Annotated in this window: 34 protein-coding genes and 1 pseudogene; 13 read left to right on the forward strand and 22 right to left on the reverse strand. The window is 61.0% G+C overall.

The window, feature by feature from the left end:
• Window positions 1-95: pseudogene (locus B3873_RS26445) on the reverse strand (DUF493 family protein); the annotation flags it as partial.
• A gap of 97 nt (window positions 96-192) precedes the next feature.
• On the opposite strand from B3873_RS26445, the gene B3873_RS26450 reads away from it, so the two are divergent.
• Both B3873_RS26450 and B3873_RS26455 read left to right on the forward strand, forming a co-directional pair.
• Entirely contained in the window at window positions 193-933 is a 741-nt protein-coding gene (locus tag B3873_RS26450; protein WP_286870087.1) for a ComF family protein, read from the forward strand.
• Between the two features lie 73 nt (window positions 934-1,006).
• Complete coding sequence (locus B3873_RS26455) at window positions 1,007-1,534, forward strand: hypothetical protein (RefSeq protein ID WP_286870089.1); 528 nt, start codon at window positions 1,007-1,009, stop codon at window positions 1,532-1,534.
• Window positions 1,535-1,539: 5 nt separating this feature from the next.
• Here the strand turns inward: B3873_RS26455 and B3873_RS26460 are convergent, their stop codons facing one another.
• Both B3873_RS26460 and B3873_RS26465 read right to left on the reverse strand, forming a co-directional pair.
• Window positions 1,540-2,388, reverse strand: coding sequence for a D-amino acid aminotransferase (locus tag B3873_RS26460; RefSeq protein ID WP_286870092.1), 849 nt, complete (start codon window positions 2,386-2,388; stop codon window positions 1,540-1,542).
• Window positions 2,389-2,508: 120 nt separating this feature from the next.
• The gene (locus B3873_RS26465) at window positions 2,509-4,284 is read right to left on the reverse strand and encodes an ABC transporter ATP-binding protein/permease (protein ID WP_134223969.1); all 1,776 of its coding nucleotides are present in this window, start codon (window positions 4,282-4,284) and stop codon (window positions 2,509-2,511) included.
• 273 nt (window positions 4,285-4,557) lie between these two features.
• Between B3873_RS26465 and B3873_RS26470 the strand changes: the two genes are divergently transcribed.
• Complete coding sequence (locus tag B3873_RS26470) at window positions 4,558-6,264, forward strand: methyl-accepting chemotaxis protein (protein ID WP_286870094.1); 1,707 nt, start codon at window positions 4,558-4,560, stop codon at window positions 6,262-6,264.
• Between the two features lie 71 nt (window positions 6,265-6,335).
• Here the strand turns inward: B3873_RS26470 and B3873_RS26475 are convergent, their stop codons facing one another.
• Complete coding sequence (locus tag B3873_RS26475) at window positions 6,336-6,992, reverse strand: HD domain-containing protein (RefSeq protein ID WP_252697482.1); 657 nt, start codon at window positions 6,990-6,992, stop codon at window positions 6,336-6,338.
• Window positions 6,993-7,362: 370 nt separating this feature from the next.
• Here B3873_RS26475 and B3873_RS26480 point away from each other — a divergent pair, with 370 nt between their 5' ends.
• Window positions 7,363-9,225 (forward strand): ABC transporter ATP-binding protein, encoded by a 1,863-nt coding sequence (locus B3873_RS26480; protein ID WP_286870096.1) that lies wholly within the window; start codon window positions 7,363-7,365, stop codon window positions 9,223-9,225.
• Window positions 9,226-9,337: 112 nt separating this feature from the next.
• Here the strand turns inward: B3873_RS26480 and bglX are convergent, their stop codons facing one another.
• Entirely contained in the window at window positions 9,338-11,692 is a 2,355-nt protein-coding gene (gene bglX, locus B3873_RS26485; RefSeq protein WP_286870098.1) for a beta-glucosidase BglX, read from the reverse strand.
• 258 nt (window positions 11,693-11,950) lie between these two features.
• Here bglX and B3873_RS26490 point away from each other — a divergent pair, with 258 nt between their 5' ends.
• Window positions 11,951-13,507 (forward strand): glucan biosynthesis protein G, encoded by a 1,557-nt coding sequence (locus B3873_RS26490; RefSeq protein WP_084320321.1) that lies wholly within the window; start codon window positions 11,951-11,953, stop codon window positions 13,505-13,507.
• Between the two features lie 87 nt (window positions 13,508-13,594).
• Here the strand turns inward: B3873_RS26490 and B3873_RS26495 are convergent, their stop codons facing one another.
• The 14 genes from B3873_RS26495 to B3873_RS26560 all read right to left on the reverse strand — a co-directional run bounded on the left by B3873_RS26495 (window position 13,595) and on the right by B3873_RS26560 (window position 29,049).
• Window positions 13,595-14,506, reverse strand: coding sequence for a ParB/RepB/Spo0J family partition protein (locus B3873_RS26495; protein ID WP_034335237.1), 912 nt, complete (start codon window positions 14,504-14,506; stop codon window positions 13,595-13,597).
• Between the two features lie 124 nt (window positions 14,507-14,630).
• Window positions 14,631-15,401, reverse strand: a complete 771-nt coding sequence (locus B3873_RS26500) for a ParA family protein (RefSeq protein ID WP_286870100.1) — start codon at window positions 15,399-15,401, stop codon at window positions 14,631-14,633.
• A 20-nt stretch (window positions 15,402-15,421) separates the two neighbouring features.
• Complete coding sequence (gene leuE / locus B3873_RS26505; RefSeq protein WP_134223976.1) at window positions 15,422-16,054, reverse strand: leucine efflux protein LeuE; 633 nt, start codon at window positions 16,052-16,054, stop codon at window positions 15,422-15,424.
• Window positions 16,055-16,123: 69 nt separating this feature from the next.
• The gene (locus B3873_RS26510; protein WP_034335245.1) at window positions 16,124-16,675 is read right to left on the reverse strand and encodes a lipocalin family protein; all 552 of its coding nucleotides are present in this window, start codon (window positions 16,673-16,675) and stop codon (window positions 16,124-16,126) included.
• On the reverse strand, window positions 16,675-17,337 hold the full coding sequence (gene rsmG, locus B3873_RS26515) for a 16S rRNA (guanine(527)-N(7))-methyltransferase RsmG (protein WP_209534985.1): 663 nt from the start codon (window positions 17,335-17,337) through the stop codon (window positions 16,675-16,677). Before rsmG ends, B3873_RS26510 begins: the two co-directional genes overlap by 1 nt.
• A 52-nt stretch (window positions 17,338-17,389) precedes the next feature.
• Window positions 17,390-19,318 (reverse strand): tRNA uridine-5-carboxymethylaminomethyl(34) synthesis enzyme MnmG, encoded by a 1,929-nt coding sequence (gene mnmG / locus B3873_RS26520; protein WP_286870103.1) that lies wholly within the window; start codon window positions 19,316-19,318, stop codon window positions 17,390-17,392.
• Window positions 19,319-19,624: 306 nt separating this feature from the next.
• Window positions 19,625-20,386, reverse strand: a complete 762-nt coding sequence (locus B3873_RS26525) for a sulfite exporter TauE/SafE family protein (RefSeq protein WP_286870106.1) — start codon at window positions 20,384-20,386, stop codon at window positions 19,625-19,627.
• A 299-nt stretch (window positions 20,387-20,685) separates the two neighbouring features.
• The gene (locus B3873_RS26530; RefSeq protein ID WP_209534983.1) at window positions 20,686-21,666 is read right to left on the reverse strand and encodes a branched-chain amino acid ABC transporter permease; all 981 of its coding nucleotides are present in this window, start codon (window positions 21,664-21,666) and stop codon (window positions 20,686-20,688) included.
• A gap of 12 nt (window positions 21,667-21,678) precedes the next feature.
• Window positions 21,679-22,563 carry a branched-chain amino acid ABC transporter permease gene (locus B3873_RS26535; protein ID WP_039782924.1) on the reverse strand — a complete coding sequence of 295 codons (885 nt, stop codon included), beginning with the start codon at window positions 22,561-22,563 and terminating at the stop codon, window positions 21,679-21,681.
• Window positions 22,564-22,703: 140 nt separating this feature from the next.
• Window positions 22,704-23,912 (reverse strand): ABC transporter substrate-binding protein, encoded by a 1,209-nt coding sequence (locus B3873_RS26540; RefSeq protein ID WP_134223978.1) that lies wholly within the window; start codon window positions 23,910-23,912, stop codon window positions 22,704-22,706.
• Window positions 23,913-24,097: 185 nt separating this feature from the next.
• Window positions 24,098-24,856 (reverse strand): ABC transporter ATP-binding protein, encoded by a 759-nt coding sequence (locus B3873_RS26545; RefSeq protein ID WP_371925508.1) that lies wholly within the window; start codon window positions 24,854-24,856, stop codon window positions 24,098-24,100.
• Window positions 24,856-25,626 carry an ABC transporter ATP-binding protein gene (locus B3873_RS26550; protein WP_034335283.1) on the reverse strand — a complete coding sequence of 257 codons (771 nt, stop codon included), beginning with the start codon at window positions 25,624-25,626 and terminating at the stop codon, window positions 24,856-24,858. Before B3873_RS26550 ends, B3873_RS26545 begins: the two co-directional genes overlap by 1 nt.
• Window positions 25,627-25,837: 211 nt before the next feature.
• Complete coding sequence (locus tag B3873_RS26555; protein WP_039782920.1) at window positions 25,838-27,457, reverse strand: GMC family oxidoreductase; 1,620 nt, start codon at window positions 27,455-27,457, stop codon at window positions 25,838-25,840.
• Between the two features lie 80 nt (window positions 27,458-27,537).
• Entirely contained in the window at window positions 27,538-29,049 is a 1,512-nt protein-coding gene (locus tag B3873_RS26560; RefSeq protein ID WP_209534980.1) for a CoA-acylating methylmalonate-semialdehyde dehydrogenase, read from the reverse strand.
• A 293-nt stretch (window positions 29,050-29,342) separates the two neighbouring features.
• On the opposite strand from B3873_RS26560, the gene B3873_RS26565 reads away from it, so the two are divergent.
• Together B3873_RS26565 and B3873_RS26570 are read left to right on the forward strand one after the other, a co-directional pair.
• Window positions 29,343-30,227, forward strand: coding sequence for a LysR family transcriptional regulator (locus B3873_RS26565; RefSeq protein WP_039782936.1), 885 nt, complete (start codon window positions 29,343-29,345; stop codon window positions 30,225-30,227).
• A gap of 449 nt (window positions 30,228-30,676) precedes the next feature.
• Window positions 30,677-30,979: a 2Fe-2S iron-sulfur cluster-binding protein gene (locus B3873_RS26570; protein ID WP_286870111.1), complete on the forward strand. Its 303-nt coding sequence runs from the start codon at window positions 30,677-30,679 to the stop codon at window positions 30,977-30,979.
• Window positions 30,980-31,808: 829 nt separating this feature from the next.
• Here B3873_RS26570 and B3873_RS26575 read toward each other — a convergent pair.
• On the reverse strand, window positions 31,809-33,845 hold the full coding sequence (locus B3873_RS26575; RefSeq protein WP_286870112.1) for an AsmA family protein: 2,037 nt from the start codon (window positions 33,843-33,845) through the stop codon (window positions 31,809-31,811).
• Between the two features lie 129 nt (window positions 33,846-33,974).
• Complete coding sequence (locus tag B3873_RS26580; RefSeq protein ID WP_034330421.1) at window positions 33,975-34,934, reverse strand: LysR family transcriptional regulator; 960 nt, start codon at window positions 34,932-34,934, stop codon at window positions 33,975-33,977.
• A gap of 168 nt (window positions 34,935-35,102) precedes the next feature.
• Between B3873_RS26580 and B3873_RS26585 the strand changes: the two genes are divergently transcribed.
• The 6 genes from B3873_RS26585 (at window position 35,103) to gyrB (ending at window position 43,503) form a co-directional block, all read left to right on the forward strand.
• A complete protein-coding gene (locus B3873_RS26585) occupies window positions 35,103-35,336 on the forward strand; it encodes a hypothetical protein (RefSeq protein ID WP_034330420.1) in 234 nt (77 codons plus the stop codon).
• A gap of 639 nt (window positions 35,337-35,975) precedes the next feature.
• The gene (locus tag B3873_RS26590; RefSeq protein ID WP_034330301.1) at window positions 35,976-36,293 is read left to right on the forward strand and encodes a hypothetical protein; all 318 of its coding nucleotides are present in this window, start codon (window positions 35,976-35,978) and stop codon (window positions 36,291-36,293) included.
• 220 nt (window positions 36,294-36,513) lie between these two features.
• Complete coding sequence (locus tag B3873_RS26595; RefSeq protein ID WP_286870116.1) at window positions 36,514-37,281, forward strand: class II glutamine amidotransferase; 768 nt, start codon at window positions 36,514-36,516, stop codon at window positions 37,279-37,281.
• A gap of 397 nt (window positions 37,282-37,678) precedes the next feature.
• A complete protein-coding gene (dnaA, locus tag B3873_RS26600; RefSeq protein ID WP_286870119.1) occupies window positions 37,679-39,079 on the forward strand; it encodes a chromosomal replication initiator protein DnaA in 1,401 nt (466 codons plus the stop codon).
• A 682-nt stretch (window positions 39,080-39,761) separates the two neighbouring features.
• Window positions 39,762-40,868: a DNA polymerase III subunit beta gene (gene dnaN / locus B3873_RS26605; protein ID WP_039782907.1), complete on the forward strand. Its 1,107-nt coding sequence runs from the start codon at window positions 39,762-39,764 to the stop codon at window positions 40,866-40,868.
• A gap of 136 nt (window positions 40,869-41,004) precedes the next feature.
• Entirely contained in the window at window positions 41,005-43,503 is a 2,499-nt protein-coding gene (gene gyrB / locus B3873_RS26610) for a DNA topoisomerase (ATP-hydrolyzing) subunit B (protein WP_286870123.1), read from the forward strand.
• A gap of 322 nt (window positions 43,504-43,825) precedes the next feature.
• On the opposite strand, the gene B3873_RS26615 is transcribed toward gyrB, so the two are convergent.
• The gene (locus tag B3873_RS26615) at window positions 43,826-43,954 is read right to left on the reverse strand and encodes a YgjP-like metallopeptidase domain-containing protein (protein ID WP_286870129.1); all 129 of its coding nucleotides are present in this window, start codon (window positions 43,952-43,954) and stop codon (window positions 43,826-43,828) included.
• Window positions 43,955-43,964: the final 10 nt, after the last annotated feature.

A 43,964-nucleotide genomic window follows, 5' to 3' on the forward strand; every position in this document is an offset into this window, starting at 1 on the left:
GCGAAGGCGTCATGGGTGATCCCGACCACCTTGATGGGGAAGTCGCTGGGATACTCGATCAGGGATTCTTCAGGGGAAATAGTGGGCATAGTCATGGCAAACCGCCTTGGCGTTGTCCGCCTGGCGCTCCGGTTTCAATGCTCCCAAATGGGGATGAACAGGCCGGGTTCAAGCGGAGGTGTTGGGTGGGGAATGCCTGCATTCTACGCCATGCGGGCGGGGCGGCGTGCAGAAAGCGTCATCCGGCCCGGACGTCCGCGCCAGCAATCTGTTCCAAAATCTCCAACTATCGCGATTGATGAGCATGCGCTGCCGCACAAGACTCTGTGTCTTCCCGACAAGATGCGGTGTCCCATGCAAGTCAACCTCAAAATGCTCCAAGGTCGCTTTGAACGGGGGTATGCCCTCGACAAGCACTCCCTCTACAGTCTGCCGGCCGGGTACAACGCGGCAGGCCACATGCAATGGCACACGCGACGCACCGAAGCAGGCGAAGCTCTGTATCAGCTCAAATACCGGCAACAGCAGCGCTACGTCCTGCCATTGGCGCAGGCCGTGCAATCCCACATCCTGCCCTTGCTGCCGGGATTCGGCCTGATCGTGCCAATGGCTTCATCGCATGTTCGCCGTGTGCAGCCGGTCGCTGCCATCGCGCATGCGCTGGGACATCTGGTCGGCAAACCCGTATTGGCGCTGTTGAGCAAGGCCAAGGATGCAGCGCTTCTGAAAGACCTGCGGACGCGTGCAGAAAAAGACGCTGTGCTGGCCAATACGCTGATCCTGAATCGCCTGATCACCGGAGAAGGCCGCTGGGACACATTGCTGCTCGACGACTTGTACGATAGTGGTGCTTCGGTCGATGCTGCATGCGATACGCTGCGCGCGTATGAGAAAATCGGGGACATTTTCGTGGCAACGCTGACGTGGAGGTAAGCCCATGACTACCGTTTTCATTGCTGGCTCCATCAGCATACGGCATCTGCATCCCAAGGTCCGGGAAAGGATCATGAACATCGTGCGCCAGGAGTTCGAGGTGGTGGTCGGCGATGCCGACGGCGCTGACACGGCGATCCAGCACTTCCTGCACGCGATGGCTTACCGGCGCGTGACGGTCTTCTGCAGCGGGCAGGCGCCGCGCAACAATATCGGTCAGTGGCCCGTACGACGCATCCCTGCCACGCAGCGCCCGGGCACGCGTGCATTCTTCACGGCCAAGGATATCGCCATGGCCGACGTCGCCGATTCCGGGCTGATGATCTGGGACGCCAAAAGTACCGGCACGCTCGGCAACGTGATCGAACTGCTGAATCGCCAGAAATATTCCTGGGTCTTCATCGACCCGCCTACCCAATTCCTGGCAGTGAAGTGCGCAGAGAGGATCGAAGCCTTGCTCTCATGCATGAGCGCCGCAGCGCGTCTGCAAGCGCAGCGCAAGCTCGGGCTGGAACACAGGCTCCCTGCCCTGCATGTCAATGCAAAGCAATCCAACCTGTTCACGCAGGACGTGAGCGGCGCATTGCACGCCGCCCACTAGTTCCATCAAAGCCGTGCCTTGGCCGCCTGATACGCCGCATACACCTTGGCAAACACCGGCCCCGGCTGGCCGCTGCCGACTGGCTGGCCATCGAGCGTGACCACCGGCAGCACTTCCTTGCTGGCCGAGGAAATCATGAGTTCATCGGCCGCCAGCACTTCCTCACGCGTGATGCGGCGCGACTCCAGCACGATGCCCTGCTCGGCGCACAGCTCTTCTATCAGGCCATAGCGGATGCCTTCCAGGATCAGGTTGTCCTTGGGCGGCGCGGAAATCTTGCCATCCTTGACCACCCACACGTTGGAGGACGACGCCTCCGACAGATAGCCATCACGGAACTGGATCGCTTCGGTCACCTGATGCTCGGCCGCAAATTGCGCCGCCAGCACATTGCCCAGCAGCGACGTCGACTTGATCTGGCAGTTCAGCCAGCGGCGGTCTTCCATGCTCACGCAGGCCACGCCCTTCTCGATGGATGCAGCCGGCGGCAGGGCCATCGGATTGGTCATGATCAGCACCGTCGGCACCACCTCCTTGGGGAAGGCATGCGCCCGCTTGGCCACGCCACGGGTGACCTGCAGGTAGATCATCTGGTCGTCCAGACCATTGGCTTGCACCACCTGGTCGATGAGGGCATTCCAGCCGGCTTCGTCATGCGGATTCGGAATACCGATGCTGTCGAGGCTGCGGAACAGCCGCGCCAGGTGTTGCTGGCCGCGGAACGCCTTGCGGCGATACATGGGGATCACCTCATAGATGCCGTCGCCAAAGATGAAGCCGCGGTCCAGCACCGGCACGCGGGCTTCAGAGAGGGGCGTGAGTTCGCCGTTGAGGTAGACGATGGGATCGTTCATGATGGGCTTTCCGGTAATCGAGAGTGTTCAGGTGAAGGCGGCAACCGTGCCGCGATGAATCCATTCTGTCACGCGGCTTCCGGCGTCCCCATGCAAAAACGGTATAACGCCGCCCTGCCCTCACGCCGCTATCGGCAATGCCTCCACACGATGTCCGGCACCCTCGCCGGCGGCGGGCGGCACGAATTTCCAGCGCACGTCATGGAAGCGCGCCAGCGTCTCGCGGTGGGCGATGCTGATCACGGTCACGCCCGGCAGCTCGCGCGGCAAGGCGGCATAGAGCGCTTCCTCGGTCTCGCCATCCATGGCGCTGCTGGCCTCGTCCAGGAACACCAGGCGCGGACGGTTCAGGAACACCCGCACGAATGCCAGGCGCTGCTGCTCGCCCGGTGACAGCGCCTGGCTCCAGTTGGCCGCCACGTCCAGCCGCGATGCAAGATGCGCAAGACGGCACAAACCCAGGTAACGCGTAATGAGTGCATCCTCGAAACTGCCCTCGGCGGCGGGATACGAGAGCGCTGCACGCAGCGTGCCGATGGGCAGGTAACTGCGCTGGGGCAGGAACATCGCGGGCGCATCCTGCGGCAGCGCGATGCGGCCCTCGCCGTAAGGCCAGATGTCGGCCATGGCGCGGATCAGGGTCGACTTGCCGCAACCGGAAGGACCGCTGATGAGCACGTGTTCGCCCGACTCCACCCGCGCATCCAGGCGGCGCAGCATGAGGCTGCCATCGGGGAAGGACAGCTGCACGCCCTCCAGCGTCACCGCACTGCCGCCATGCTGCGTGACGGCCAGCGTGCGCGGCATGCCGGCAGCGCGTTCGACATCCGCGTGGAAGCCCGCCAGCCGGTTGATGGAAGCCTTCCAGCTGGCCAGCGTGGTGAAGGCATTGATGAACCACGACAGCGCATCCTGCACCTGTCCGAATGCATCGCTGATCTGCATCAGCACGCCCAGCGAAATGGCCCCGGAAAAATAGCGCGGTGCCGACACCAGCATGGGGAAGATCACCGCGAACTGCCCGTAGAAATTGACGGCGACGTTGAGCTTCTTGGTCAGCCGCATGATGTTCCACCAGTTCTCGCGGATGTCATCCAGCCGTGCGGTCAGCTGTGCGCGCTCCTGCGGCTCGCCGCGATACAGAGCCACGGCCTCGGCATGCTCGCGCACGCGGATCAGTCCGAAACGGAAATTGGCCTCGAAGCGTTCCTGGTTGAAGCTCAAACCCACCAGCGGGCGGCCGATCCACCACACCACACCGGAGCCGATGGCGGCATAGGCGATCACGAACCAGACCATGTAGCCGGGAATGACCCACGATTGCCCCAGCGCCGTAAAGGACAGCGGCCCGCTCACCGACCACAGGATGTGGATGAAGGAGAACAGCGTCACGCTGCTGGAAATGAAACCCAGCACCAGCGACAGCGTATCGCTGGTCAGCGCATGCAGGTCCTCGGCAATGCGCTGGTCTGGGTTGTCGGAGAGGCGGCCCTCCTGTCCCTGCTCGATGCGGTAGTAGGCGCGATGCGCCAGCCATCGGTCAAGGTAGCGCGTGCTCATCCAGTAGCGCCAGCGGATCTGCAGCGCCTGCTTCAGGTAGACGCTGTAAATGGCGATGGCCACGAAGACGAAGGCCAGCCCCGAGAACTGCCACAGCAGCGATTTGAACTGCGGATAGTCGCGCGACTGCAGCACGTTGTACATGTCGCGGTTCCAGGAATTGAGCCGCACGTTGATGTAGACCATGCCCAGGTTCAGGGCCAGGATGGCCAGCAGCAAGGCCCAGGCCTTCCACTTTTCTTCGGAAACCCAGAAGGGCTTGATGAGGCGCCATATCTCCGCGCGGGTCGCGCGATTGGCGTGGCTGGCCTGGCGGGCCGGTGTTTGTTCGGTCATGGCGAATCCTGTGGATGTTGTCCTCTTTGCTGCCCAGCTTGCCGCAAAAGACTTAACTCAGGCTTAAAGCTGCATCAGGAAGGCCCTGGAAAGCATTAAGGAACGCTTAATGCTTTTGCAATTGAGCATTAAGGGCTATGGAATGCATCGAAACAATCAATCCCGCACGCCCGTGAACAAGGCTAGACTGCGGTCTTCGCCGATATTGCCTTGCGTCAATGCTGCTCTTGGCAGCAGCGTGCATGGCCAGCGGCCCCTCTTTCGGAGAATTCCATGCAGACCCTTCCCCCCAAGCGCCGCTCGCTCAGCGTGGCGGCCCAACTGGCACTGAGCTTTGCGCTGGTGCTGGCGATGATGCTGGTGCTGACGGTGGCCAGCATTTCCAAGGTCAATGCCATCGAAGGCAGCCTGGCCACGGTGAGCGAGGACAACAGCGTCAAGCAGCGCTATGCCATCAATTTCCGTGGCAGCGTGCACGACCGCGCCATTGCCCTGCGCGACCTGACGCTGGTGGGCGATGGCGAGGTCAAGGACGTGATTGCCCTGATCAACAAGCTCGATGCCGACTACCAGCAATCGGCCCGGCCGCTCGATACGGTCTTCTCCACCATGAAGGTCAATGCGGATGAACGTGCCAGCCTGGAACGCATCAAGGCGGTCGAAGCCCGCACCATGCCGCTGGCCGCCAAGGCCATCGCCCTGCGCACCGCCGGCGATGTCGACGGCGCACGCCAGCTGCTGCTGACCCAGGTAAAACCGGCCTTCGTCGAATGGCTGGCCACCATCAATCACTTCATCGACCTGGAAGAACGCATGAGCCAGATCGAATCCGCCAAGGCCCGCAGCACCGCCCACGGCTTCCAGGCCTTCATCCTGGTGCTGCTGGGTGCCGCGCTGGTGGCCGGTGCCGTGCTGGCCACGCTGATCACCCGCAGCATCCGGGGTGCGCTGGGTGCGGAACCCGATGAGGTCAAGCAGCTGGCACTGGCGGTGGATCGCGGCGAGCTGTATCACGCCGCTGCCACAAGCCGCGCCGGCGACGGTGGCAAGCGCCAGAGCATCATGGCGGCGCTCTCCGAGATGAGCGGCAACCTGCGCAATACCGTGACCCATGTGCGCGATGCCGCCACCGGCGTGGCCACCATCAGCGCCCAGATCGCCGCCGGCAACAGCGACCTCTCGGCGCGCACCGAAGACCAGGCCGCCTCGCTGGAAGAAACCGCCTCGGCCATGGAGCAGCTCACCGCCACCGTGAAGCAGAACGACGGCCACGCCCGCGAAGCCAATCAACTGGCACGCAACGCCTCCGATATCGCCAAACAGGGCGGCGCCATCGTGGAAGAAGTGGTCGATACCATGGCGGCCATCAACAGCTCCTCGCGCAAGATCGTCGACATCATCGGCGTGATCGACAGCATCGCTTTCCAGACCAACATCCTGGCCTTGAATGCCGCCGTGGAAGCGGCCCGTGCCGGCGAACAGGGACGCGGTTTTGCGGTGGTGGCCACCGAAGTGCGCAACCTGGCCCAACGCAGTGCCGCCGCCGCCAAGGAGATCAAGCAGTTGATCGATACCTCGGTCGGTAATGTGGACACCGGTACCCGCCTGGTGGAACGCGCCGGCGAGACCATGGAGCAGATCGTGGCCAGCGTGCAGCAGGTCACCGATGTGATGGGCGAAATCTCGGCCGCCAGCCACGAGCAGAGCCTGGGCATCGAGGAAGTCAACAAGGCCATCGCGCTGATGGATCAGGTGACCCAGCACAATGCAGCCCTGGTGGAAGAAGCCACTGCCGCCGTAGCTACGCTGCAGGAGCAGGCCGTGAACCTGACGCGGGCAGTCGGTGTGTTCCAGCTGGACGCGCCCGATGCAGCCGGCCTGGTGGCAGCCCCGGCACCCGCGCCCTCGCCCGCACTCAACACCGTGCAGGTCCCTTTGCGCCTGGTGCCCAAGCTGGAAGTGGTGCGCAAGGCTGCGTGATCCAAAGCAGCAGTCAGCGTGATTCGTCGCACGGCGCAAGCAGGCTGACTGCACAAGGGCGAGGCCTTACATTACAGCTCGCCCAGGAATTGCTCCACAAACCCGCGCATCTTCTCCTGGCGCGCCTGCGCCATGGCTGCACCGGCAGCCGTCTGGAATCCTTCCTGCAAACGGAACAGCTTGGCCGGGAAATGATCCAGCGCATAGCGCGTATCCTGCAGCGGCCGTTGCTGCGCCTGCGGATCGAGCGCTTCATAGAGGCTCGATCCCATCCTCCCCGCCACATAGAAACAGCGCGCCACGCCGATGGCCCCGATGGCGTCCAGCCGGTCGGCGTCCTGCACGATCTTCGCCTCCAGCGTCAGCGGCGTGATCTGCGCCGAATAGCTGTGGGCCTGCACGGCATGGGCCACGCGCTGTGCCTCCTCCCGCGTCCATCCCAGTGACAGCAAAATCTCCTGTGCGCGCTGGGCAGAGAGCGTGGACGCCTGGCTGCGCAGCGGCGAATTCTTTTCCACCCGCACGCAGTCGTGCAGGATGACGGCCGCCAGCAGAATGCGCAGGTCGCCGCCCTCCTCGGCCTGCAGGCGGCGGGCGTTGTTCCATACGCGCAAGAGATGCGAGAGGTCATGCGAGCCGTCGCCGGCGTCATCCTCGACCTGCGGCAACAATTGTGCGGCCAGCGTGTCGAAGGGGCGGAAGGCGGCGGCAACCTGGGAAAGATTCATGATTCAAACAGATACAAGGGTGACAATTCATCAGTATCGCAGATCAATCGCAAGGGCCGGAAAACGCGTCCTGGTTTACCATTCCGATTTTCCGACAAGTGTTTTCCCAGGGCTCTGCTACACGCAAGCCGGTCGCATGTGAGATGATGCGGCTTCCATCAATTTCGCGGCCTGCCCCGGGATCACGATAGCGGCCCTGCTGCCGCAGCGATCTGCCCGCCGCGCGTGAACGGCGTACCGCACGCGCAACATTCCCTTCCGGTACGCCACAGTAACAACGCCCGACCGCGCCGCTACACTGGTGGCTGCCTCGCTGGCAGTCTGCCTGTCGCACCGCCGTCGGCCCTGATCCGATTTTTGGAGTTCCCTGATGTTCAGCTGGTTTGAAAAACTGGTCCACCCCTACCCCGAGTCGCAACCGGTGCCGCCACCGCGCGGCTTCATGCGCTTCATCTGGTTCTGTACCAAGGGCGTGCGCCCCTACATCGCCGCCATGACCCTGATGACGGCCGTCATCGGTGTCTTCGAGGCACTGCTCTTTGCTGCGCTCGGCCGCATCGTCGACTGGCTGTCCAAGATCGAGCCGGCGCAGCTGTGGGCGCAGGAAGGCCATACCCTGGTGTGGCTGGTGGTGATCCTGGCGGCCAGTCCGCTGCTGATCGCGCTGCAGACCATGTACAAGCACCAGACCCTGGCAGGCAATTTCCCCATGCTGCTGCGCTGGAATTTCCATCGCCTCATGTTGAGCCAGAGCATGAGCTTCTACCAGAACGAGTTCGCCGGACGTGTCGCCACCAAGGTCATGCAAAGCGCGCTGGCGGTGCGTGACTTCTGCATGATCGTGGGCGACATCCTGGTCTTCATCGCCATCTACTTCGCTACCCTGATCGGTGTGGTCGGCAGCTTCGACATGTGGATGCTGGCCCCCTTCTTCATCTGGCTGGCGGCCTTCGCGGTGGCCTTGCGCTACTTCGTGCCGCGCCTGTCGGCGGTGGCCCGCAACCAGGCCGATGCGCGTTCGCTGATGACCGGACGCATCACCGATGCCTATACCAACATCGCCACCGTGAAGCTGTTCTCGCATGCCGGGCGCGAGGCCGATTACGCCCGCAGCGCCATGCGCGAATTCCTCACCACGGTCAATCGCCAGATGCGCCTGGTGTCGGGCTTCGAGGTGGTCAATCACATCCTGAACATGGTGCTCATCATCGGAGCTACCGGGGTCTCGCTGTATCTCTGGACCCAGGGCAAGGTCGGCATCGGCGCGGTGGCGGCCAGTACCGCCATGGCGCTGCGCCTGAACGGCATCGCGCACTGGGTGATGTGGGAAATGTCGTCGCTGTTCGAACACGTGGGTACCGTGCAGGATGGCATCAACACCCTGGCGCGTGCGCACGAGGTCAAGGATGCGGCCGATGCCAAACCGATCAAGGTCAGCCAGGGCGAACTGCGCTTTGAGGGCGTCAGCTTCAGCTATGGCGGCTCGGCCCCGCGCCCGGTGGTGGACAAGCTGGACCTGGTGATTCGCCCCGGCGAAAAGATCGGCCTGGTGGGCCGCTCCGGTGCCGGCAAATCGACCATCGTCAACCTGCTGCTGCGCTTCTACGATATCGAGGGCGGCCGCATCACCATCGATGGCCAGGACATCGCCCACGTCACGCAGGACAGCCTGCGCGCGCAGATCGGCATGGTCACGCAGGATACTTCCCTGCTGCATCGCTCGGTGCGGGAGAACATCACCTATGGCCGTCCCGATGCCAGCGATGCCGAAATGATCCACGCCGCTGAACGGGCCGAGGCGCATGACTTCATCGGCACCCTGGCCGATGCCAAGGGCCGCACCGGTTACGACGCCCACGTGGGCGAGCGCGGCGTGAAGCTTTCCGGTGGGCAGCGCCAGCGTATCGCCATTGCCCGCGTAATGTTGAAGGATGCGCCGATCCTGCTGCTGGACGAAGCCACCAGTGCGCTCGATTCGGAAGTGGAAGCAGCCATCCAGACCTCGCTCTACAAGCTCATGGAAGGCAAGACCGTGGTGGCCATTGCACACCGCCTCTCGACCATTGCGGCCATGGACAGGCTCATCGTGCTGGACCAGGGCCGTATCGTGGAGCAAGGCACGCACGCTGAACTGCTGGCCGCCGGTGGTTTGTATGCGCGCTTGTGGTCGCATCAGAGTGGCGGCTTCCTCGGTGAAGAGGAAGAGGAAGAGGATGCTGCCGTGATGGCGTAATGGCGCAAAGGCGTAACGCCTGATTTTTATAAATGATTTAGATCATTTCTGACTGCTGCAAAAAAAAATGGGCGCACTGTCGAGTGCGCCCATTTTTCTTTCCTGCCCGGCTTTATTGCAGATTGAATGAAGCCGTCTTCACGTCCTTGGAATCCAGTCCGATCTGCACCTGGAATTCGCCCGGCTCGGCCACGTATTCCAGCTTGGCGTTGTAGAAGGACAGTGCCTTGCGGTCGATGCTGAACTGCACCTCTTTCTCTTCACCCGGCTGCAGCATCACCTTGCGGAAATCCTTCAACTCCTTGACCGGACGCACCACTGACGCGGCCACATCGCGGATGTACAACTGCACCACCGTGGCCCCCGCGCGGCGGCCCGTATTCTTCACCGTCACGCTGGCCTGCACCTTGCCATCAGCCGTCATGGTCGGCTGCGACAGGCGCACTTCAGAGAGCTTGAACTCGGTGTAGCTCAGACCGTATCCGAACGGATACAGCGGGCCATTGGGTTCATCGAAGTACTGCGAGGTGTAGTTGCCCGGCTTGCCTTCGGTATAGGGACGGCCCACGCGCGGATGGTTGTAGTAGCTCGGGATCTGGCCAACCGAACGCGGGAAGGTGATGGGCAGCTTGCCGGAAGGATTGACGTCACCGAAGAGCAGGTCGGCAATCGCATTGCCGCCCTCGGTGCCGGTGTACCAGGTTTCCAGAATCGCCGAGGCGTTCTCGCGCGCCCAGTTCAGATCCAGCGGACGACCATTCATCAGCACCAGCACCAGCGGCTTGCCGGTGGCCTTCAGGGCCTTGAGCAGATCCAACTGGCTCTGCGGCAACGACAGCGACGTGCGGCTCGAAGATTCATGCGACATGCCGCGCGATTCGCCCACGGCCGCCACGATCACCTCCGCATTGCGCGCCGCCTTCACGGCCTCATCGATCATGGCCTTGGGGCTGCGCTTGTCCTGCACCACTTCCGGATCATCCCAGTTCAGGAAGTTGAGGTAATCGACGACGTGCTTGTCTTCGGTGATGTTGGCACCGCGTGCGTAGACCAGCTTGCCCTGCCCGCCCATCGCCGCCTGCAAACCCTGGCGCAGGGTGATGGTCTGCTTGTCCTTGCCGGCGGCGGACCAGCTGCCCAGCATGTCGATGTGCGAATCAGCCAGCGGGCCGACCAGCGCGATGCGCGCATTCTTCTTCAACGGCAGTGCGGCATTGCGGTTCTCCAGCAGCACCATGGACTGCTGCGCCACTTCGCGCGCATCGCGGCGATGCAGGCGGCTGTCGGCATAGACATCAGCCGGATCATCGGCCGCACGGCCGATGCGCACATACGGATCCTTGAACAGGCCCAGGTCGTACTTGGCCCCGAGGATGTCGCGCACGGCGTTGTCCAGCTCCTGCTGTGAGACCTTGCCCGAGCGCACCAGCTCCGGCAATTGCTTGATGTAGACCTGGTCGGCCATGCTCATGTCGGTGCCGGCCTTCATGGACAGGCGCGCGGCTTCACTGTCGTTCTGCGCCACGCCATGGTTGACCAGTTCCGTGATGGCACCGTGGTCAGATACGGTCAGTCCCTTGAAGCCCCAATCCTTGCGCAACAGGTCCTGCAGCAGCCAGGTGTTGGAGGTGGCCGGTGCGCCGTTGATGGAATTGAGCGCCACCATGACGGCCCCCGCGCCCGCATCGATGGCGGCACGATACGGCGGCAGGTAGTCGTTGTACATGCGCTGCGGGTCCATGTTGACGACGTTGTAGTCACGTCCGCCTTCGACCGCACCGTACAGCGCAAAATGCTTCACGCTGGCCATGACGCGGTTGGCGGCGATGGGCTTGGTGTCGCCCTGCGAGGCGCGCACCGAGACTTCGGCAATGCGCGAGACCAGGTAAGGATCTTCACCAAAGCCTTCAGACGTGCGGCCCCAGCGCGGATCGCGGCTGATGTCGACCATGGGTGCGAAGGTCATGTCGATGCTGTCGGCCGCGGCTTCTTCGGCGGAGATGCGCATGGCGCGTCCGACGATGTCCATGTCCCAGCTGGAGGCCAGCCCCAGGCCGATGGGGAAGGTGGTGCGGTGGCCATGGATGACGTCATAGGCGAAGAACATCGGGATCTTCAGCCGCGAGCGCATGGCCCCGTCCTGCAGCGGACGGTTCTCGGGACGGGTCACGGAATTGAAGGTGCCACCGACGCGCCCGGCGGCCAGTTCCTCGGCCAGTTTCTTGGCGGGCATTTCAGGACCGATGCTGATCAGGCGCAACTGCCCGATCTTTTCTTCCAGCGTCATCTGGCGCAGCAGGTCGTCGATGAAGGCAGTCTTGTCGCCGAGCAAGGCGGGATTGGCTTGCGCGTGGGCGGCCGGGCCGGTGAGCGCGGCGCTGCAGGCCAGCGCGCACAGGGTCATGGCCAGGGCCAGGCGGGGACGGCGCGCGGGCGCGGCTTGCCGCTCGGTAAGCTTGTGGGACACGGGTTTCCTCTCTCTTTTTTAAACTTTGGCGGCAGTCTGCCCTCTACTCTGTGACCTGCACAAGCGGGACAGCAGCCGGAGCGGCGGGAGCAATTATTGCTAGCGTTGTTTGATGCTTAGCCAGCCGGACGGTTCGCTATATTATTCTGTTTTGATGCCTGCGGGACACGCAGGCGCATGGCGGCGACGAGGGTCTCATGCCCGCGCGCCGCTTCTTCGTGGAGAAATGCATTGATCAGACATGGATTGAAATGGCCCCTGCTGCAGGGCCTGGTACTCTCGGCATCCCTGCTGGCGGCCTCGGTACAGGCACAGAGCGCGCAGGGCTTCGACCTCAACCAGGCGGTGGCACGCGCGAAGGAACTGGCCGCCAAGCCCTATCAGAAGCCGGTGAGCAATCTCTCGCCGACCTTCGCGGCGATGCAGTTCGCCGATTACATGAAGATCCAGCCCAAGAGCGAGAAGTTCGAATGGCGCGACCAGAAGACCCCCTTCAAGCTGGCCTTCTATCACCAGGGCATGCAATTCAATGCCCCCGTAGCCATCCACGAAATCATCGATGGCCGCGTGCAGGACGTGGGCTACAGCACCGACCGCTTCAACTTCGGTGACCTGGCGCTGGCCAAGGACAGCACGGCGCACCTGGGCTATGCGGGCTTCCGCGTGGTCTATCCCCTCAATCGCGATGACAAGGAAGACGAGGTCATGAGCGTGCTGGGCGCGAGCTACTTCCGCGTGATCGGCAAGGGACAGGTGTACGGACTCTCGGCACGCGGACTGGCGATCGATACCGCCATGATGAGCGGCGAAGAATTCCCGCACTTCACCGAGTTCTGGATACAGCGCCCGGCCCCGGGCGAAAAGCAGCTGACCTTCTACGCGCTGCTGGATTCGCCGCGTGCAACCGGCGCCTACAAGTTCACGCTCACGCCCGGCAAGGATGCCCTGCTCGATGTGCAGGCCCGCGTGTTCCTGCGCGCCGAGGTGGGCCGCCTGGGCATTGCGCCGCTGACCAGCATGTTCCTGTTCGGCCCGAACCAGCAATCCTCGCGCCGCAACTTCCGTCCTGCCATTCATGATTCCAACGGACTGGCGATCCACACGGGCAATGGCGAGTGGCTGTGGCGTCCGTTGAACGATCCGCAGAACGTGGAAGTGAGTTCCTTCGAGGTCAGCAATCCGCGCGGCTTTGGCCTCCTGCAGCGTGGCCGCGAATTCTCTTCCTATGAAGACCTGAAGGACCGCTACGACCTGCGTCCCTCGGCCTGGATCGAACCCAAGGGCGACTGGGGCAAAGGTGCCGTACAGCTGGTCGAAATCCCGACCGCCGACGAGACCAATGACAACATCGTGGCCTACTGGGTGCCTGCGCAACAACCCGCACGCGGCACGCCGCTGGCTTATGACTATCGCATCCACTGGACCATGGATGAACCTGCCATCCTCAACAATGAAGTGGGCTGGGTGAAGCAGACCTTCCATACCGATGGCGAACTCACGCAGGCCAACCTGATCCGCGCCTTTGACGGCACCACGGCCTTGCTGGTGGACTTCACCGGTGGGCCGCTGGGTTCCCTGCCCGCAGGGACGGCGGTACAGCCGCAGGTGAATGTTTCCAACAATGGCGAACTGATCGATGCCCAGCTGCAGCCCAATCCGGCCATCAATGGCTGGCGCCTGACGCTGCGGGTGAAGATTCGCAACGTGGCGCAGGCGGTGGAATTGCGCGCCGCGCTGACGGCCAACGGCAAGCCGCTCACCGAGACCTGGAGCTATCAGCTGCCGCCGCGTTCGGATGTGCAGCGGACTTTCTGATGTCGGCGTAAATTATTTATATCAATAAAAAAGGGGCTGTTCCGAATGGAGCAGCCCCTTTTGCTTTGGTGCAGAAAGATGATGCGATCAGCTCTCCACCGACTCCCCGCGCAGGCGTGCGATGACGCCATCGAGCGCATCGAGGTCGTTGAAGTTGATGATGAGCTGCCCCTTGTTGCGGGCACCGGTCTTGATGCTGACCTGGGTGGCCAGCAGGTCCGAGAGTTCTTCTTCCAGGCGCGCGATGTCGCGCGACTTGTCCTTGGCTTCACGCGGCTTGGCGGCCTGCTCGGCGCTGGCGCGGGTGACCAGTTTCTCGGCATCGCGCACCGACATGCGCTTGGCCACGATCTGGTTGGCCAGCTGGATCTGGGTCGCCGAATCGACGGCCAGCAGCGCACGCGCATGGCCCATGTCGATGTCGCCGGCCATGAGCATGGTCTGCACCGGCTTGGCCAGGTTCAACAGGCGCAGCAGGTTGGAGACCGCACTGCGCGAACGTCCCACGGCCAGTGCCGCCTGCTCGTGGGTGAAGGCGAAATCGGTGATGAGGCGATGGATGCCCTGGGCTTCTTCCAGGGGATTCAAATCCTCGCGCTGCATGTTTTCGATCAGGGCCATGGCGGCCGTGGTCTGGTCGTCCACGTTCTTGACCAGCACCGGCACCTCGGTCAGCCCGGCGATCTTGGCCGCGCGGAAGCGGCGTTCGCCGGCGATGATCTCGTAGGTATCTTTCCCGTTCTTCTGGCCGATGGCGCGGATCAGAATGGGCTGCAGCAAACCCTGTTCCTTGATCGAGGCCGCCAGTTCATTGAGCGCGCCTTCATCCATGCGGGTACGCGGCTGATACTTGCCAGCCTGCAGTTCAGTCACGGCCATCACCGTGGGCAGGCCCTGCGCAGCTTGCGCCTGGGCTTCTTCAGTGATGTCGGAGGAGCCGCCGAGAAGCGCGTCCAGTCCGCGTCCCAGACCCTTGGATTTTTTCGGTAGAGTTGCCATGCGATTGCCTGATGAAAACGATGCGTGATTACGGCGTTGGGAGGTGCTGCCATTGGAGCGTGAATTCAGGCGTCAATTCGCGTATGAATTCACGCCTGAATTCGCGCTGTGATCAGCGCCTGAATTACAGCGTCTTGATGCGTTCAACCATTTCCGCGCCGAAGGCGATGTAAGCCTGTGCGCCCTTGGACGAAGGATCGAAGGTCACCCCCGGCAAACCATACGAAGGCGCTTCAGCCAGTCGCACATTGCGCGGGATGACGGTCTTGAAGACCTTGTCGCCGAAGTGCTGTTCCAGCTGGTCCGAGACCTGCTGCGACAGCGTCATGCGTGGATCGAACATCACGCGCAACAGGCCGATGACTTTCAGTTCCGGGTTCAGCTTGGCGTGCACTTTCTTGATGGTGTTGACCAGGTCCGACAAGCCTTCCAGCGCGTAGTACTCGCACTGCATCGGGATGATGACGCCATGCGCCGAGCACAGCCCGTTCAGGGTCAGCATCGACAGCGCAGGCGGGCAGTCGATGAGGATGAAGTCATACTCATCGGCGACGGCGGCGAAGGCGATTTTCAGGCGCGCTTCGCGCTGTTCCAGCTCCACCATTTCCACTTCGGCACCGGCCAGTTCGCGGTTGGCGGGCAGCACGTCGAAGCCGCCGGCCTCCGAACGCTTGCGTACGGCGCGGATGTCGGACATGCCCAGCAGCACTTCATAGATCGAGCCTTCCAGCGTCGACTTGTTGATTCCCGCCCCCATGGTGGCATTGCCCTGCGGATCGAGGTCGGCCAGCAAAACGCGCTGGTTCAGTTGTGCCAGTCCAGCCGCGAGATTGACTGCGGTAGTGGTCTTGCCTACGCCACCTTTCTGGTTGGCGACACAAAATATTTTTGCCATAGTTCGTTCTTATGAGTGCGTTATTGCGTGGTCAACTTGATGCCGAAACCGATCAGGAACACGCCGGCTGCCCGTGAAGCCAGCTTGGCGATGGTGCGATTGCGGGCCATGCGGCGCGCGGCGGCATTGCCGACGATGACCAGGAAACTGCCATACAGGAGGGTGCAGCTGCTGATGACTGCGCCCATCGTGAAGAAGGTCAGCGCGCCTTGCTGCGTGGCCGGATCCAGGAACAGCGGGAAGAAGGCCATGTAGAACACGATGGCTTTCGGGTTGAACAAGGTGACCAAAAAGCCGCGCCGGAAATCTGCGGCATTGGAAAAGGGTACGACTGTACCACCGCCCTCGCCTCTTGCAAACAGGAGACGTCCGCCCAGGTAGGCCAGATAGGCCGCGCCCAGGTATTGCAGGCCGTGGAACAGCAAGGGATTGGCATGCAGCAAAGCGGCCACGCCGGCTGCGGCCAGGAACATCAGCACGATGTCGCCCAGCATGAGACCCGCCTGCGCCATGAAGCCGCCGCGCAAGCCGCCCTTGGCCGCGCAGGTGAGCACGCAGAAGGTACCGGGACCAGGCAGGAGCAGGAACACCATGGTGGCCGCAATCAGTTGCCAGATGTCGGTGATGCCGAGGGAATGAAAGATCGCCTGCATGGTGGGTCTCCTTGAATGTGAGCGGCCCGGGTTGCTGCCCGGGCCGCTCGCCTGATGTGAGGTACCGTGTTACGGCTTGCTCTTGACCACCCGCGCGGTATCGAACCCTTGCTTGGTGGCGTTGTTGAGTGCGTTCTCGTATTGCTCGTCACTGATGGTGGGCGTGCGCGAGAGGATCCACAAATATTCGCGCGAGGGGCTGCCCACGGTGGCCAGGGTGTATTGATCGTCCAGGTCCATGATCCAGTAGTCACCCCACACCATCGGGATCCAGGACAGCCAGGCCGGCGCAAAGCGCACTTCCAGCTTGCTGTTGTTGCTGCCCGGGACCACCCGCGCCACGCCCTTGGCTTCATCCATGCCATCGGCCGTCTTGCAGCGGTTGACGACATCGATCATGCCATCATCCCGCGCGGAATACTCGGCGCTGGTGCCGGAAATGCATTTTTTCTGGAAGCTGTTGGGAATCTTGGCGATTTCGTACCACTTGCCGGCGTAACGCTTCAGGTCTACCGAAGGGACCGTCTTGACCTCCTGGGCGGAGGCGGATGCCATGCCCAGGCCGCCATAGGCTGCCATCGAGACCATGGTGGCCACCAGGGCCAGTTTCAGTTTGTTCATCAGGTCGTTCTTTCCATGAAGATGAGATGCCGTTCGGCATCCAGGCCCGGTACCTGCAGGGGCTGCACTTGCTGCACCTTCCACCCCGCCGGCAACCGGTCGATTTCCTCCTGCGGCAGCACGCCCTTGAGCGCGATGTACTTGCCACCTTGTTGCAGGAGGTGGTTCGACCATGTGACGAAGTCCTTCAGTTCCGCAAACGCACGCGAAGTGATGACATCGTATTGTTGCTCGACAGGCAACTGCTCGACCCGGGCATGCAGCACCGTCACATTGCCCAGGTGCAATTGGGCCTTCACTTGATTGAGGAAGGCGGTTTTCTTCGAGACCGTATCGACCAGGGTAATCTGCATCTGCGGCTGCGCCTCGGCCGCCCAGATAGCCAGCACGATGCCCGGCAGGCCACCGCCGGCACCCACATCCAGCACACGCTGGGCACCGGCGAAGGCCGACACCGCCGAGAGCGAATCCAGCAGATGGTGCGTCACCATCTGCGCCGGATCACGCAAGGCGGTCAGGTTGTAGACCTTGTTCCACTTGGCCAGCAGGGCCTGGTATGCCATCAGCTTGTCGATCTGGGCAGCGGAGAGCGCCAGGTCCATGGCCGTGGCGCCTTCCTTCAGGGTGCGGGTCAGATTGTTCAGGTCTGCAGTGTTGCTCATCCGTGATGCCTTGGTATTGATCTGGTTCGGGACGGGTGTCCGGTATTTTTCTTCACGCCGCCTGGTTGTCAGCGCCAGTAGCCTGTTTCAGGCCACCCTTCTTCAGGTGCACCAGCAACAGCGACAGCGCCGCCGGGGTCACGCCGGAAATGCGGGAAGCCTGGCCCAGGGTTTCCGGGCGATGCTTGTTGAGCTTCTGGCGGACTTCGATGGAGAGTGCCTTGACGTCCATGTAGTCGAGGTCGGCCGGCAGCTTCAGGTTTTCATTGTGATCCTGGCGGCTGATCTCGTTGGCCTGGCGCGCGATGTAACCGGCGTACTTGACCTGGATCTCGACCTGTTCCCGCACCGGGCCCTCTTCGATGCCGGGGCCGGCCAGCGCCTGGCCTTCGGTGCCGGTCAGTCCCATGAGGCTGTCATAAGTCACGTTGGGACGGCGCAGCAGGTCCAGCAGGTTGTATTCGCGCTCGATGGCCTTGCCCAGCACGCGCTCGGCTTCCGCGGCGGCCAGGATGCGCGGGTTCACCCAGGTCGACTTCAGGCGATCCATTTCACGTGAAACGGCTTCACGCTTGCGCTCGAAGGCTTCCCATTGCGCATCGCCGACGCAGCCGAGTTCGCGGCCGATTTCGGTCAGGCGCAGGTCGGCATTGTCTTCGCGCAGCGAGAGGCGATACTCGGCGCGGCTGGTGAACATGCGGTACGGCTCCTGCACGCCCTGGGTGACCAGGTCGTCGACCAGCACGCCGAGGTAGGCTTCATCGCGGCGCGGGGTCCAGGCTTCACGGCCCTGGGTCTGCAGGGCGGCGTTGATGCCGGCCAGCATGCCTTGGGCGGCCGCTTCTTCATATCCGGTGGTGCCGTTGATCTGGCCGGCGAAGAACAGGCCCTGGACCTGGCGGGTTTCCAGCGAGGACTTCAGGCCGCGCGGATCGTAATAGTCATATTCGATGGCATAGCCGGGACGCAGGATGTGGGCGTTTTCCATGCCCTTCATCGAGCGCACCAGCTCCAGCTGCACGTCGAACGGCAGGCTGGTGGAGATGCCATTGGGGTAGAACTCGTGAGTGGTCAGGCCCTCGGGTTCCAGGTAGATCTGGTGCGAATCCTTGCTGGCGAAGCGGTGGATCTTGTCTTCAATGGAGGGGCAATAACGCGGGCCCACGCCTTCGATGACGCCGGTGTACATGGGGCTGCGATCCAGCCCGCCACGGATGATGTCGTGGGTGCGGCTGTTGGTATGGGTGATCCAGCACGGCATCTGGCGCGGGTGCATGGCGGCATTGCCCATGACGGAGAACACCGGTACCGGATCGAGATCACCCGGCTGCTCTTCCAGGATCGCCAGGTTGATGGTGCGGCCATCGATGCGCGGCGGGGTGCCGGTCTTCAGGCGGCCCTGCGGCAGCTTCAATTCCTTCAGGCGCGCCGACAGCGAGACCGCAGGCGGATCACCGGCACGGCCACCGGAATAATTGTTGAGGCCCACGTGAATCTTCCCGTCCAGGAAAGTCCCGGCGGTCAGCACCACGGCGTGGCCGGCAAAGCGGATACCGGCCTGCGTGATCGCGCCGACGACGCGGTCGCCTTCCAGCATCAGGTCATCCACGGCCTGCTGGAACAGCCACAGGTTAGGCTGATTTTCCAGGCGCGAGCGGATCGCTGCCTTGTACAGGATACGGTCAGCTTGGGCGCGGGTGGCGCGCACGGCCGGGCCCTTGGACGAATTCAGGATGCGGAACTGGATGCCCGCCTCATCGGTGGCAATCGCCATCGCCCCACCCATGGCATCGACTTCCTTGACCAGGTGGCCCTTGCCGATCCCGCCGATGGAGGGATTGCAGGACATCTGGCCCAGGGTTTCGATGTTGTGCGTCAGGAGCAGGGTTTTCTGGCCCATGCGTGCTGCGGCCAGTGCAGCTTCGGTGCCGGCGTGACCGCCGCCAACGACGATGACGTCAAATTGTGTGGGGAATAGCATGATGCGGGCCTCGCGTAGAGGTGAGAACAGAGGCGAGATTATAAGACCTTTTATCTGACGGGGTCGGAGGCAGGGTCCGTAGCTGTTGGTTTACCGCACTTCCCTGCCTGCCAAACACTATCGGCGTACCGATTCGATAGTCTTGGCTGATCAATGAAACATCGATGGGGATTGTTTCACGTGGAACAGTGCGCTGGATTTTGTGGTTGAAGCAGGAATATGAATAAAAAAACGGAGCATCGCGCTCCGTCTTTTTAGGTCAGGTGACGGACGTTTCACGTGAAACATCCGGTGAAGTTCTCTACCCTACTTGAGGAAAGCGTCGTAACCCGACTTCAGGATCAATGCGCCCACCACGACCAGGAACAGCTTGCGAACGAAGACGCTGCCGTGCTTCATCGCCAGCCGCGTGCCCACCAAGGAGCCCCCAATGTTGAACACCGCCATCAACAAACCCAATTGCCAGATGACGTGACCGCTGTACCCGAACCAGCACAAGGCCGCCAGGTTGGTCGCAATGTTGACGAACTTGGAGACGGCCGAGGCTGACAGGAAGTCATAGCTGAAAACGCGCACGAACAGGAATACCAGGAAGCTGCCCGTACCTGGACCGAACACGCCGTCATAAAAGCCCACTGCCCCACCGATCAGCGCGGCGTAGATGATTTCCCGGGTGCCGCTCAGCGTGGGCGCATGGGTGGTACCGAAGTCCTTCTTCTTCAACGTGTAGAGTGCAACGGCGATCAGGACGAAGGGCAAGGCCTTGCGAATCAGCTCGGTCGGGATATGGGTGACGACATAGGCCCCGAAGAAGGAAAAAGCAAAGGCTGCCATGGCAGCTGGCGTCACGGTGCTCCACCGCACCGCGACCTTGCGCGCGAAGTTGATGGCAGCTGCACTCGTGCCCATCACGCCGGCCACCTTGTTCGTTCCCAGCAAAGTCGCCGGAGCAGTATTGGGAAAGACTGAGAACAGGGTCGGCACCAACACCAGTCCGCCGCCGCCCACCACGGCATCGATCAAGCCGGCAACGAAGGCCGCGCCACACAACACTACATAATCCAGCATCACTTGCCCTCCCCGGTCGACGTGAAGAAATGAACTGCCAGATCGGCAAAGGATGAAACAGGGCTGAACATGGGATGAGGGCGATGGATAAACGGTGAAATGAAGAATGGATCAGGCGGGCCACATTCTACCGCCCTGCCCCGGCTGGCATCAGCCACAGAGATGACGCTTCGCGCACTGTTGCGGAACACATCCCTGCTGTTCTGGCTGGCCCGTCATGAAGACAAAAAATTACCGCCGGGAAATCACCCTCAGGTGACTTGCCGGCGGCAGATGAAGTTTTAAGCTTCAGCGGATAACTAGTGCGATCCCTTGGCCTGCCCCTTCCCGGCCAAAGCCAGGATCTCGCCCACGATGCCTTTGCGGAATGCCAGCACGCAGACGATGAAGATGAAGCCGGTCACAATCGTCACCGAATCTCCCAGGGTATTGAACCAGTCGATGCTGGTGACATTGGCCAGCCAGGCACCGATATCCCCCAGCTTGTTCTCCAGCATGATGATGATGATCGCGCCGACGATGGGACCGACAATGGTACCCAGGCCACCGACCAGGGTCATCAAGACCACCAGGCCGGACATGCTCCAGTGCACGTCGGTCAGTGTCTCGAAGCCCAGCACCAGCGTCTTGGTGGCACCCGCCAGACCCGACAAGCCCGCCGACAGCACGAAGGCCAGCAGCTTGTAGCGCGCCACGTCATAGCCCAGCGAGATGGCACGCGGCTCGTTCTCCTTGATGGCCTTGAGCACCTGGCCAAACGGGGAATGGATGGTCCGCACGATCAGCGCAAAGCCTGCCACCGCTATCGCCAGCACGACGTAGTACAGGGTCATGTCGCTGCTCAGGTCGATCATGCCCAGCAGCTTGCCGCGCGGCACGCCCTGCAAGCCATCCTCGCCACCGGTGAACGGTGCCTGCAAGGCCACGAAGAACAGCATCTGCGCCAGCGCCAGCGTGATCATGGTGAAGTAGATACCCTGGCGGCGAATCGCCAACAGTCCCATCACCAGGCCGATCAAGGCACCGGTCAAGGTCCCGATGATCAGGCCCAGCTCGGTCGGCAAACCCCACACCTTCAGCGACTGGCCGCACAGGTAGCCGGCCCAGCCGAGGAAAGCCGCATGGCCGAAGGACAACAGGCCGGTGTAGCCGATCAGCAGGTTGAAGGCGCAGGCGAACAGTGCGAAGCACAGCATCTTCATCAGGAACACCGGGTAGATGCCGAACGGTGCCGCCAACAACAATATTAGTAAAACAGCAATTCCGATTTTCTTGTTCATGCCGGTCTCCGATTATTTCTCTTTGCCGAACAGGCCGGCCGGACGGACCATCAGGACGATGGCCATGACGATGAAGACCACGGTGGCCGACAGCTCCGGGTAGAACACCCGGGTCAGGCCTTCGATCAGGCCCAGCACCAGACCGGTGATGATCGAACCGAGGATGGAGCCCATGCCGCCGATGACCACCACCGCGAAGACGGTAATGATCAGGTTGGAACCCATCAGCGGCGACACCTGGATCACGGGCGCAGCCAGCACGCCAGCGAAGGCCGCCAGCGCTACGCCGAAGCCGTAGGTCAGGGTCACCATCAGGGGCACGTTGATGCCGAAGGCTTCCACCAGCTTGGGGTTCTCGGTGCCGGCGCGCAGGTAGGCGCCCAGGCGCGTCTTCTCGATCACGAACCAGGTGGCGAAGCAGATCACCAGCGAGGCCACCACGACCCAGGCGCGATAGTTGGGCAGCACCATGAAGCCGAGGTTGGTCGCGCCCTGCAGCAGGTCAGGCACCGAATACGGCTGGCCCGAGACGCCATAGATGGAGCGGAAGATGCCCTCGATCATGAGCGTGATGCCGAAAGTCAGCAGCAGCCCGTAGAGGTGGTCCAGCTTGTAGAGCCAGCGCAGCATCGTCTTCTCGATCACGATGCCGAACAGGCCTACCAGGATCGGTGCCACGATGAGCATGACCCAGTAATTGAGACCGAGATAGGTCAGGCCCATCCAGGCCAGGAAAGCGCCCAGCATGTAGAGCGTGCCGTGCGCGAAGTTGATCACGTTGAGCAAGCCGAAGATCACCGCCAGGCCCAGCGAGAGCATGGCGTAGAAGGAGCCGTTGACCAGGCCCAGCAGCAGCTGGCTCAACAAGGCTTGCAGGGGTATGCCGAATAGTTCCATAAAAACCCGTTCATCCAGATGGGTGAAGAACGCCACCGCTTACAGCAAAAATCTGCCATCCCCGCGTGAACAGAAATGACAGATTTTGCTGGCTGTGCGATGGCCTTACTGCTTGATGCGTGCAGCTCGATGCGAAAGGATTACTTCCAGGCCGCGCACTTGGATTCGGCCTTGGTGGTCCACGCCTGCTCTGCCGGAATGGTCTGCACCAGCTTGTAGTAGTCCCACGGGTACTTCGAATCCGCCTGGGCCTTCACCTGGTACAGGTACATGTCGTGCACCACGCGGCCGTCGGCGCGCAGGTAGCCGTTCTTCTGGTACATGTCGTTGAACTTGGCCTTGCGCAGCGCAGCCATGACCTTGTCGGAATCATCGGTACCGATTTCCTTGACGATCTTCAGGTACTGCAGCGCGGCCGAGTAATCGCCGGCCTGCAGGGAAGACGGCATTTTCTTGCGCACGGCGAAGTAGCGCTTGGCGAAGGCACGGGTTTCCTCGTTGGCATCCCAGTACCAGCTGTCGGTCAGGTACAGGCCTTCGGTGTTCTTCAGGGTCAGCGAGTGCACGTCGTTGATGAACACCAGCAGACCCGCCAGCTTGGCCGTCTTGGTGATGCCAAACTCGTTGGCGGCCTTCACCGAATTGATGAAGTCGCCACCCGCGTTGGCCAAGCCGATGATCTGGGCCTTGGAGCTCTGTGCCTGCAGCAGGAAGGAGGAGAAGTCGGAAGCGCCCAGCGGGTGCTTGACCGCGCCCACCACGGTGCCGCCGGAGGCCTTCACGACGTTGGCGGTATCGGATTCCAGCGAGTGGCCGAAGGCATAGTCAGCGGTCAGGAAGAACCAGCTCTTGCCGCCCTGCTTCACCACCGCCGAACCGGTGCCCTTGGCCAAGGCCACGGTGTCGTAGGCGTAGTGCACGGTGTAGGGCGAGCACTCTTCATTGGTCAGGCGGGCCGTGCCGGCGCCGACCGAGAAATACACCTTCTTCTTTTCGGCTGCGACCTTGGCGCTGGCCAGGGCGGTGCCGGAGTTGGTGCCACCGATCAGCACATCCACGCCCTGCTGGTCGAACCATTCACGGGCCTTGCTGGCGGCCACGTCGGCCTTGTTCTGGTGGTCGGCCACGACCAGTTCGATCTTCTTGCCGTTGATGGAACCGCCCATGTCGGCGATGGCCATCTTGATGGCTTCCGCGCCACCCTGGCCGTCGATGTCCGAATACACGCCCGAGATATCGGTAATGAAACCGATCTTGATCACATCCCCCGAGATCTGTGCCGAAGCCGGCGCGGTCGCGAATGCCGCAGCTGCTGCGGTAACGGCCAGTGCCATTGCCTTGAGTTTCATTTTCATCTCCTCTGTTATGAAGCCCGCTTGATGATTTCGATGCGAGACAACTTGGTGGAACGGGGAGAGGATCGCTCACCCCGCGGACGTACTTGTTGGCAGTACTTCTTAGTCGTGAAGCTGGTGATACCGGAAAAATCTGGAGGCCGCCCTCGGCAGTGCAGTGCAATGCCGAGGCGCGATGCTTAAACGCCGAGCAGTTCGTTCAGGGTCTGCATCTTCGCTTCCAGCTGGGAGGAAGCGAAGGATTCGACGATCTGGCCGTGTTCCATCACATAGAAGCGATCTGCCAGCGGCGCGGCGAAGCGGAAGTTCTGCTCGACCATGACGATGGTGTAGCCCTTGGCCTTGAGCGTGGTGATCATGCGGGCCAGGGCCTGCACGATGACCGGCGCCAGGCCTTCGGAGATCTCGTCGAGCAGCAGCAGGCGGGCACCGGTGCGCAGGATGCGGGCCACCGCCAGCATCTGCTGTTCGCCACCGGACAGGCGCGTGCCCTGGCTGTTGCGACGTTCCTTCAGGTTGGGGAACATCTCGTAGATCTCGTCGATGGACATGCCCTTGTCGGTCTTGGAGACGAAGGGCGGCAGCATCAGGTTTTCTTCGGCCGAGAGCGAGGAGAAGATGCCCCGCTCTTCCGGGCAGTACCCCACGCCGTAGTGGGCGATCTTGTGGGTGGCCAGGTTGATGGTTTCCTGGCCGTTGATCTTGATCGAGCCCTTGCGGGTACCGACCAGGCCCATGATGGAACGCAGCGTGGTGGTGCGGCCGGCGCCATTGCGGCCCAGCAGCGTCACCACTTCGCCCTGGTGGACGTTGAGGTTGACGTTGTGCAGGATGTGCGATTCGCCGTACCAGGATTGCAGATCACTGATCTGCAGCACCAGCGGCGCGGAAGAAGAGGACGTCGTCATGGCAGCAGCATTCATGGTGGCGGTACTCATCAGTGAGCCCCTTGCAGTTCGGCCGAGGTGCTGCCCATGTAGGCTTCCATCACCTGCGGATTGCGCGAGACTTCTTCATAGCTGCCTTCGGCCAGCAGCGCGCCGCGTTGCAGCACGCTGATGCGGTCGCAGATGCCGGAGATCACGCTCATGTTGTGCTCCACCATCAGGATGGTGCGGCCGGCCGAGACCTTCTTGATCAGGGCGGTGACACGGTCCACGTCTTCGTGGCCCATGCCCTGGGTCGGTTCGTCCAGCAGCATCAGTTCCGGCTCCATGGCCAGGGTGGTGGCGATCTCCAGGGCGCGCTTGCGGCCGTACGGGAGGTCCACCGTGGTGGTGCGGGCAAAACTGGTCAGGTCCACTTCTTCCAGCAGCTGCATGGCGCGCTCGTCGAGCTGCTTCAGGCTCTCGCCGTTCTTCCAGAAATGGAAGGACGTACCGAGCTTGCGCTGCAGGCCGATGCGCACGTTTTCCAGCACGCTCATGTGCGGGAAGACAGCAGAAATCTGGAAGGAACGAATGATGCCCTGGCGCGCGATCTGCGCAGGCGCATCCATGGTGATGTCTTTGCCGTTGAACAGGATCTGGCCCGAGGTCGGGACCAGGAACTTGGTCAAGAGGTTGAAGCAAGTCGTCTTGCCGGCACCGTTGGGGCCGATCAAGGCATGAATGTGACCGCGCTCAATTTGCAGGTTGACCGCGCTTACTGCCGTGAAACCCTTGAATTCCTTCGTCAGGTTTCGTGTCTCCAGAATGACGTCTGTCATGGTCTCTTCTTTCCCTTTGATGCCCGCGCCGGTGGATCCGGTCGTCAAGGCCTGCCTGCTGCAGAACACTGAATCTTTTGGATTCAGGAACCGCTTTGTTTACCTGGCGAATCGAGAAGCTAGTTTTAATATTTGGCGCATAGTAGCCGGTTCGTACCATTCATACAATACGTATAAGTACCGTATGGTCCAGCGCCTGAGAATTGCCGTCTTATGCCCGGGAAAGCAGGCTGGACGCGACTTTCTCGGCGATCATGACAGTCGGGGAATTGGTGTTGCCGGAGGTGATGGAGGGCATCACGGAGGCGTCGGCCACGCTCAATCCTGATACGCCGCGCACCCGGCATTGGGCATCGACCACGGCCATGGCATCATCGTCGCGGCCCATGCGGCAGGTGCCGACCGGATGGAAGATGGTGGTACCCACTTCACCGGCGGCGCGATACAAATCGGCTTCACTTTCATACTGCGTGCCGGGCTTGTATTCCTCCGGGCGATAACGTGAGAGCGCGGGCGAGGCCGCGATGCGGCGAGTCAGGCGCAGGGCGTTGGCGGCGACCTTGAGGTCTTCTTCGGTAGAGAGATAGTTGGTGGTGATACGCGGGGCCAGTGCGTGATCGGTCGAGCCCAGGCGTACATGGCCGCGCGAGGTCGGACGCAGGTTGCACACGCTGGCGGTGAAGGCCGGGAAGGCGTGAAGAGGATCGCCGAATTTTTCCAGCGACAGCGGTTGCACGTGATACTGCAGGTTGGCGCTGGCCTGCTGCGCATCGGATCTGGCAAAGGCGCCCAGCTGCGAGGGCGCCATCGACATCGGGCCGCTTTGCAGGAGCAGGTATTCCAGTCCGATCTTCATCTTGCCGACCAGAGTGGACGCCATGGCGTTGAGGGTCCTGGCACCATCGACCTTGAAGACCATGCGCATCTGCAGGTGATCCTGCAGGTTCTCGCCCACGCCTGGCAGCGCATGCACCACCGGGATCTGGTGCTGCTGCAACAGGACCGGATCGGCGATGCCCGACATCTGCAGGATGTGCGGCGAACCGATGGCACCGGCACAGAGGATGGTCTCCTTCGCTTCAGCAAACCAGGCACTGCCACCGCCGGTGAATTCGACACCGGTGCACACCGGCCCCTGCTCGCCCTGCTCCATGCGCAAGCGGCTCACGTGGGAGCCGGTCATGATGGTGAGGTTGCCATCCTTCATGGCAGGCCGCAGGAAGGCCTTGGAAGCGTTCCAGCGCACGCCGCGCTTCTGGTTGACGTCGAAGTAGCCAGAGCCCTCGTTATCGCCGCAGTTGAAGTCCTCGACCTTGGGGATGCCATTCTCGGCGGCCGCATCGCGGAAGGCATCGAGGATGTCCCAGCGCAGGCGCTGCTTCTCCACGCGCCATTCACCGCCGGCACCGTGGAACTGGCTGGCACCGAGGTGATAGTCCTCGCTTTTCTTGAACAGCGGAAGGACGTTCTGCCAGCGCCAGCTGTCGTCACCCGTGACTTCTGCCCAGTGATCGTAATCACGCGCCTGGCCACGCATGTAGATCATGCCGTTGATGGAAGAGCAGCCGCCCAGCACCTTGCCGCGCGGGTAGATCAGGCTGCGGCCGTTGAGGCCCGGATCGGCCTCGGTGCGGAACATCCAGTCAGTGCGTGGATTGTTGATGCAGTAGAGATAGCCGACCGGGATGTGAATCCAGATGTAGTCGTCCTTGGCCCCCGCTTCCAGCAGCAGCACCTTCTTGCCCGTCTGGCGCGAAAGCCGGTTGGCCATGACGCAGCCGGCGGTGCCGGCGCCAATGATGATGTAGTCGTATTGCCCTGCCGATTGCATGGTGTCTCCGCTGGCTTGTTATTGTGATCTTGTCGTCTGCCGCCGCCCCCTGCCACGGCAAGAGGCGGCCGGCGCCCTGCTTACTTCGCCACCGGCATGGTGAACTCCGCCCCCTTGCCGATGGTGGCCGACCAGCGCTGCATGATGGACTTGTAGCGCGTATAGAAGCGGATGCCCTCTTCGCCATAGGCATGGGTATCGCCGAAGAGCGAACGCTTCCAGCCACCGAAGGAATGCCAGGCCATCGGCACCGGGATGGGCACGTTGATGCCCACCATGCCGACCTGGATGCGGCGCGAGAATTCATGCGCGGTATTGCCGTCGGCCGTAAAGAGCGAGACGCCATTGCCGTACTCATGCGCGTTGATCAGCTGCACGGCCGACGCGAAGTCCGGCACGCGCACCACGCACAGCACCGGACCGAAGATTTCTTCCTGGTAGATCTTCATCTCGGTCGTGACATTGTCGAAGAGCGTGCCGCCGATGAAGAATCCTTCCTCATGGCCCGGCACCTTCAGGCCGCGGCCATCGACCAGCAGCTTGGCACCGGCATCCACGCCGCTCTGGATGTAGCCCTCCACCTTGGCCTTGTGGGCGGCGGTGACCAGCGGGCCCATCTCGGCGTCGTCTTCCATGCCGTTCTTGACCTTGAGCGCCTTCACGCGCGGGATCAGTGCCTCCACCAGCTTGTCGGCCACGCTGCCCACGGCCACCGCCACCGAGATCGCCATGCAGCGCTCGCCGGCCGAGCCATAGGCCGCACCGATCAGGGCATCGACGGCCTGCTCCAGGTTGGCGTCGGGCATGACCACCAGGTGGTTCTTGGCACCGCCCAGGGCCTGGGCGCGCAGCGGGAAGGTGCCGGCGCGCTCGGTGGCCTTGCGGTAGATGTATTCGGCAATCGGGGTGGAACCGACGAAGGACACTGCCTGCACCTCCGGATGCTCCAGCAGCGCATCCACGGCCACCTTGTCGCCCTGGACCACGTTGAAGACGCCATCAGGCAGGCCTGCGCGCTTGAACAGTTCAGCCAGCATCAGCGAAGGGGAAGGATCGCGCTCGGAGGGCTTCAGCACGAAGCTGTTGCCGGTCGCAATGGCGATCGGCGCCATCCACAGCGGCACCATCACAGGGAAGTTGAACGGCGTGATACCGGCCGTCACGCCCAGCGGCTGGCGCAGGTTCCAGTTGTCGATGCCGCCGCCGATGTTGTCGGTGAACTGGGTCTTGAGCAATTGCGGGATGCCGGTGGCGAATTCGACGATCTCCAGGCCACGCGTGACCTCCCCTTTCGCATCCGAAAACACCTTGCCGTGCTCCAGGGTGATGGCCTTGGCCAGCGCATCGTGGTTCTGCTCGATCAGCTCCTTGAACTTGAACAGCACCCGCGCCCGCTTCAACGGTGCCGTCTCGGCCCAGGCCGGCGCAGCCGCACTGGCGGCGGCCACGGCCGCATTGACTTCCTGCACCGAGGCCAGCGACACCTTGGCGGTAGCAGCACCGGTGGCCGGATTGAAGACATCCTGGCTGCGGCCGCTCTCGGAGCGGGAAATCTGGCCATTGATGAAGTGATCGATGTGCGGGAGGCTCATAAGGTTTCCTTTGGTGTTTTCAATGAAGGTGGAAGGCGCTGTCTCCTGCTCCCTCCTGCAATCTGGCCAGTCCGTCACCCCGACGGACCCATGGCATGGATGAGCAAGAATAGTCGCCCACCCGCCGGACATCCAATGAGGAATTATCAAGAGCAATATAAAGATTGCTTATAATCTGGACTTTCTTGTACACACGCTACCCACAAGATCCTCACAGCCTGGTCACAGGGATATCCACGGGTTTATCCACATCCAGGATCGTGAAGAAGAAGGATCAATTGCGGGAGAAGACGATGGATCTGACCCAGTTACGCGCATTTATCGCAGTCGCCCATGAGGGCAACCTGACCCGGGCCGCTGAAAAACTGCATCTCACCCAACCCGCAGTGAGCTTGCAGATCAAGGCCTTGCAGGAAAGTCTTGGCATCGGATTGTTCAATCGGAGTGCATCCGGCATGGTCCTCACCGCCGAGGGCAACACTTTGTTGCCGCTGGCCGAGCGCGTCCTGTCCGATGTCCAGGCTTTACGGCGGCACGCGACCGACTTGCGATCGAGTGAAAATATCGTGTCCGGGACATTGGCCATCGGCACGATCCTGGATCCGGAGTTCATCCGGCTCGGCGCTTTCCTGAAGCTGCTGGTCGAGCGCCATCCGCAATTGTCGACTCAGCTGGCGCATCACATGTCGGGATCGGTCCTCAATGAAGTCCGGGCTGGCCATCTGGACGTGGGATTCTTCCTGGGCGACCCCGGCAAAGGTTTTCATGCGATGACGCTGACCTCGTTCAGCTACAACGTCATCGCGCCCGCGGGTTGGAAGAACCGCGTCTCGGGCAAGGGATGGAAGGAACTGGCGCGGCTGCCGTGGATCTGGACGCCGCCAGAATCCGCGCATCATCGTTTATTAAGCAAGATCTTCGCTCAACATCAGATAAAACCGCAGACTGTAGCCTTGGTTGACCAGGAGTCATCGATGCTGGACCTGGTGAAATCGGGGGTGGGATTGTCCTTGGCGCGTGAATCGATCGCGCTCAACCAGGCTCATGCGCATGGCTTGGTCATTGCAGATGCGGTCGAACTGTCGACTGAACTCAGCTTCATTGCATTAGAAAAAAGACAACATGAAGCAGCGATCAAGGCGGTTTTCCAACTGCTGCAACAAGTCTGGCAGAACTGAGCGCTCCAAGAAAGTTGCCACATTGACATCTCAATGGGTTGCATTACAGCAATATCTTTCAGAAATCTCCTTCTTCCTGCCGAACCTAAAGGACTTTTCATCCGTATCAGGAGCTTGCCAAGGCCTTTTGGTGCGGTTTTTGGGGTTGAAAGCCAATTTTTTGGAAAGATGTCCACTGCGCACGCGCTTTCGGTTCTTTAATTCAGATGTGGATATATATAAGTAGTAGTAGTAGTTAACGTCGCCAAAAACTGTGGATAACTCGGTTTACACTAAAAAAATCAAGACTTTAGCTTTCTGATAAACGCTTGGTAAGCTTCTGCATTATCGAGGCACAGATTCTGGACAAAAATTCGGCCGTGGATAAATCGGCGAGATATACCCAAAACGCCCAGCGGATATGCAGAGACTTATCCACAGGCAGCCTCCAAACCCCGCAAAATTACGGCATGGACTCCAAAAAACCTTTCCTGATCGCAATTCATCCTTCGGGTTTGCAATTTGAACAAGTCGCCGGACTCTCGGTGTTGCAATCAGGCTTGCGCGCCGGCATCCGGCTGCCAAATTCCTGCCGGAATGGCACTTGCCGGACTTGCATGTGCAAATTGTTCACAGGCGAGATCGCTTATCAGATCGAATGGCCCGGCCTGACGCGAGAAGAAAAGGCCGAAGGCTGGATCCTGCCTTGCGTGGCCGAGGCCCGAAGTGACCTGGTGCTCGACGTTCCAGCCGCCGTCGACCTGAAGGCTTGATGTTTTATCCACAGCAGTCCCCGGAACCGGTCGATTTTTAGCCGACAAACTCCGATTACCTCTCCCTGTGGATAAAAAAAGCCGCCCAAGGCGGCGCGGAGGCCGCTGGCAGGATTTCTTTTCCACAGCGCTCTGCACCCTGCGTTCTCTCTGACGGCGTCGCCCAGGACGCCATTCAATGCCGTTGCCGACGATCAGCTGTAAAAACACCCGCACAGCAAGCTTTTCCTGGTCGACAAGCGCTTTAATCCACGAACACTTTTGTTTTGCCCACAGCCGGTAGCGGTCCTGATGGCCTGCAAACCAAGCCGCGTCGCGTGCGAAAGCTCGCGCGCTTAGGCTTTAAATCTAAGCTGTTTATAAAATTAGTAGTGATGGTTAACGTCCGGCTGAAATTGTGGATAACCTTGATTACGCGTGAAAAATCAGCTGTTTACGAAAAGGACAAGGCCTTGGGCAAGGTCTGTATGAAGTCATAACCGATCTTGGATAAAAATCCGCCTTTGGATAACTTTTTGACTTTTCCCCAAACGATGAAAAAGTTATTCAGAACTTTATCCACAGGCTGAGCGGAAATTGATGGATTCGCGGCGAGAAGGCAGGGAATTTCGGGATGTCACCGATTTCAGGCAATTCGACCCCGATTTAAGTCCTTGGCATGGGGGAAACAGGGGGGAGGAAGGGGGATTTCGGGAAATTTGCCCACAGGTGAAAAAAGCCGACAGCAGCCAAGGTGCATCGCGACTCATCCGAAATCACACAAAAAGCCAGCGGGCCAGGAAAGTTATCCCCTGGCCCGCCGGCTTTTTTCATGGTGTTTTGAGGCTGCCTATTTTTTAGGCGTCGACTTCAACGGCAGGGATTTTCCCGGTGGCGGGGCCTGCGGCGCCTTCTTCACTTCCTCCAGCAGTTGGCCACATTCGGCCTTCTGATCACCATCGATATTGATGAGGGGCAGGATGGCCGTTACCGGTGCCAGCAGGCCGAGCGCCACCGCACCGCCAGCGCGCAGTGCCAGCACACCCTTGTTCACGCCGACATCCGGATTCTTGAAGCTGCCCTTCACGTACAGCGGCGAGCGCAGCGAGATGATGCGCAAGCCCTTGCTGCGCGGATGCACGTTCAGGTCCAGCTGTTCGTGCTTCATGTCGATGCTGCCATCAACCACGATCAGAGCGTCTTCAGTGTCCAGCAGGAGGGTCTTCACGTTCATCACGCCATCGCGCACCGGCAAGTCGCCGGCCAGGCAATTGAGCTTGACCTCCTTGTCGCCAAACAGCTTGCTGATGACCACGTTGCCCACGTTCAGGCCCGCCGCTTCCAGCAGGAATTTGCTGATCGCACCCTGGTTGACCAAAGTCTTCACTTCGCCATTGGCCGAGCCCAGCATGGCGGCGACCGAATTGCCCGTCGCGCTGAGCTTCGCATCGCCGTTGATCTCGCCAAAGCTGGTGCGCGAGGCATCGAGCTGGGGATAGAGTTTCTGGATCTTCAGCTTGCGTGCAGAAAGCTTCATCTCGGACTTCATGCGTGCCGCCTGCCCATCCAGCCGGATGGTGGAGGTCAGGTTACCGCCGGCCACGCCGAAATTGAGGGGATCGAGCGTCAGCACCTTGTCCTTGAGGATCAGATGCGCCTGCAGGTCGCTGATGGGCAGTCCCTGCTGGCGCGTGATGCTTTTGCCGGTGAAGCGCACGTCCGCATCCAGTGCGCCCCAGGCATCGGTACTGAAGGTCTTGACCGGCAACACCTTGTCGCCGGGCTGGCGCTCCTCGGCACCGCGCTGGGCTTTCTCCGCATTGGAGTCGGCACCGATCAGCGGCGCCAGATCATCAAAGCGCAGCACGTTGGAGGTCAGCGCCCCGGTCAGTTGCGGGCGTGCGCCCCCGGTCAGGTAGTCCAGGCTGCCGTTGAGATCGCTGTCGCCGACCTTGCCGCTGAAGTCCTGGTAATGCCACTCGCTGCGATCCGGGGAGATCTTGCCGATCAAGCGGCCCTCGGTGGCGAAGGGCGGCGTTTCCGGCAGCAGCACGCCGGTCAGGGGATACAGATTGCCCATGCTGGCCCCGGCAATCGACAACCGCAGGTCCAGCGCGGCCAGTTCGGCCGGCTTGGTCAGGGTGCCGCGCACGCCGATGGCGGTCTTGCCGACCTTCACCTGGGCTTGCAGCGGATACGGTTGCTGCTGGTCCTGCAATGACAGCACGCCGCCGGCCTTGCCTTCACCCGCAACCGGCGCGCCGTTGAAACTGCCGGTCAGCTTCCAGCCCAAGCCATAGACCTTTTCCTTGTCGGGATCGAGGGTGTCGATGTCGGCATTGATGTTGATCTTTTGCACAGCGTCGTTGAGGGCCAGCTTGCCCTGGCGCAGGCTGATGCGGCCCAGTTGCAGCTGCCAGGCCGATGGAGTGCTGCTATCGGTCTTGAAAGTCCAGTTGTTCACAGCCTCGCGGTTGCGCAGCAGAGAAACTGAAGGATCCTGCACTTCCAGCGACGGCAGGGAAATCTTGTGCACAAGCAGCGGCAAGGGATTGAGCGTGAAAGTGACTTGTCGCACTGTCGCCATCTGGCCTGAGGACGCGAACGCTGCCGGATTGCCCAGGCGCAGATTCTCCGCCTGCAAGCGCGGCCACGGCACCCAGCGCGCCCAGAAGCCGGCCGGCGGCGTGGTCGGCTCAGGCCGTTGCCAGTGCAGGGAGAGATTGCCGTCGATGGAGAATTCGCGCCCGGTGGCGGCCGAGACGCGGGTATTGATCCAGGGCTTGGCCCGGTTCCAGTCGAAGGTAAGAATGAAAATGACCGCGGCGGCGATCACGAGGACGAGGCTGGCAAGCAGCCAAAGGAGGATTCTGGTCAGGCGCGGCATCGGGTCGGCTTCCCTGGTTGGGGTTATCAACAGGCACCGATGCGCGCGGACGGGGGCTTTCCGGGCGCCTGTCTCCTGGACGCCTGTGGATGAGTCAGATCGGAAAAGCCGGGTATCGCACGCGCTGCATCAGCGCTTCATGTTGATACGACCGAATTCATCATGGGTTGTTGCAGACAAGTGCGCACGCAGCCACTTGTGGGCGGGATTGCGGGCGTCCCGTTCATGCCAGAGCATGTCGACATGCTCTTCCGGGGTCTGGAAGGGCAATTCCTTCACCACCAGCGCCTCGGCCATGCCGGTAGCCGCCACCAGGTGGCGCGGCAGCACGGTGATGAGCTCGGAGCTGGCCACGATGCGCCCGGCCGTGAAGAACTGGTTCACCGTCAACAGGATCTTGCGCTCGCGGTTCATGCCCGCCAGCACGTCATCGATGACGGCATGGGGTTTGCCGGACAGGCTCACCAGCAGGTGATCAGCGCTGCAGTAGCTATCCAGCGTCAGCGGCTGGCCGGCCAGCGGATGGTTCTTGTGCATCACGCAGACGTACTGCCCGGTGTAGAGCCGCGCATGGCTGATCTGGCTCTTGGCCATGCCCTGGCCATCGGCCAGCTGCGCGGTCACGCCGGGGAAGAAGCCGACGGCCAGGTCGATGTCCCCGCGCAGCAGCATGGCGCGCGGGTCGCGGGTGGTCAGCGGCATCATGCGGATCTTGATGCGCGGAGCGTCGCGCATGATGGTGCGCACCAGCGAAGGCAGCCACAGCGCGGCCGTGGCATCCACCATGGCCATGCGGAAGGTGTTCTGGGCACGCGAGATGTCGAAGCTTTCCGGCGCAATCACCGCTTCCAGCTCGGACAGCGCCCGCCGCACGGTCGGCCACAGTTCTTCGGCGCGCGGCGTGGGCTTGACGCCGTGGGCGGTGCGGATCACCAGGTCATCGTTGAGGGTGTCGCGCAGGCGGCGTAGCGCATTGGAGACAGCCGGCTGCGTCATGGCCAGCAAATTGGCGGCGCGCGTGAGGTTCTGCTCGGTCATGACGGCGTCGAATACGCGCAACAGGTTCAGGTCCAGGGTGAGAAAGCTCATAGGGCGGGCCTTTGCGGCGGTAAGGAGAGGCAGTATGGACGCCGGTGATCGCCGGCAGAAAGATTATTCACAGATTATATAACTGATATCCGAAACGGAAAGTGGGCAAACAAATGTGAGTTCACTACACTGCAATGCAACATAACACACAACGTCAAGGATCGAATCATGGCAACCATCGCACAAAGCACCAACAGCACCTTCAAGAGCAAGTTCGCCGCCGTCATGCGCAACATCTTCATCCACTTCGTCAAGGCCCACGAGCTGCAAGCCGTTGCTCTGGTCGCCGCCGAACAGGATCGCGCTACCGGTGCCCGCCAGCTGAACCGCATGGCCGACAAGTTCGAAGCCACCCAGCCGAACCTGGCTGCTGAACTGCGCTTCATCGCTTCGCGCGGCTAATCGAAGGTTTCTGCTTCACCAGATTCAAGTTTTACCGGTCGCGCATGACTTCTGCGTGACCTTGGCATCAGCCCCGAGGCCGATGCCGGTAGTGAAGGATTTCGGTAGTTCCCGGCGCGTACGGCGCTTATGTTGACGCTGATTCGATCAACGCGTCAGGACACCGATCCGTTGTCTCCTCCTCCCTCTTTAGGAAGGATTAACCCCGCAGGCTCAGCCTGTGGGGTTTTTTTTCGTGGGTCGGCTACGAGCCGCGTCCGGCGGGCTTCCTGCCTTTGCAGGCTTCATTTCCGGATGGCCGGATGTGAGCGTTTTGCCCGATTTCCCCATGCCAGATATTCAGCGCCCTCGGGCTTGGCGTCAAACGGCGTTGTAAATCCGCATCGGTTCCGTCAAGAAAGTTGTGTTGGAGCGACTGCATCGGCGGCCCCTGACCGGCTTGTCTCCCGGTTGACGCGGGTTCCAGGGCGATATGAAGCGTTGGGGGCGCTGGAACCACTTTATTCACAAACGCTATAACTGATATGAGAACTCTAAAGTAGTCATACAGGGGCCGAACCATCATACTGCGACGCAACAACAGTGAACTTGAACGCCGCGCAGTCGTGTCGCGGCCTGATTATCAGAGGTAGAAATATCATGTCCTTCCTGAACCTGGCCTTTCCCGCAGAAGCAGCCCTGCCCTTCGCGCAGTCCTTCTTTGGTTTGATCGCGGCTTATGTCCGTCCGGCGCTGGGTCTGGGTGCACTGGTGACCCTGGTGATGGTGTTCAAGCCGCTGATCCTGGGGCTGGCGCAAGCCGCCGTGCTGCTGGTCAAGCCGCGCAAGTCGCTGGAGCAACGCATCCTGGCGCACAAGTTCAGCGGCAAGATGATGCTGAACCGCATGGCCAATGAATACAGCCTGTCCCAACCGAGTTTTGCCGCCGAACTGCGCAACATGGCCGCGCGTGACTGATCCAGTCCCCGCCTGACCGTAGTTCGAGGCCCACCGGCTTCTGGTCGTGTAGTAGAAGTTTTGTAGGTCGTACTGTGTCTCCTCCTCCCTCTTTAGGAAGGATTAGCCCCGCCAGCGCAAGCTCGCGGGGCTTTTTTTTGTCCACAGCCCGCGTCATGGCCGTCAGCAATCGTGATAACTTGTCCACCTGACTATCTTCACAGCCTTACCGCAAGACATCATGTGCCAGCTTCTCGGGATGAACTGCAACACCCCCACCGATATCGTCTTCAGCTTCACAGGCTTTGCCACCCGTGGCGGGCTGACCGATCATCACCGCGATGGCTGGGGGATCGCCTTCTTCGAGGGCTCCGGGGTGCGCACCTTCGTGGATCATCAGGCCGCCGTGGAGTCGCCGGTGGCCGAGCTGATCAAGCGTTATCCGATCAAGTCGCAGCACGTCATCGCCCATATCCGCAAGGCCACGCAAGGCCGTGTCACGCTGGCCAACTGCCATCCCTTCGTGCGCGAGCTGTGGGGCCGCTATTGGGTATTTGCCCACAATGGTGACCTGAAAAACTTCACCCCCACGCTGGACGGCCCTTTCCGGCCGGTCGGTACCACCGATAGTGAACTGGCCTTCTGCTTCATCCTGCAGGAGATGCGCAAGCGCTTCGGCGACACCCTGCCCTTGTTGGCTGACCTGCGCGTGGCGCTGCGCGAGATCGTCAACGGCATCGCCAGCCATGGCACCTTCAACATGCTGCTCTCGGATGGCTCGGCGCTTTATACCCACTGCTCCACAAATCTCTATTACATCGTCCGCCAGCATCCCTTTGCCAAGGCCAAGCTGTCGGACGAGGATCTTTCGGTCGACTTTTCCGAAGTCACCACCACCAATGACCGGGTAGCCGTGATCGTCACCCAGCCGCTGACCGACAATGAAGTCTGGACCCAATATCAGACTGGTGAAATGAAGGTCTTTGTCGATGGTGCCGTGGTCGACTGAGGCCGGCCTTTTTGTTTTATCCACAGCCGGTTTTTTCCTTCAGTTCATGTTGCCCACAGGGGAAATCGGGGACAGGATCCGTCCCGATTTCCGGTTTTGCACAGGCTGTTACAAAAAACATCGTCCCCAAGGATGAGCTTGTCTTGTCCACAAGCGCGCTACTCTGTCCCCCTATCACCCGCCCCTCAAGCGCCTTTGCGTGAACGCCACGAAGATGGCTGCTGCGCAGCCTGTGGATAGATGAAGTTTTTCAGGGTTTTTTGACGGTTCGCCTGTGGATAACTTAAGTTTACCGGAGTAAAATGCGTCCCTCGTTTCGCGCCCGGACGACTTCGTCCACCGGCCCGTCCTTTGGATGCGGCAGTCGGGCGCCGCAATCATCCGACAAGAAAGCTTCATGGAAAACTTCTGGCAGGCCTGCTCCCACAAACTTGAGCAGGAGCTGACGCCTCAGCAATACAGCGCCTGGATCAAGCCGCTGGTCCCGCTCGACTTCGAGGACGGGCTGCTGCGCATCGCCGCGCCCAACCGCTTCAAGCTGGACTGGGTCAAGACGCAGTTCGCCAACCGCATCACGGCGCTGGCCTGCGAGTTCTGGGACGCGCCCACCGAAGTGCAGTTCGTGCTGGACCCGCGCGGCAACCAGGGCCGCCGCCCGGCCGCCAATGGGCAGGCCAATGGCGGTGGCGCCAATGGACTGGGTTTGCCCAACCACGAACAACTGCACCTGGACCCCGAGCCGGCCCAGCCGGTGCGCGCGGTCGCGCCGCGTCAGGAACAGTCGCGCATCAACCCGGTACTGACCTTCGACAACCTGGTCACCGGTAAGGCCAACCAGCTGGCACGCGCGGCCGCTACCCAGGTGGCCAACAACCCCGGCACGTCCTACAACCCGCTGTTCCTGTACGGCGGCGTGGGTCTGGGTAAGACCCACATCATCCACGCCATCGGCAACCAGGTGCTTGTGGATAACCCGGGCGCCAAGATCCGCTACATCCACGCCGAGCAATACGTGCGCGACGTGGTGACGGCCTACCAGCGCAAGGGCTTTGACGATTTCAAGCGCTACTACCACTCGCTGGACCTGCTGCTGATCGACGATATTCAATTCTTCGGTGGCAAGAGCCGCACCCAGGAAGAATTCTTCTACGCCTTCGAAGCCCTGATCGCGGCCAAGAAGCAGATCATCATCACCAGTGATACCTATCCCAAGGAAATCAGCGGCATGGACGACCGCCTGATCTCCCGCTTCGACTCTGGCCTGACGGTGGCCATCGAGCCGCCCGAGCTGGAGATGCGGGTGGCGATTTTGATGAAGAAAGCTTCCGCAGAAGACGTGGTGCTGTCTGACGACGTCGCCTTCTTCGTGGCCAAGCACCTGCGTTCCAACGTGCGCGAGCTCGAAGGCGCGCTGCGCAAGATCCTGGCCTACTCCCGTTTCCACGGCAAGGACATCACCATCGACGTGGTCAAGGAAGCCCTGAAGGACCTGCTCTCGGTGCAGAACCGCCAGATCTCGGTGGAAAACATCCAGAAGACCGTAGCCGATTTCTTCAACATCAAGGTCGCGGACATGTATTCCAAGAAGCGCCCGGCCAACATCGCCCGTCCGCGCCAGATCGCCATGTACCTGGCCAAGGAGCTGACCCAGAAGAGCCTGCCGGAAATCGGCGACCTCTTCGGCGGGCGCGACCACACCACCGTCCTGCACGCAGTGCGCAAGATCGCCGCCGACCGCGCCAAGAGCCCGGAATGCAACCACGAGCTGCACGTGCTGGAACAGACCTTGAAGGGTTGATCCGCTTGACGCCGCAGAGGCGCGAAAACGCCTGTGGATAAATCGACATGCCGCCCGCTTCCAGCGTGAACCGGGCGGCATTTCTTTTCCACAGGGCATTGCGGCAAAACGACGGTGAGTTTCGCCAAAATCGCCTGTGGATAATTGAAAAATGCCGCCTTCGGCGGCATATGAGAGAAAAGACAACCCTCCCGCTTACCTGCCCTTTTTTCCCTTCCAAAGCCCTCGCCTGACCCCTGCCGCACTACTCTGAAGAGGGGATGATTGGTACAATGGAAGGCGTTATTTCGCAGGCGGACGCAAGGGCCGGCCATGGAGCAGGAAATCCGCGAAGTATCACGGAAACTTCGAATAAAACACCGGCAAGTTCCGGTAAAAGTATTCAAATGTTCCAAACGTATAGCCAAGTGGTTCTGGCTGCCCGGGTTTGTCAGGCGCAGATGGACAATGCCGGGTCGCTGTATCACCAGCTCTTCGGGAACGGGTATCGGACCGGCAGCGGCCGGTCATGCACTAGCAGGAGCGTTGCGTATTTCAGGAAGTGAGTTCAGCAGTGCGTGAGGCAGGTTGCACTGCAGGCAGCAGCTGTTTTTCACCAGAGGAGGAACACGCGCGACATGGGCATGACTGAACGCCGGCCAACGGCGCCCTTTAAACCACTATTAGCAAGGACAAACTGACTATGCAATTGGTTAAAACCCAACGAGACACGCTCCTGCGTCCTCTGCAGATCGTGAGTGGTATTGTCGAGCGTCGGCACACATTGCCGATTCTGGCCAATATTCTCATTCGCAAGGACGGCGAGAAGGTGTCTTTCCTGTCCACCGACATCGAAGTGCAGATCACCACGCACGCTGACGTCGGTTCGGGTAGCGAGTCCACGGCCACCACGGTCGCGGCCCGCAAGCTGCTCGACATCCTGCGCGCCCTGCCGGATTCCGGCGAAGTGTCGGTCTCCCTTTCCAACAAGCGTCTGACAGTGCAATCGGGCAAGTCCCGCTTTGCCCTGCAGACCCTGGCCGCCGAAGAATTCCCGACGGTGGCCCAGGCCGAGCACTACAACGCCCAGGTCAACCTGCCGCAGAAGACCCTGAAGCACCTGTTCAACATGGTTCACTTCGCCATGGCCCAGCAGGACATCCGCTACTACCTGAACGGCCTGCTGCTGGTGGTGGAAGGCAAGAACGTCATTGCGGTCGCCACCGACGGCCACCGCCTGGCCTTCTGCCAGGTCGAGACCGAGCAGGACTTCCCGCGCCAGGAAGTCATCATCCCGCGCAAGACCATCATCGAGCTGCAACGCCTGCTCGACGACAGCGATGATGAAGTCCAGCTGCAGATCGCCAACAACCAGGTCAAGCTGACCTTTGCCGACATCGAGCTGATCTCCAAGCTGGTCGAAGGCAAGTTCCCCGACTACACCCGCGTGGTGCCCAAGGGCTACAAGAACAGCTTCACCATCAGCCGCGACCAGCTGCTGCGCTCGCTGCAACGCGCGGCCATCATGACCAGCGACAAGTTCAAGGGCGTACGCTGGGTGATCGCCCCTGGCAGCCTGAAGATCAGCTCCACCAATGCCGACCAGGAAGAAGCGGTCGAAGAACTGGAAATCGACTACGGCGGCGACACCGTCGACATCGGTTTCAACGTCAGCTATCTGCTGGACGTGCTCAACAACCTCAAGAACGACTACGTCAACATCGCCCTGGGCGATGCCAACTCGTCGGCCCTGATCACCATCCCTGACAACGCAGACTTCAAGTACGTCGTCATGCCGATGCGGATCTGAGCAAACCCGCTCCACGCGCACGAGGGGCCGTCCCAGACGGCCCCTCGGTTGCTTTTAAGAATTCCAAAGATTCGTCCCCAGAATTCCGTTTTTTGCAGCTCCCTAGTCGTTTGGCTAGCATTTTCAGAAGGTAACCATGTCCTCCAGCCCCGCAGACAACACCAATTCCGCGCAACAAAGCTATGGCGCTTCTTCCATCCAGATCCTGGAAGGCCTGGAGGCGGTGCGCAAGCGTCCCGGCATGTACATTGGCGACACCTCTGACGGCACCGGCCTGCACCATCTGGTGTTTGAAGTGCTGGACAACTCGATCGACGAAGCCCTGGCCGGCTATTGCAGCGAGATCCACGTCACCATCCACGCCGACAACTCCATCTCGATCACCGACAACGGCCGCGGCATCCCCACGGGCCTCAAGATGGACGACAAGCACGAACCCAAGCGTTCGGCTGCCGAAATCGTGATGACCGAGCTGCACGCCGGCGGCAAGTTCGACCAGAACTCCTACAAGGTCTCCGGCGGCCTGCACGGCGTGGGCGTGTCCTGCGTGAATGCACTGTCGAAGAAGTTGAAGCTGACCATCCGCCGCGACGGCAAGGTCCACGCAATGGAATTTGCCAAGGGCATCGTGCAGAACCGCGAGCTGGAGATGGTGGATGGCGTGCAGGTCTCCCCGATCAAGGTCGTGGGTGAATCCGACAAGCGCGGCACCGAAGTCCACTTCTGGGCCGACGAAGAAATCTTCACCCACGTCGAATTCCACTACGAGATCCTGGCCAAGCGGATCCGCGAATTGTCCTTCCTGAACAATGGCGTTCATATCAAGCTGACCGACCAGCGTACCGGCAAGGAAGAGGACTTCGCCTTCGAAGGCGGCACGCGCGGTTTCGTGGAATACATCAACAAGAACAAGAGCATCCTGAACCCGACCATCTTCCAGGCTACCGGCGAGAAGCACTCCGACCAGGGCACGCTGGTGTCGGTGGACGTGTCGATGCAATGGAACGATGCCTTCAACGAGCAGGTGCTCTGCTTCACCAACAACATCCCGCAGCGTGATGGCGGCACCCACCTGACCGGCCTGCGTGCGGCCATGACCCGCGTCATCAACAAGTACATCGAAGAAAACGATCTTGCCAAGAAGGCCAAGGTCGAGATCTCCGGCGACGACATGCGCGAAGGCCTGACCTGCGTGCTGTCGGTGAAGGTGCCGGAACCGAAGTTCAGTTCGCAGACCAAGGACAAGCTGGTCTCCAGCGAAGTGCGCGGCCCGGTGGAAGAAATCGTCGCCAAGACCCTGACCGACTTCCTGGCCGAGAAGCCGAACGATGCCAAGATCATCTGCGGCAAGATCGTCGAAGCCGCGCGCGCTCGTGAAGCCGCCCGCAAGGCGCGCGAACTGACGCGCCGCAAGGGTGTGATGGATGGTTTGGGTTTGTCTTCCAAGCTGGCTGATTGCCAGGAACGCGACCCGGCCCTGTGCGAGCTGTACATCGTCGAGGGTGACTCCGCAGGCGGCTCCGCCAAGCAAGGGCGGGACCGCAAGTTCCAGGCCATCCTGCCGCTGCGCGGCAAGGTCTTGAACGTGGAGAAGGCGCGCTTCGAGAAGATGCTTTCGTCCGAGCAGATCACCACGCTCATCGCGACCCTGGGCACCAGCATCGGTGCTGACGAATTCAATCCGGACAAGCTGCGTTACCACCGCATCATCATCATGACCGATGCGGACGTTGACGGCGCCCACATCCGCACGCTGTTGCTGACGCTCTTCTATCGCCAGATGCCGGCGCTGGTCGAACGCGGCCACATCTACATCGCCCAGCCGCCGCTGTACAAGGTCAAGGCGGGCAAGGACGAGCGCTACCTGAAGGACGATTTCGAGGAAGCGCAGTACATGATGCAGATCGCGCTGAACGATGCCGAGATCAAGCCTTCTGAAGGTGCTGCGCCGATCAGCGGCGAGGCGCTGGTGGAACTGGCACGCCAGTACAACACGGCCAACGCGATCATCATGCGCCTGTCGCGCGCCATCGATGAATCGGCGCTGAACGCCATCATGACCGGCGGCGTGGCCCTGAAGATGGACAACATCGAGCAGGCCACCGCCACTGCGGAAGAACTGAAGAAGGCCATCAACGACATCAACATCGACGTGCAGGCGCGCGTGGATGAGCATAGCGAGAAGGTCGCGCTGCATATCCATCGTCGCCAGCATGGCAACATCAAGGCGACCGTGATCGATGCGGACTTCGTGAGCGGTCCGGATTACCAGCAGTTGTCGACGGCGGCCGAGACCTTCAAGGGACTCATCGGCAAGGGCGCCATCGTGGCGCGTGGCCAGGGCGAGAAGCGCAAGGAATCGGTCATCACCGAATTCCGCCAGGCCATGTCGTGGCTGCGTGATGAGGCCGAGCGCGGCGTGAACAAGCAGCGTTACAAAGGTCTGGGTGAGATGAACCCTGAGCAGCTGTGGGAAACCACCATGGATCCGACCGTGCGCCGTTTGCTGAAGGTGCAGATCGAGGATGCGATTGCTGCGGATCAGATCTTCATGACCTTGATGGGCGATGATGTGGAGCCGCGTCGGGCGTTTATTGAATCCAATGCGTTGCAGGCGGGGAATATTGACGTTTGATCAGCCTGTAGCGGGAGTCATAAGCTGAGATTTTGTGACGCATCCTTTGAGACTTCTACCAAAATTAGTACTTTAATAGCCTCGGTTTATGGCAAATAACCTGGGGTCGTATCAGGAAAAGCAACGGCCACCTCCATGAGGTGGCCGTTGCTTTTCCAGTCCAGGCACTCGAACCTAAAACATCGCTGAGGCGAAATTACAAATCGCCTTTGATTTAGTCGTATATTTTTTTGATAACCGTCACCAAGGCGCTCAGCGATATCTATAGGCCGAGCGTCGCGTAACTTCAACCGAATTGGTTCACTATTGGCTAAATGGTTACTTAGTACTCCCAGTTTTCTGACGCCAAAGGCGCCTCATTCAACTCAACGCGGCAGGCTTTCCAGTTCGGTAGATACTTATCCATGAGCGCGACGAACCGGTCTCCATGGTTACGTTCGATGAGATGGATAAGCTCGTGA

Origin of the sequence: Herbaspirillum sp. UBA812, assembly GCF_002296545.1 — a bacterium.
GTDB classification, from domain to species: Bacteria; Pseudomonadota; Gammaproteobacteria; order Burkholderiales; family Burkholderiaceae_D; genus Herbaspirillum; species Herbaspirillum huttiense.

What these genes read in the sequence shown, in the direction of transcription:
- B3873_RS26450 (WP_286870087.1), top strand. Translation starts at nt 193, where the DNA reads ATGCCTGCATTCTACGCCATGCGGGCGGGGCGGCGTGCAGAAAGCGTC.
- B3873_RS26455 (WP_286870089.1), top strand. Translation starts at nt 1,007, where the DNA reads ATGAACATCGTGCGCCAGGAGTTCGAGGTGGTGGTCGGCGATGCCGAC.
- B3873_RS26460 (WP_286870092.1), bottom strand. Translation starts at nt 2,388, where the DNA reads ATGAACGATCCCATCGTCTACCTCAACGGCGAACTCACGCCCCTCTCT.
- B3873_RS26465 (WP_134223969.1), bottom strand. Translation starts at nt 4,284, where the DNA reads ATGACCGAACAAACACCGGCCCGCCAGGCCAGCCACGCCAATCGCGCG.
- B3873_RS26470 (WP_286870094.1), top strand. Translation starts at nt 4,558, where the DNA reads ATGCAGACCCTTCCCCCCAAGCGCCGCTCGCTCAGCGTGGCGGCCCAA.
- B3873_RS26475 (WP_252697482.1), bottom strand. Translation starts at nt 6,992, where the DNA reads ATGAATCTTTCCCAGGTTGCCGCCGCCTTCCGCCCCTTCGACACGCTG.
- B3873_RS26480 (WP_286870096.1), top strand. Translation starts at nt 7,363, where the DNA reads ATGTTCAGCTGGTTTGAAAAACTGGTCCACCCCTACCCCGAGTCGCAA.
- B3873_RS26495 (WP_034335237.1), bottom strand. Translation starts at nt 14,506, where the DNA reads ATGGCAACTCTACCGAAAAAATCCAAGGGTCTGGGACGCGGACTGGAC.
- B3873_RS26500 (WP_286870100.1), bottom strand. Translation starts at nt 15,401, where the DNA reads ATGGCAAAAATATTTTGTGTCGCCAACCAGAAAGGTGGCGTAGGCAAG.
- leuE (WP_134223976.1), bottom strand. Translation starts at nt 16,054, where the DNA reads ATGCAGGCGATCTTTCATTCCCTCGGCATCACCGACATCTGGCAACTG.
- B3873_RS26510 (WP_034335245.1), bottom strand. Translation starts at nt 16,675, where the DNA reads ATGAACAAACTGAAACTGGCCCTGGTGGCCACCATGGTCTCGATGGCA.
- rsmG (WP_209534985.1), bottom strand. Translation starts at nt 17,337, where the DNA reads ATGAGCAACACTGCAGACCTGAACAATCTGACCCGCACCCTGAAGGAA.
- mnmG (WP_286870103.1), bottom strand. Translation starts at nt 19,318, where the DNA reads ATGCTATTCCCCACACAATTTGACGTCATCGTCGTTGGCGGCGGTCAC.
- B3873_RS26525 (WP_286870106.1), bottom strand. Translation starts at nt 20,386, where the DNA reads ATGCTGGATTATGTAGTGTTGTGTGGCGCGGCCTTCGTTGCCGGCTTG.
- B3873_RS26530 (WP_209534983.1), bottom strand. Translation starts at nt 21,666, where the DNA reads ATGAACAAGAAAATCGGAATTGCTGTTTTACTAATATTGTTGTTGGCG.
- B3873_RS26535 (WP_039782924.1), bottom strand. Translation starts at nt 22,563, where the DNA reads ATGGAACTATTCGGCATACCCCTGCAAGCCTTGTTGAGCCAGCTGCTG.
- B3873_RS26540 (WP_134223978.1), bottom strand. Translation starts at nt 23,912, where the DNA reads ATGAAACTCAAGGCAATGGCACTGGCCGTTACCGCAGCAGCTGCGGCA.
- B3873_RS26545 (WP_371925508.1), bottom strand. Translation starts at nt 24,856, where the DNA reads ATGAGTACCGCCACCATGAATGCTGCTGCCATGACGACGTCCTCTTCT.
- B3873_RS26550 (WP_034335283.1), bottom strand. Translation starts at nt 25,626, where the DNA reads ATGACAGACGTCATTCTGGAGACACGAAACCTGACGAAGGAATTCAAG.
- B3873_RS26555 (WP_039782920.1), bottom strand. Translation starts at nt 27,457, where the DNA reads ATGCAATCGGCAGGGCAATACGACTACATCATCATTGGCGCCGGCACC.
- B3873_RS26560 (WP_209534980.1), bottom strand. Translation starts at nt 29,049, where the DNA reads ATGAGCCTCCCGCACATCGATCACTTCATCAATGGCCAGATTTCCCGC.
- B3873_RS26565 (WP_039782936.1), top strand. Translation starts at nt 29,343, where the DNA reads ATGGATCTGACCCAGTTACGCGCATTTATCGCAGTCGCCCATGAGGGC.
- B3873_RS26570 (WP_286870111.1), top strand. Translation starts at nt 30,677, where the DNA reads ATGGACTCCAAAAAACCTTTCCTGATCGCAATTCATCCTTCGGGTTTG.
- B3873_RS26575 (WP_286870112.1), bottom strand. Translation starts at nt 33,845, where the DNA reads ATGCCGCGCCTGACCAGAATCCTCCTTTGGCTGCTTGCCAGCCTCGTC.
- B3873_RS26580 (WP_034330421.1), bottom strand. Translation starts at nt 34,934, where the DNA reads ATGAGCTTTCTCACCCTGGACCTGAACCTGTTGCGCGTATTCGACGCC.
- B3873_RS26585 (WP_034330420.1), top strand. Translation starts at nt 35,103, where the DNA reads ATGGCAACCATCGCACAAAGCACCAACAGCACCTTCAAGAGCAAGTTC.
- B3873_RS26590 (WP_034330301.1), top strand. Translation starts at nt 35,976, where the DNA reads ATGTCCTTCCTGAACCTGGCCTTTCCCGCAGAAGCAGCCCTGCCCTTC.
- B3873_RS26595 (WP_286870116.1), top strand. Translation starts at nt 36,514, where the DNA reads ATGTGCCAGCTTCTCGGGATGAACTGCAACACCCCCACCGATATCGTC.
- dnaA (WP_286870119.1), top strand. Translation starts at nt 37,679, where the DNA reads ATGGAAAACTTCTGGCAGGCCTGCTCCCACAAACTTGAGCAGGAGCTG.
- dnaN (WP_039782907.1), top strand. Translation starts at nt 39,762, where the DNA reads ATGCAATTGGTTAAAACCCAACGAGACACGCTCCTGCGTCCTCTGCAG.
- gyrB (WP_286870123.1), top strand. Translation starts at nt 41,005, where the DNA reads ATGTCCTCCAGCCCCGCAGACAACACCAATTCCGCGCAACAAAGCTAT.